Origin of the sequence: Glaciihabitans sp. UYNi722, from assembly GCF_040549465.1 — a bacterium.
Classification (GTDB): Bacteria; Actinomycetota; Actinomycetes; order Actinomycetales; family Microbacteriaceae; genus Lacisediminihabitans.
Genome location: NZ_JBEPTL010000014.1, coordinates 1 through 57,451, shown reverse-complemented (window position 1 = coordinate 57,451; position 57,451 = coordinate 1). Strand labels below are relative to the sequence as shown.

Annotated in this window: 55 protein-coding genes (1 of these 55 cut by a window edge); 39 read left to right on the top strand and 16 right to left on the bottom strand. The window is 64.1% G+C overall.

Annotation, left to right across the window (positions count from 1 at the left end):
- The 3 genes in view from ABIB56_RS11535 to ABIB56_RS11525 are tightly spaced (at most 56 nt apart) and all read right to left on the bottom strand, a layout consistent with a single transcriptional unit that may run on beyond the window.
- Window positions 1-346 carry the start of an alpha/beta fold hydrolase gene (locus ABIB56_RS11535; RefSeq protein WP_354569358.1) on the bottom strand. The gene continues 614 nt to the left of window position 1, outside the view, so the window shows 346 of its 960 coding nt (coding positions 1-346); the start codon lies at window positions 344-346; the stop codon falls past the left edge of the window.
- Entirely contained in the window at window positions 346-1,398 is a 1,053-nt protein-coding gene (locus tag ABIB56_RS11530) for an FUSC family protein (protein ID WP_354569357.1), read from the bottom strand. The genes ABIB56_RS11535 and ABIB56_RS11530 overlap by 1 nt, the downstream gene beginning before the upstream one ends.
- 56 nt (window positions 1,399-1,454) lie before the next feature.
- Window positions 1,455-1,781 carry a hypothetical protein gene (locus tag ABIB56_RS11525; protein ID WP_354569356.1) on the bottom strand — a complete coding sequence of 109 codons (327 nt, stop codon included), beginning with the start codon at window positions 1,779-1,781 and terminating at the stop codon, window positions 1,455-1,457.
- 284 nt (window positions 1,782-2,065) lie between these two features.
- Between ABIB56_RS11525 and ABIB56_RS11520 the strand changes: the two genes are divergently transcribed.
- Window positions 2,066-2,926, top strand: coding sequence for an aldo/keto reductase (locus tag ABIB56_RS11520; protein ID WP_354569355.1), 861 nt, complete (start codon window positions 2,066-2,068; stop codon window positions 2,924-2,926).
- A 3-nt stretch (window positions 2,927-2,929) separates the two neighbouring features.
- Here the strand turns inward: ABIB56_RS11520 and ABIB56_RS11515 are convergent, their stop codons facing one another.
- Window positions 2,930-4,708 (bottom strand): glycoside hydrolase family 15 protein, encoded by a 1,779-nt coding sequence (locus ABIB56_RS11515; protein WP_354569354.1) that lies wholly within the window; start codon window positions 4,706-4,708, stop codon window positions 2,930-2,932.
- Window positions 4,709-4,739: 31 nt separating this feature from the next.
- Between ABIB56_RS11515 and ABIB56_RS11510 the strand changes: the two genes are divergently transcribed.
- Entirely contained in the window at window positions 4,740-6,107 is a 1,368-nt protein-coding gene (locus ABIB56_RS11510) for a glucose-6-phosphate dehydrogenase (protein WP_354569353.1), read from the top strand.
- Here ABIB56_RS11510 and ABIB56_RS11505 read toward each other — a convergent pair.
- The 4 genes from ABIB56_RS11505 to ABIB56_RS11490 form a co-directional block, all read right to left on the bottom strand.
- Window positions 6,104-6,880, bottom strand: a complete 777-nt coding sequence (locus ABIB56_RS11505; protein WP_354569352.1) for a class I SAM-dependent methyltransferase — start codon at window positions 6,878-6,880, stop codon at window positions 6,104-6,106. The two genes, ABIB56_RS11510 and ABIB56_RS11505, sit on opposite strands and share 4 nt — an antisense overlap.
- 12 nt (window positions 6,881-6,892) lie before the next feature.
- Window positions 6,893-8,194 carry a type II toxin-antitoxin system HipA family toxin gene (locus ABIB56_RS11500; protein ID WP_354569351.1) on the bottom strand — a complete coding sequence of 434 codons (1,302 nt, stop codon included), beginning with the start codon at window positions 8,192-8,194 and terminating at the stop codon, window positions 6,893-6,895.
- Window positions 8,195-8,518, bottom strand: a complete 324-nt coding sequence (locus tag ABIB56_RS11495; protein WP_354569350.1) for a helix-turn-helix domain-containing protein — start codon at window positions 8,516-8,518, stop codon at window positions 8,195-8,197.
- A 64-nt stretch (window positions 8,519-8,582) separates the two neighbouring features.
- Entirely contained in the window at window positions 8,583-9,632 is a 1,050-nt protein-coding gene (locus tag ABIB56_RS11490; protein WP_354569349.1) for an App1 family protein phosphatidate phosphatase, read from the bottom strand.
- Window positions 9,633-9,804: 172 nt separating this feature from the next.
- On the opposite strand from ABIB56_RS11490, the gene ABIB56_RS11485 reads away from it, so the two are divergent.
- From ABIB56_RS11485 to ABIB56_RS11445, 9 genes are all read left to right on the top strand, one after another.
- Entirely contained in the window at window positions 9,805-10,461 is a 657-nt protein-coding gene (locus ABIB56_RS11485; RefSeq protein WP_354569348.1) for a TetR/AcrR family transcriptional regulator, read from the top strand.
- A 177-nt stretch (window positions 10,462-10,638) separates the two neighbouring features.
- Complete coding sequence (locus tag ABIB56_RS11480) at window positions 10,639-11,472, top strand: ABC transporter ATP-binding protein (protein ID WP_354569347.1); 834 nt, start codon at window positions 10,639-10,641, stop codon at window positions 11,470-11,472.
- Window positions 11,469-12,155 carry an ABC transporter permease gene (locus ABIB56_RS11475; protein WP_354569346.1) on the top strand — a complete coding sequence of 229 codons (687 nt, stop codon included), beginning with the start codon at window positions 11,469-11,471 and terminating at the stop codon, window positions 12,153-12,155. Before ABIB56_RS11480 ends, ABIB56_RS11475 begins: the two co-directional genes overlap by 4 nt.
- Window positions 12,086-12,868 (top strand): ABC transporter permease, encoded by a 783-nt coding sequence (locus ABIB56_RS11470; protein WP_354569345.1) that lies wholly within the window; start codon window positions 12,086-12,088, stop codon window positions 12,866-12,868. Before ABIB56_RS11475 ends, ABIB56_RS11470 begins: the two co-directional genes overlap by 70 nt.
- A 28-nt stretch (window positions 12,869-12,896) precedes the next feature.
- On the top strand, window positions 12,897-13,838 hold the full coding sequence (locus tag ABIB56_RS11465) for a glycine betaine ABC transporter substrate-binding protein (protein ID WP_354569344.1): 942 nt from the start codon (window positions 12,897-12,899) through the stop codon (window positions 13,836-13,838).
- 171 nt (window positions 13,839-14,009) lie between these two features.
- Entirely contained in the window at window positions 14,010-14,849 is an 840-nt protein-coding gene (locus ABIB56_RS11460) for an ABC transporter ATP-binding protein (RefSeq protein ID WP_354569343.1), read from the top strand.
- Window positions 14,846-15,529, top strand: a complete 684-nt coding sequence (locus tag ABIB56_RS11455) for an ABC transporter permease (protein WP_354569342.1) — start codon at window positions 14,846-14,848, stop codon at window positions 15,527-15,529. Before ABIB56_RS11460 ends, ABIB56_RS11455 begins: the two co-directional genes overlap by 4 nt.
- A gap of 3 nt (window positions 15,530-15,532) precedes the next feature.
- Window positions 15,533-16,321, top strand: a complete 789-nt coding sequence (locus tag ABIB56_RS11450; protein WP_354569341.1) for an ABC transporter permease — start codon at window positions 15,533-15,535, stop codon at window positions 16,319-16,321.
- Window positions 16,321-17,250, top strand: a complete 930-nt coding sequence (locus ABIB56_RS11445; RefSeq protein WP_354569340.1) for an ABC transporter substrate-binding protein — start codon at window positions 16,321-16,323, stop codon at window positions 17,248-17,250. The genes ABIB56_RS11450 and ABIB56_RS11445 overlap by 1 nt, the downstream gene beginning before the upstream one ends.
- A gap of 23 nt (window positions 17,251-17,273) precedes the next feature.
- On the opposite strand, the gene ABIB56_RS11440 is transcribed toward ABIB56_RS11445, so the two are convergent.
- Both ABIB56_RS11440 and ABIB56_RS11435 read right to left on the bottom strand, forming a co-directional pair.
- On the bottom strand, window positions 17,274-17,948 hold the full coding sequence (locus ABIB56_RS11440; RefSeq protein ID WP_354569339.1) for a DedA family protein: 675 nt from the start codon (window positions 17,946-17,948) through the stop codon (window positions 17,274-17,276).
- 23 nt (window positions 17,949-17,971) lie between these two features.
- Window positions 17,972-18,757: an aminotransferase class IV gene (locus ABIB56_RS11435; RefSeq protein ID WP_354569338.1), complete on the bottom strand. Its 786-nt coding sequence runs from the start codon at window positions 18,755-18,757 to the stop codon at window positions 17,972-17,974.
- 11 nt (window positions 18,758-18,768) lie between these two features.
- Between ABIB56_RS11435 and pabB the strand changes: the two genes are divergently transcribed.
- From pabB to holA, 5 genes are all read left to right on the top strand, one after another.
- A complete protein-coding gene (pabB, locus tag ABIB56_RS11430; RefSeq protein ID WP_354569337.1) occupies window positions 18,769-20,133 on the top strand; it encodes an aminodeoxychorismate synthase component I in 1,365 nt (454 codons plus the stop codon).
- A gap of 123 nt (window positions 20,134-20,256) precedes the next feature.
- Entirely contained in the window at window positions 20,257-22,830 is a 2,574-nt protein-coding gene (leuS, locus tag ABIB56_RS11425; protein ID WP_354569336.1) for a leucine--tRNA ligase, read from the top strand.
- A gap of 94 nt (window positions 22,831-22,924) precedes the next feature.
- Window positions 22,925-23,575 (top strand): helix-hairpin-helix domain-containing protein, encoded by a 651-nt coding sequence (locus tag ABIB56_RS11420; RefSeq protein ID WP_354569335.1) that lies wholly within the window; start codon window positions 22,925-22,927, stop codon window positions 23,573-23,575.
- Entirely contained in the window at window positions 23,572-25,899 is a 2,328-nt protein-coding gene (locus ABIB56_RS11415; protein WP_354569334.1) for a ComEC/Rec2 family competence protein, read from the top strand. The genes ABIB56_RS11420 and ABIB56_RS11415 overlap by 4 nt, the downstream gene beginning before the upstream one ends.
- A 38-nt stretch (window positions 25,900-25,937) precedes the next feature.
- A complete protein-coding gene (gene holA / locus ABIB56_RS11410; RefSeq protein ID WP_354569333.1) occupies window positions 25,938-26,963 on the top strand; it encodes a DNA polymerase III subunit delta in 1,026 nt (341 codons plus the stop codon).
- A gap of 61 nt (window positions 26,964-27,024) precedes the next feature.
- Here the strand turns inward: holA and rpsT are convergent, their stop codons facing one another.
- Window positions 27,025-27,285 carry a 30S ribosomal protein S20 gene (gene rpsT / locus ABIB56_RS11405; RefSeq protein WP_354569332.1) on the bottom strand — a complete coding sequence of 87 codons (261 nt, stop codon included), beginning with the start codon at window positions 27,283-27,285 and terminating at the stop codon, window positions 27,025-27,027.
- A 273-nt stretch (window positions 27,286-27,558) separates the two neighbouring features.
- Here rpsT and ABIB56_RS11400 point away from each other — a divergent pair, with 273 nt between their 5' ends.
- From ABIB56_RS11400 to ABIB56_RS11390, 3 genes are all read left to right on the top strand, one after another.
- Entirely contained in the window at window positions 27,559-27,882 is a 324-nt protein-coding gene (locus ABIB56_RS11400; protein ID WP_354569331.1) for a hypothetical protein, read from the top strand.
- A gap of 174 nt (window positions 27,883-28,056) precedes the next feature.
- Window positions 28,057-29,922: a translation elongation factor 4 gene (gene lepA, locus ABIB56_RS11395; RefSeq protein WP_354569330.1), complete on the top strand. Its 1,866-nt coding sequence runs from the start codon at window positions 28,057-28,059 to the stop codon at window positions 29,920-29,922.
- Window positions 29,923-30,251: 329 nt separating this feature from the next.
- On the top strand, window positions 30,252-30,917 hold the full coding sequence (locus ABIB56_RS11390) for a DUF1990 domain-containing protein (protein WP_354569329.1): 666 nt from the start codon (window positions 30,252-30,254) through the stop codon (window positions 30,915-30,917).
- Here the strand turns inward: ABIB56_RS11390 and ABIB56_RS11385 are convergent.
- The gene (locus tag ABIB56_RS11385) at window positions 30,894-31,598 is read right to left on the bottom strand and encodes an HAD family hydrolase (RefSeq protein WP_354569328.1); all 705 of its coding nucleotides are present in this window, start codon (window positions 31,596-31,598) and stop codon (window positions 30,894-30,896) included. The two genes, ABIB56_RS11390 and ABIB56_RS11385, sit on opposite strands and share 24 nt — an antisense overlap.
- A 234-nt stretch (window positions 31,599-31,832) precedes the next feature.
- Between ABIB56_RS11385 and hemW the strand changes: the two genes are divergently transcribed.
- Window positions 31,833-33,059, top strand: coding sequence for a radical SAM family heme chaperone HemW (hemW, locus tag ABIB56_RS11380; RefSeq protein WP_354569327.1), 1,227 nt, complete (start codon window positions 31,833-31,835; stop codon window positions 33,057-33,059).
- Window positions 33,060-33,065: 6 nt separating this feature from the next.
- Here the strand turns inward: hemW and ABIB56_RS11375 are convergent, their stop codons facing one another.
- Complete coding sequence (locus tag ABIB56_RS11375; RefSeq protein ID WP_354569326.1) at window positions 33,066-33,443, bottom strand: DUF4870 domain-containing protein; 378 nt, start codon at window positions 33,441-33,443, stop codon at window positions 33,066-33,068.
- A 63-nt stretch (window positions 33,444-33,506) separates the two neighbouring features.
- Window positions 33,507-33,887: a DUF4870 domain-containing protein gene (locus ABIB56_RS11370; protein ID WP_354569325.1), complete on the bottom strand. Its 381-nt coding sequence runs from the start codon at window positions 33,885-33,887 to the stop codon at window positions 33,507-33,509.
- A gap of 201 nt (window positions 33,888-34,088) precedes the next feature.
- On the opposite strand from ABIB56_RS11370, the gene hrcA reads away from it, so the two are divergent.
- From hrcA to leuA, 15 genes are all read left to right on the top strand, one after another.
- Window positions 34,089-35,111: a heat-inducible transcriptional repressor HrcA gene (hrcA, locus tag ABIB56_RS11365; protein WP_354569324.1), complete on the top strand. Its 1,023-nt coding sequence runs from the start codon at window positions 34,089-34,091 to the stop codon at window positions 35,109-35,111.
- Between the two features lie 62 nt (window positions 35,112-35,173).
- Window positions 35,174-36,280, top strand: a complete 1,107-nt coding sequence (gene dnaJ, locus ABIB56_RS11360; RefSeq protein WP_354569323.1) for a molecular chaperone DnaJ — start codon at window positions 35,174-35,176, stop codon at window positions 36,278-36,280.
- A gap of 160 nt (window positions 36,281-36,440) precedes the next feature.
- Window positions 36,441-37,169 carry a 16S rRNA (uracil(1498)-N(3))-methyltransferase gene (locus tag ABIB56_RS11355; protein WP_354569322.1) on the top strand — a complete coding sequence of 243 codons (729 nt, stop codon included), beginning with the start codon at window positions 36,441-36,443 and terminating at the stop codon, window positions 37,167-37,169.
- A gap of 44 nt (window positions 37,170-37,213) precedes the next feature.
- On the top strand, window positions 37,214-37,570 hold the full coding sequence (locus ABIB56_RS11350; protein WP_354569321.1) for a histidine triad nucleotide-binding protein: 357 nt from the start codon (window positions 37,214-37,216) through the stop codon (window positions 37,568-37,570).
- 97 nt (window positions 37,571-37,667) lie between these two features.
- A complete protein-coding gene (locus ABIB56_RS11345; RefSeq protein WP_354569382.1) occupies window positions 37,668-38,693 on the top strand; it encodes a PhoH family protein in 1,026 nt (341 codons plus the stop codon).
- A gap of 2 nt (window positions 38,694-38,695) precedes the next feature.
- Window positions 38,696-39,157 carry an rRNA maturation RNase YbeY gene (ybeY, locus tag ABIB56_RS11340; RefSeq protein ID WP_354569320.1) on the top strand — a complete coding sequence of 154 codons (462 nt, stop codon included), beginning with the start codon at window positions 38,696-38,698 and terminating at the stop codon, window positions 39,155-39,157.
- Between the two features lie 21 nt (window positions 39,158-39,178).
- Complete coding sequence (locus ABIB56_RS11335) at window positions 39,179-40,492, top strand: hemolysin family protein (RefSeq protein WP_354569319.1); 1,314 nt, start codon at window positions 39,179-39,181, stop codon at window positions 40,490-40,492.
- 2 nt (window positions 40,493-40,494) lie between these two features.
- A complete protein-coding gene (era, locus tag ABIB56_RS11330; RefSeq protein WP_354569318.1) occupies window positions 40,495-41,397 on the top strand; it encodes a GTPase Era in 903 nt (300 codons plus the stop codon).
- A 262-nt stretch (window positions 41,398-41,659) separates the two neighbouring features.
- Window positions 41,660-42,844: a sensor histidine kinase gene (locus tag ABIB56_RS11325; RefSeq protein ID WP_354569317.1), complete on the top strand. Its 1,185-nt coding sequence runs from the start codon at window positions 41,660-41,662 to the stop codon at window positions 42,842-42,844.
- The gene (locus ABIB56_RS11320; protein WP_354569316.1) at window positions 42,841-43,500 is read left to right on the top strand and encodes a response regulator; all 660 of its coding nucleotides are present in this window, start codon (window positions 42,841-42,843) and stop codon (window positions 43,498-43,500) included. The genes ABIB56_RS11325 and ABIB56_RS11320 overlap by 4 nt, the downstream gene beginning before the upstream one ends.
- Before the next feature lie 196 nt (window positions 43,501-43,696).
- Entirely contained in the window at window positions 43,697-44,458 is a 762-nt protein-coding gene (locus ABIB56_RS11315; protein WP_354569315.1) for an ABC transporter ATP-binding protein, read from the top strand.
- Window positions 44,455-45,852: an ABC transporter permease gene (locus ABIB56_RS11310; RefSeq protein WP_354569314.1), complete on the top strand. Its 1,398-nt coding sequence runs from the start codon at window positions 44,455-44,457 to the stop codon at window positions 45,850-45,852. Before ABIB56_RS11315 ends, ABIB56_RS11310 begins: the two co-directional genes overlap by 4 nt.
- Window positions 45,853-46,036: 184 nt before the next feature.
- Window positions 46,037-47,329, top strand: coding sequence for an alpha/beta hydrolase (locus ABIB56_RS11305; RefSeq protein WP_354569313.1), 1,293 nt, complete (start codon window positions 46,037-46,039; stop codon window positions 47,327-47,329).
- Window positions 47,326-49,797, top strand: a complete 2,472-nt coding sequence (locus tag ABIB56_RS11300; protein ID WP_354569312.1) for a phosphatidylglycerol lysyltransferase domain-containing protein — start codon at window positions 47,326-47,328, stop codon at window positions 49,795-49,797. Before ABIB56_RS11305 ends, ABIB56_RS11300 begins: the two co-directional genes overlap by 4 nt.
- Window positions 49,798-50,075: 278 nt before the next feature.
- On the top strand, window positions 50,076-51,836 hold the full coding sequence (gene leuA / locus ABIB56_RS11295; protein WP_354569311.1) for a 2-isopropylmalate synthase: 1,761 nt from the start codon (window positions 50,076-50,078) through the stop codon (window positions 51,834-51,836).
- Window positions 51,837-51,859: 23 nt separating this feature from the next.
- On the opposite strand, the gene ABIB56_RS11290 is transcribed toward leuA, so the two are convergent.
- On the bottom strand, window positions 51,860-52,609 hold the full coding sequence (locus ABIB56_RS11290) for an SDR family oxidoreductase (RefSeq protein WP_354569310.1): 750 nt from the start codon (window positions 52,607-52,609) through the stop codon (window positions 51,860-51,862).
- A gap of 314 nt (window positions 52,610-52,923) precedes the next feature.
- On the opposite strand from ABIB56_RS11290, the gene alr reads away from it, so the two are divergent.
- Window positions 52,924-54,099, top strand: a complete 1,176-nt coding sequence (gene alr, locus ABIB56_RS11285; RefSeq protein WP_354569309.1) for an alanine racemase — start codon at window positions 52,924-52,926, stop codon at window positions 54,097-54,099.
- Window positions 54,096-55,085: a D-alanine--D-alanine ligase family protein gene (locus ABIB56_RS11280; protein ID WP_354569308.1), complete on the top strand. Its 990-nt coding sequence runs from the start codon at window positions 54,096-54,098 to the stop codon at window positions 55,083-55,085. Before alr ends, ABIB56_RS11280 begins: the two co-directional genes overlap by 4 nt.
- On the opposite strand, the gene ABIB56_RS11275 is transcribed toward ABIB56_RS11280, so the two are convergent.
- Window positions 55,051-55,752: a trimeric intracellular cation channel family protein gene (locus tag ABIB56_RS11275; RefSeq protein ID WP_354569307.1), complete on the bottom strand. Its 702-nt coding sequence runs from the start codon at window positions 55,750-55,752 to the stop codon at window positions 55,051-55,053. The genes ABIB56_RS11280 and ABIB56_RS11275 overlap by 35 nt on opposite strands.
- A gap of 76 nt (window positions 55,753-55,828) precedes the next feature.
- Between ABIB56_RS11275 and recO the strand changes: the two genes are divergently transcribed.
- Window positions 55,829-56,563, top strand: a complete 735-nt coding sequence (gene recO, locus ABIB56_RS11270; protein WP_354569306.1) for a DNA repair protein RecO — start codon at window positions 55,829-55,831, stop codon at window positions 56,561-56,563.
- Complete coding sequence (locus ABIB56_RS11265; protein ID WP_354569305.1) at window positions 56,560-57,360, top strand: isoprenyl transferase; 801 nt, start codon at window positions 56,560-56,562, stop codon at window positions 57,358-57,360. Before recO ends, ABIB56_RS11265 begins: the two co-directional genes overlap by 4 nt.
- Window positions 57,361-57,451: the final 91 nt, after the last annotated feature.

The window sequence follows — 57,451 nt, the reverse complement described above, 5'->3', positions numbered from 1 at the left end:
CGAGCTGCTCGGCCACCTCCTTGACCAGGGTGCAGATGGCCAGCACCGTGTGGTCGCTCCGGTCGTCGGAGAGCACGGCATCGCCCCAGCCAGGCAGATCAAGCACTACGGCGTCACCGAGTTCGATGCCGAGTGCGGTCGCGGTCTGGAGCAGGGGAGTCCAGGTGGTCCACGATCCGGCGGCCCCGTGCAGAAAGATGGTGGCGCGCACCGAACTTCGCTGCGGGGTGTGGCGGGCGACGCAGGTGCCAAGAGAACTGGACACGGTGGTGATGGCGAGGCCGAGAGTCGCGGCATCCGTGACGAGTTCGAGCGGTCCGTAGCCGTCGGGCACAGCGCGCGCCATCAGTCGGTGCCGCCGATGATCTCCTCGCGCACCCGCCGCAGGTCTTCCATCAACGAGCCGACTAGGATCCAGTGTTCTGCGTCGGGTTTCGTGATGACCAGCGGCGCGGTGAGGGCCGGCAACTCGGCGGTGACGGGGTCGGGATCTTCGCGCTGGGCGGCTGCGGGGCGCGGGTCACGAGCCAGCAACATCAGGTCGTGGGCGGCACGATCCAGTTCGAGAGCGATGGATGCCACGACCGGATCCTCGTGCAGGTCGGGGTCATAGCGATCGCGAAGTGCCCTCGCCATACCGAGCACCCTCGTCACGAGGATGGACAGCGAGGCCAGCAACTCCCGGTCGCGCTCAAGGATGGTGCGATGCCTTCCGCCGCGCGGATTGAGCGTGAGACTCTCTTCGGCGAGGGTCAGAGCCTCGGCGGCCGCGTCGCGCTGCGGTCTCAATGCCCGCGCGTCGACGAGCATGCTGTCGAGTTGCACCGAGGTGCGTGGACTTCTCAGCGATTTGGCAAGCGCCCGAAGTGTGGATGCCACCCCTGATGCGAGTTTCGCGACTGCAGAGTGCGCGGGTGTGAGCAGCACCGGCGGCACGATCGCGAGGTTCACCAGCAGCCCGACGACAGCACCGATCACGGTCTCGATAATGCGATTGACCGCATAGCCGGGTGTTTGTACCCCGATAGCCAGCACGAGCATGGCACTGATCGGGATCTGGTTTGCGGAACCCGGCGACAGACGAAGCGCCCAGGCGAGGAGGAGTGAGACGACGATGATGCTGAGCACGATCCAGCTGGAGTGGCCGAACAGCAGGCTGGCTGCATAGGCGAGCATGACGCCGAAGATCACGCCGACGCTGCGCTCGACACCCTTGGCAAGTGACTGGTTGACGCTCGGCTGCACGACGAGGAGTGCCGCGATCGCGGCGAAGATCGGCAGCGGCTGGTTCAGGGTGATGACGCAGATCAACCACGCGAGGATGGCTGCGACGGAGGTCTTGAGAACCTGGAGTAGTGAGCTACGAGACGATGCTCGCAGGGAAGCGATCAGTCGCATCCACCCAGAGTAACGCCCGCTAGTACTGAGGCACGGAGACTGATGCAGGGAGCGCTTTATTCGGTGGTGAGCTGGTACCCGCTCAGGTCATCGGAGACAGGAGCCTGCACGGATGGTGTATCGCTGTGCTGTGTGGGAGTACTCGCCGAAGCGGCGCCCGCGCTGCCGAGAGCGACGCTGACAAGAAGCGCGCTCGCTAGGATTCCGGCAGCGGAGACGCCGCTTGCGGTGGCGGTGACGCCAGTGAGTCTGCCGTTGCGGCGTGCACGCCGAACGTAGACGGCGACACCCACCAAGGCGACGGTCGCGAGCGCGACCGTCAGCACCAGGGGAAGGGTTATCGCAGTGTGTGCCGCGGGTACGGCGTTGAGCACAGCAAGCATGCTGGCTGTTCCTCTCGGGTAAGGAACGGTTCATGTCGGGTACATGAACAGCATGTCGTCCTGTCCGTCATTAGGGGGACAAGCAGGTCGACAGAGATGAATCTAACAGGCCCCCGTTGGTGGGGCAAGCACTGTGGCACCCCAGTTTGGGGGCGCGCCGGAAGATGTTGTCTGTCCTGCGCCGAATGCGTAGCCAATTCAGTCACTACAGCAGCAAAATGCACTCAGAACGTGGTCGTGGCAATGAATTTCGATGTCCAACAGCGAGGCGTAGCGTTGGCGCTATGACGACTACTAGGACATCAGCATCCGGAACCTTCTCAATCGGCGGCGACCTCACGGTCAACCGCCTCGGATACGGGGTCATGCAACTCCCCGGTGCCGGCGTCTGGGGGCCGTCGCGTGATCCGGAGAATGCGGTCGCGGTGCTCCGAAAAGCCGTCGAGCTCGGCGTCACCCTCATCGATACTGCGGATGCCTACGGACCGAACGTCGCGGACCTCCTGGTCAAGGAGGCACTGCATCCCTATGCCGACGACCTAGTGATCGCCACGAAGGTCGGATTCACCCGTCAGGGTCCCAACCTCTGGACCCCCGTCGGTCGGCCGGAATACCTTCGCCAGCAGGTTGAACTCAGCCTCCGCCATCTTGGCCTCGAGCGGATCGACCTCCTTCAGCTGCACCGCATCGACCCGAAGGTGACTCTCGAAGATCAGCTCGGCGAACTGGTGGCCATGCAGGGGGCGGGCAAGATCCGTCACATCGGACTTTCCGAGGTCTCGGTCGACGATCTGAAGGCTGCCCAGAAGATTGCCACGATCGTCTCGGTTCAGAACCTGTTCAACGTCGCGCGACGGGACGCCGAGCCGCTGCTCGACTTCGCCGAGGCGAACGATATCGCCTTCATCCCCTGGTTCCCGCTCGCCACGGGAAAGCTCGCAAAGGCCGGCGGACCCCTCGACGCGCTCGCGAGGAAGCACGATGCCACGCCATCCCAGCTGGCGATCGCCTGGCTGCTCAAGCGTTCGCCTGTACTGCTCCCCATCCCGGGAACATCAAGCCTCGACCATCTGGCCGACAACATCGCTGCCGCTGGCGTGACACTCAGCGACGATGAATTCGCCGAACTGAGCGCTGCGGTCTGAGACCTAGGGCGTACCCGCTCCCGCGATCGCGTCGGCCGCCCGCACGAGCGCGAGATGGCTGAGCGCCTGCGGAGTGTTTCCGGCCTGGCGCCCGGCGTCGACGTCGTACTCCTCGCTGAGGAGTCCGACGTCGTTGGCAAAACCGACGAGGCGATCCATCAGCGTCGTGGCATCCGCAGTGCGGCCACTGCGCGCATACTGCTCGACGAGCCAGAACGAACAGGCGAGGAACGGATGCTCCCCGGACGGCAGGCCGTCCACGCCTGATTCGGTCTGGTAACGCATGACGAGGCCGTTGCGCAGCAACTCCTCCTCGATCGCGGCGACGGTGCCCAGCATCCGTGGGTCGTCTGCGGGGATGTAGCCCACCTGCGAGAGCTGCAGTAGCGAGGCGTCGACGCCGATGCTCCCGTAGTACTGCGTGTAGGTGTTGCGCACCGTGTCGAAGCCGCGGGACTCGATCTCCTCACGCACTTCGTCGCGGAGTTTCGTCCAGCGCTCGACAGGTCCGTCGAGACCGAACTCGGTGACCGCATTGACCGCACAGTCAAAAGCTGCCCAGATCATCACCCTCGAATGCGTGAAGTGGCGCTGCGGGCCACGGATCTCCCAGATGCCATTGTCGGGGCGTCGCCAGTTCTCCTCGACGAAACTCATCAGCGCGCGCTGCAGTGGCCAGGAGAATTCGCCCTCTTCGACGCCGAGACGCCGTGCGGCTTGCAGGGCAAGCATCACCTCGCCGAAGATGTCGCCCTGGTACTGGCGCCAAGCGTCGTTGCCGACCCGAACCGGCGCGGCTCCGCGGTAACCGGGAAGGCTGTCGACCTCCCACTCGGTGAGTCGGCGTTCACCTGACAGGCCGTACATGATCTGCACGTCCGAGGGGTCTCCGGCGACTGCACGTAACAGCCACCCACGCCAGGTGTTTGCCTCCTCCGCGAACCCATGGTTCAGCAGAACATTGAGCGTGAGCGAGGCATCCCGCAGCCAGACATAGCGGTAGTCCCAGTTGCGGTTGCCGCCGAACTCCTCCGGAAGGCTCGTGGTCGCCGCAGCGACGATACCACCGGTGTCTTCGTGGGTCAGGGCACGCAGCACGAGCATGGAACGATGTACCTCGTCGTGATACACCGGGGACGCAATGCAGGATGCCGCCCAGGTTTTCCACCACTTCTCGGTCGCCGCCACGCGTCGGGAAACGTTTATCGGCTCCGGCGGCTGCCGATGCGCAGGAAACCAGGTGAGGGTCATATCGACGGTCTCACCCTCCTGAACGACGAAATCGGACGTGTGCGAATGGTCGTTCGGCGTGAGCCGCGGACCACGGATGATGACGGCGTCAGGCCCTGCGACAGCGAGCAGCGCTGGTCCGTTCTTCTCGCGGACCTGCCTCACCCAGGGAATCGCGCCGGAGTAGTCGAAGCGGATGCGCACATCCTGCATCATGGGAACGGAACCGCTGATGCCCCTGATGCGCCGAATCACGTCGGCACGTCGATCACCGTGAGGCATCAGGTCGGTGACCTCTACCTCGCCCGTGGCCGTGACCCATCGGGTCACCAGGATGAAGGTGTCTTCCCGGTAGCTGCGGGTGGTTTCGACGACCGAATCTCTCGGAGCCAGGAGCCAGCGGCCGTGATCCTCGGTGCCGAGCAGGGCGCCGAAGGTGGACGCTGAGTCGAACCGGGGGAGACAGAGCCAGTCGATGCTCCCGTCCCTGCCCACCAGCGCGCCGGTATGACAGTCGCCGATCAGGGCATAGTCCTCAATGAGTAGAGCCATTTCCTCAGTCTTGCAGAGGTAACCTGTGGTCATGTCTGACCGCATCGGAACTCTCGTCATACTCGGAGCCGGGGGAGACCTCGCTCAACGACTACTGCTCCCGGGGCTCGGGCAACTCCTCGACAGCTCGCGCGGCTACGAGGTGAACCTGGTCGGTGTGGGGTTCGATCCGATGACTGACACGCAGTGGCACAAGCGTGTGGCGGGGTCCTTCGCGGCCGGTGGCGCGACCGGCGCACTGCCCAAGTCGGTGGCGGCGACCAGCGAGTATCTGCAGGCCGATGTGACGAATCCGGATGATCTTCGGCGCATCCTGGAGTCGGTCCATGGCGTGCCCGCCCTCTACTTCGCGCTGCCGCCGAAGGTCACGATCGCCGCCTGTTCCGCGCTGGAAAAGGTCGAGCTGCCCACCGGGACGGTTCTCGGGCTCGAGAAGCCGTTCGGCACCGACCTGCGCAGTGCGCAAGCGCTCAACCGGCAGTTGATCAAGCTGGTGCCGGAGAAGCATATTCATCGGGTGGACCACTTCCTCGGCAAGTCGACGGTGCTTAATCTCCTCGGCCTGCGCTTTGCCAACCGTATCTTCGAACAGGTGTGGAGTGCGGAGCACATCGCGCGCATCGACGTGACTTTCGACGAGACTCTGGGCTTGGAAGGTCGCGCCGGCTACTACGACAAGGCCGGCGCGCTTGTCGACATGATCCAGAGCCACCTCCTGCTGGTGATGGCGCTCGTGGCCATGGAACCACCCTCGAGCCTCGATGCAGAAGATCTCCGTGGATCGATGGCGCAGGTGCTTCGGGCTACCCATCCGTGGAAGGGCGACGCGGCGACGGCCGGTCGTCGGGCGCGCTACAGTGCCGGCACTATCGAGGGTCGCAAGCTGCCTGCCTATGACAAAGAACCGGGCGTCGATCCTTCCCTCGGTACAGAAACCCTCGCGGAGGTCACCGTCGGCATCGAGAACTGGCGCTGGGCTGGCGTGCCGATCCACCTGCGCTCAGGCAAGGCCCTCGCGACCAGACGCCAGGAGATCATCATCACTCTCAAGGATGTACCGCACCGGCCATACGGATTCACCGGCAGGACGGGCCCTGCGCAGCTGCGTATCGGTTTGAATCCGGACACCATCGAACTCGACCTGAATATCAACGGCGAAGGAGACCCCTTCAGCCTCGATCGTGTGAAACTCGATGTCGACTTCGCGGCAGGGGAACTCGGACCTTACGGCGAGGTACTCCACGGCCTGCTTTCTGACGATGCGACCCTGTCCGTGCGGGCGGATGCCGTCGAGGAATGCTGGCGCATCGTCGGCCCTATTCTCAGCGCGTGGCGCAAGGACGCCACTCCGCTCGACAGCTATCGTGCGGGCTCAGCCGGACCGACGTCCTGGCGCTAGGGACGACCGATCACGAGCCGCAGTCCCGCGTCGAACTCGTCGAGGGTGCGGAATTCGCCGTAGCGCGCCTCCCACTCTCCGGACTCGAGGTCGGAGCGCAATTCCCGCTCGAACCGGGCGATGACACCCTCCGGAACGAAGCTCCAGGCAGACATCGCCCGACGCACAGCGGGTTCGACTAGCCGTTCGGGTCGCGCGAAGAAGGCCTGCCCGAACCCGTCGATGCAATCGTGCGGAACCATAACTCTACGCACCTCCGTGGTGCCACCGAGTGCCGATTGGATCGCCGCGATGGATGGCATCCGGCGGTTCTCGACCTCGATAAGTTCCGGTGCGTAATCCATCAGCCACCAGTGCTCAGGGGGCACCGGATCGAAGGTCAGGATGACCACTGCGCCTCGTGAGACGCGCCGCATCTCGCCGAGCCCGCGCGCGAGGTCAGGCCACTGGTGCACGGTGACGCTCGCCATGCTCGCGTCGAAGCTATCGTCGTCGAATGGCAGGTCGTCGGCTGTCGCATCGATGGCCCGCGACAGGTGCGTCGGACGCTGGGCCCTCATCGAGGCCGAGGGTTCGACAGCGGTGACGTCGCGATCGACGGGTTCGTAAGATCCGGCGCCCGCTCCCACATTCAGCACGGTCTGAGCGTCGCCGAGAGCATCGAGGATCTGCGCAGCTATTCGCGGGTCGGGTTGCCGGATGAGCGCGTAACCCTCACCGATCCTGCTGTAGTCGGCGTCACCGGCCGAGCCGTCGGACATGCGATCGATCATGACTCAGGTCTATCACTCGAGGTCGGGATAGACGGCGCCGATCTCGGTGGCCTGTGCGGGCTCGACACCGGCCTGTTGCGCGAACTCCGTCCACTGCCCGACGGCGGCGACGACCTCTCGGATGACGGCGCGTGCCCGCGGCACCTGGAAGCGATCCGCGACGGCGAGCATGTCATCCCGCGTGATCCCGGCGAACCTGCCGTTGACCGACATCAGGTGCTGGTAGGTCCACTCGCCGTTCGGGTTGTAGGCGAAAGTGATGTCATAGGCGGGGGAGAGCTGCCATTCCGCTCCATCCGATGGATCGAGTACGAAAGAGAAGTTCTTGGTGTGGTCGTCGCAGTTGCGGGCGAGCACATTGAACACCATGCGACGGAAGGCTTCCTCGCGCGCACCTGGCCCCATGCCAAGTTCGTCGATGACCTGGAAGTACTGGCTGTAGTCGTGGGTTCCACGCTGGCGGAAGTCGAGATGGGCGATGCCGCAGAGCGTGAGGGTGTGCACCTTATGGGCGGCGGAGTCCCGGCCGGTGACCCGGTCGAAACGCCTGGTCATGAAGTGGGCCCTGCCGTTCTCCTCGAGCAGCCGACACTCGGTCATGGTGATCCCCGCCGCGCCTGCCATGAGGTAGTAGGCATATTCGATGCGCCCATACAGGCCGCCTGAGCCGAGTTCGGTGTCAGCACCGATGCCGTCCAGTTTGATCAGCCAGTACTCGAAACCGGGATCGGCGGGAAGCTGTCCTGAGCGGATCTCGTTCGTCTCGCGGTTCCAGGCGATGACCGCTTTCGCCCGCGCGCCACCCGCGGAGGTCCCGACCTGGATGAGGCTCTGCAGGGCTGCCTCCGTCTCGCGGTCGCCGGCGAAAGTGCCGCCGAGCACCGATCGCGCTCCCTCGACGAGATCGGCGAGTTCCACGGCGCTCGACCTGCGGTGGCGCGGCCCGCGGCTCGGTCGGAATTCGAGGGCGCCCATGGCCCGGGATGCCATGTAGGCCAAGCGATCGAGGGCCGTGACATCCGCTCGACGGAGGCCCTGCTGCGCGAGGTAGGCGTCGATGAGAGCATTGCCGAAATCGTCGGGCAGCGAGTCTGCGATGAAAGGTGGGAGCCGGTAGTACGTCGACTCGGGGAGCGAAGGGAAGACGAAGCTCGACCCGGAGAGCGGGGCATGAAGCGGCGCCAGTTCGATCTCTTTCCTTTTCCACTCCGGGTAGTACTCGAAAACGTAGTAGCCGAGCGCGGGATCGAGGGCGATGGCTCCCACGCGTTCGCCCCATGCCAGTACTTCGACGGCGTCGACCGGGTAATACATTTAGCTGTTGCCTCCCCGGGGGCGGTAGACCCTGTTGCGCTGGCGCTGTCGACCGGAACGCAGGATCTCGATCGGGCTCACCGTGACGGGTGGAGCGATCTCGAGTAGCCACTCCGAGCGGTCGAGTGAGCGAGCGACCTTCACCAGGGTCTTGAGGGTGGATCCTTTGCCGTGTTCCAGGTTCTTCACCGCTCCCAGGCTGACTCCGGATGCTTCGGCGAGGCCGGCCTGGTCGAATCCGCTCCTCAGGCGGAGAGCGCGAAACTGCTCGCCCACTCGCTGCTCCCAATCATCGCCGGATAGTTGCTCGGATGTAAAAGACATATAAACAACTATACAAGGGATAAATGGCTTGTAAAGCTATTTTTTAGGCTCTCAGGAGAAGCAATCACCGGATATCAGCGTCGCTGAGACGCTCGGCGAGACCAGCGCCGTCCGGGGCATAGACCCAGGGTGCCGACGGTCCGGCGGCGCGTGCCTCCATCTTGCTGCGGCCTCCGGCGAGAACCGCCTCGCTATTGGACAGTTGGCGTATGGCCACCGCTTCGACGCTCTGGGGATGACTCGCGGCGAAATCGCGGTAGATTTCTTCGTCGTGCTGTCCATCGTCGCCAACCAGCAGCCATCGCATGGCGGGAAACTCGCGGGCCAGCCGCTGCAGCGTCTCGACCTTGTGCGCGCGACCGCTGCGGAACCAGCGGTCGTGGGTCGGTCCCCAGTCGGTGAGGAGAAGTGCTCCCTGCGGGTAGAGGTTGCGAGACAGGAAACGACTGAGCGTCGGCGCGACATTCCACGCGCCGGTTGACAGGTAGAACACCGGCATTCCCTGGTGCTCACGTGTCAGTCGCTCGTAGAGGACTGCCATCCCCGGCACCGGTCGCCGGGCGTGCTCGTCGAGCACGAAAGTGTTCCAGGCCGCAAGGAACGGTCGGGGGAGAGCGGTGACCATCACGGTGTCGTCGATGTCGGAGATGAGCCCGATGCGTATGGCCGGATCGATGACGAAGACGGACGCATCCACCGACTCCGAGCCGTCGGTTCGGATCGTGATGTTGTGCCAGCCCGGGGAGAGATCCACCATGATGACGGCATCCACAACTCCGCCGCGGTCAGCCATCACTCGTTCTTCCACATCACCGACGACGATGATCACGGCGACATCGTTCACCGGCACGCTGGTGAAGCTGCGCCATCCCCGAATCTTCTTGTACCGCACGCCGTCATCCGAGGGGGTCGGCTTCGTGAGCAACACCCTGCAGAGCACCCTCACCCACCCGGGGGCGCCATAACCGGTGTAGGGAATCACTGTCGGTGTATGGCCGCGTTTGCGGGCTCGCTTCTCGCGAAACTCGTGGACTGAGTCGTCAACGCGAGCGGCGAAATGAAGGATCGGTTCCGCCCCTGAGGCGCCAGCGGACGTCTCTCGGGTCCTGACCATGTGCCAAGTCTTTCACGTTTGGCATCCAGAGCCTTGCGCTCGCTGTTCTTTCCGGGGTGTACAGACCCGTCATTTCTGACAAATCGCTTTGATAACGATCAGTGACGCAATCTCACGGCGCCCCCGTCTCGGGGGCACGATAGGATTCGATCTGACAAAAAGAGGAGTCGCCGTGGCCGCACAGAACCTGGCAGAGACCGCATTAGACGGTTCTGCTCTATTGAGAAACGAACCGGTGCAGGCACGCAGCACTGCGCGCCTTGCCGGGCTCCTGGATGCCGCAGCGGCGATTATCGACGAGATCGGCTACGAGCGCCTCACGACCGCCATGGTGGCTGAGCGTGCGGGAGCCTCGATCGGAACGGTATACCGCTACTTTCCCGACCGCATCGTGCTGCTGCAGAGCCTGAGCGCTCGCTTCCTCCAGAGATTCATCGAGCACGCGAACACGGCGGTCCGTGATCCGAAGCACGAGAACTGGGGAGAGGCGATCACCGCCGTGATCGATACGATCGTCGATGCCTTCCGCAGCGAGGTCGGATATCGCTCCCTGCGACTCGGTGACGTTCTCGACATCCGTCCAGCGGCATCCGCTCATCCTGGCAGCGCCGTGGTCGCCCAGACGATCGCGGCCGGCCTCGCCGAAAGGTTCGACCTGCCGACGAAAGACCTGGCTTTTCATGTCGAGGTCGGCATCGATGTCGCCGATTCCCTGCTCGCGCGGGCCTTCGCTCACGAACGCAACGGTGACGAGCGGTTTATCGTCGAGGCCCGATCGATCGTGCACAGCTACCTGGTGACCGTCTATGGGGAGTCTGTCAAGGGCTAGGCGCCTGGGTTTCGTGGGCGTATGTTCCACTAGGCAGTCGGTCGTCGCCTAAAAAACGGAGGATGTCAGCGGATCGTAATCTGGGGCACCCTGGAATGACGGACGTGGCAAATAGTGTTGAGTTCAACAGCCCGGCAAGTGTCGATTCGTGGAGTCCACGAGGAATGAGCCGCCCCAATGATCGAATTCCGTAGTGTCACGAAACAGTTTCCCGACGGGACTGTCGCCGTCGATGATTTCAGCCTCGTTCTCCCTTCCCGCAAGACGACGGTTTTCGTCGGGTCGTCAGGGTCGGGAAAGACGACCCTTCTGCGGATGATCAACCGCATGGTAGACCCGACATCCGGTCAGATCGAGATCGACGGGGAAGACACCTCGAAGCTCGAGCCGGTGGCGTTGCGTCGTCGCATCGGTTATGTGATGCAGAACTCCGGACTGCTCCCGCACCTCAAAGTCGTCGACAACGTGGCGACGGTTCCGGTACTCAACGGCGTGGCGAAGAAGCAGGCTCGCGAACAGGCGCTGACACTGCTCGACACCGTCGGTCTCGACCGCGACCTCGCCGAGCGTTATCCGAGCCAGCTCTCCGGCGGCCAGCAGCAGCGGGTCGGTGTGGCCAGGGGGCTTGCGGCCAATCCCAACATCCTGCTCATGGACGAGCCCTTCGGCGCTGTCGATCCGATCGTGCGCGCCGAACTGCAGGTAGAACTCATCCGGTTGCAGCGCGAGCTCGACAAGACAGTGGTGTTCGTGACCCACGACATCGACGAGGCATTCCTGCTCGGTGACCAGGTGGTCATCCTGGAAAAGGGTGGGCGCATCGCCCAGGTGGGTTCGCCCACGGAGATCCTGGCCGATCCGGCGAACGAATTCGTCGCGAGTTTTATCGGTGCCGAACGCGGCAAGCGAGCGCTGAGCATCAAGAAGACCCCGCGGGGTGAGATCCTCGTCGACGGCGAGGGTCGTGCCGCCGGGGTGCTGGTGAGTTCGGTGGACGGCTCGAGCTCGTGACCTGGATTCTCAACAACCTCGACCTGATCGGGCAGTTGATTCTCGCCCACCTCGCGATCGCGCTCCCGCCGATCGTGCTGAGTTTCATCATCTCCGTTCCCATCGGATGGGTGGCGAACCGCTACCGCTGGAGTCGCGGTGTGCTGCTCACCATCGGCGGACTCCTCTACGCCATCCCCTCCCTGCCACTCTTCATCGCGCTGCCGACTTTCATCGGCACTGGGTATCAGGATCCGATCAATGTCGTCATCGGTTTGACGCTCTATGGCATCGCGCTGTTGGTGCGAGTGACGGCCGACGGGCTCGCCTCCGTTGACGCCGACATCCGGCAGTCCGCGTCCGCTGTCGGGTTTTCGAGCGGAGGCAGGTTCTGGCGCGTTGAGCTGCCGTTGTCTGGCCCGGTGCTCGTCGCGGGTCTTCGCGTGGTTGCGGTGAGCACCGTTAGCTTGACGACCGTCGGAGCGGTCCTCGGGATCAAGTGTCTGGGGCTGCTGTTCACCGACGGCATCCAGCGGAATATTCCTGAAGAGATCTGGACGGGGATCGTACTGACCGTCGCCATTGCACTCGTCCTCGACGGGCTCATCGTGCTGATCGGTCGCCTGCTCATGCCGTGGTCGCGAGTCTCGGCGATACCGAGTCGTCGCGCGCAGCGCGCTTCACGCAGGGCGGCGATCGCGTGAACCTGCTCGGCGAAGGATTCGCCTGGATATTAGATCTGGCGCATTACGGCGGACTCAACGGCATCGACGTTCGATTGCTCCAGCATCTCGCGATCAGCGGGCTGGTGCTTCTGATCGCCGCGGTGATCGCAATTCCTGTCGGGTATCTCGTCGGACACACCGGCCGCGGACGTGCCCTGGCTGTGGGTCTCTCCGGCGGGGTTCGCGCCCTGCCAACGCTCGGCCTGATCGCCATCCTCGCTCTCAGCATCGGGATCGGGCTCGAGGCGCCGGTGATCGCCCTGGTGGTGCTTGCGATTCCGTCGATCCTGGCCGGAGCGTATTCAGGTTTCGAAGCGGTGGAACGCGGAACAATCGATGCGGCAAGGGCCGTCGGGATGACCGAATGGCAGATCGTACGGAAGGTCGAGCTGCCGCTCGGCCTCCCTCTGCTTATCGGCGGCCTGCGCTCGGCATCTTTGCAGGTCATCGCCACTGCAACCCTCGCGGACTACATCGGCGGCGGCGGGCTCGGGCATTTCATCTTCCTCGGGCTCAAAACCAACAAGTACGACGAGATGCTCGCTGGCTCCATTCTCGTGGTCGTGCTCGCGCTGGTCTCGGAAGCGGTCTTCAGTATCATCCAACGACTCGTCGTACCGGCCGGGGTCACCGCCGGTCGGCCGAAAGACGTCCGCGTGCGGTCATCCCGATCCCGCGCGGCACTGGGTTAGACAACCCCTTATCAAGAAGGAAGCAACAATGTTCACAGCAGGAAGAGGCCGGCTCGTCGCACTGGGCGCAGTCGTGGTTGGGGCAGCAATAGCCCTTTCAGGGTGTGCTTCGAGTGACCCTCTATCGACAGGGGGATCGACCGCCGGCGCGGGTAAGACTCTCGTCGTCGGGTCGCAGGACTACTACTCCAACGAGATCATCGCCCAGCTCTACACGCAGGCGCTCGAAAATGGCGGTTACAAAGTGCAGCAGAACTTCAGGATCGGGCAGCGCGAGGTCTACCTGCCGCAGCTCGAGGCCGGCAAGATCGACGTCTTCCCGGAGTACATCGGAAGCCTGGACCAGGCAGTTAATAAAGGCCTGGGAAAGACTGCTCCCGGAGGCACAGCCGACGAGGTCTACACCGACCTGACCTCGGTATTACCTGATGGCCTGAAGGTGCTCGACAAGGCGAAAGCGGCCGACCAGAACTCCTGGACAGTCACCAAGGCCTTCGCCAAGAAGTATGACCTCACCGACATAGCGTCGCTCAAGAACGTGACAGAGCCGATCACCGTGGGCGGTAACTCGGAGCTCGAGACGCGCCCCTACGGCCCGACCGCGCTCAAATCCAAGTACGGCATCAACATCGCCGGGTTCAAAGCGGTGGAGGACAGCGGCGGACCATTGACGGTGAAAGCGCTGGTCGACAACCAGATCCAACTCGCCAACATCTACACGGCCGACCCGAACATCAAGTCGAACGGTCTCGTCGCTCTCACGGACCCTGGCAACCTGTTCTTCCCGGACAACGTGGCTCCCGTCGTCTCTAAGAAGGTCGACGCGAAGGCGGCGAAGATCCTGAACGCCGTGAGCGCCAAGCTCAGCACAGCGGATCTGGTCAAGCTGAACGACCAGAGCGTGACGGACAAGAAGTCTGCCGATGCTATTGCGAAGGCGTGGCTCAAGGACAAGGGCCTGGTCAAATAGCTGTCGATCAACCCGCCATCGGGCCCGAAAGCAGCGGCTTTCGGGCCCGATGTCTCTGTGGCTGGAGCAGGAACCAGCTAAACAAAATTGCCTGATACTCCGAATCATGTTCGAGTGAACTGTTCCGCAAGCGTCGAATCGTGTGTCTCGCGAAGATTGAGCCAGTGACCAATGATCGAATTCCGCGGTGTTTCCAAACGTTTTCCTGACGGCACTCTCGCCGTAGACGACTTCTCTTTTGTGCTGCCCTCGAACAAGGCGACGGTCTTCGTCGGTTCCTCAGGGTCGGGTAAGACCACCCTGTTGCGCATGATCAACCGCATGGAGGATCCGACCTCGGGTCAGGTGCTCATCGACGGCCAGGATGTCGGGGGCCTCGATCGCGTGAAGCTGCGCCGCAGCATCGGGTACGTGCTGCAGGCATCCGGACTCCTCCCGCATCGCCAGGTTCTCGATAATGTCACGACGGTGCCGAGGCTCAACGGCGTTCCTCGCAGGAAGGCGCGTGAGGACGCCCTCACGCTGCTGGACACCGTCGGCCTCGGTCGTTCGCTCGCGGACCGCTACCCCGACCAGCTGTCGGGCGGTCAGCAGCAGCGGGTGGGCGTTGCACGCGCGCTCGCCAGCGATCCGAACATCCTGCTCATGGACGAGCCGTTCGGCGCTGTCGACCCGATCGTGCGCGCCGAACTTCAGGTGGAACTCAACAGGCTGCAGCGCGAACTCGGCAAGACGACGGTGTTTGTGACCCACGACATCGACGAGGCCTTCACTATCGCCGACCAGGTGGTGATCTTCCGCGAGGGCGGAATCATCGCCCAGGCCGGCACGCCCGCAGAGATCCTGGCGAATCCGGCGGATGATTTCGTCGCCACCTTCATCGGGGCCGACAAGGGCAAGCGCACCCTCCACCTGCAGCAGCGGGACGGCGACGACGGGGTTGTTCTCGTGGTCGACGGCGACGGCCGGCCGGCCGGCATTCTCTCCGACCAGGACGCGACGGCGCCATGAGCTGGGCGATCGAGAATTTCGGCCTGATCCTCCGTCTCACGCTCAACCACATCGCGCTCAGCGCCCTGCCGATCGTGCTCGGATTCGTGCTTGCCGTTCCACTCGGCTGGCTGGCAAATCGCCGGCGCGCGCTCCGCTCGCTGATCATCACGGTCGGCAGCCTTCTCTACACGATTCCGTCACTGCCGCTGTTCGTGATCCTGCCCTACATTCTCGGCACCCAGATCAAGAACGAGATCAACGTGGTCGTCGCCCTCACCATCTATGCGGTGGCGATGATGGTGCGCTCGGCATCCGACGCCCTGGCAGCCGTGCCCGCGGACACCGTCGAGGCAGCGACAGCGATGGGGTACTCGTCGTGGACGCGTTTCTGGACAGTCGAATTCCCGCTGGCAGGCCCCGTGCTGCTCGCCGGTCTCCGCGTGGTGTCGGTGAGCACCATTGCCCTGGTCTCTGTCGGCGCAATCATCGGATCGGCCAATCTCGGCTACCTGTTCACCAACGGCAAGCAGCGGAGCTTTCTCGAAGAGATAGTCATCGGCATCATCGCCAGCCTGATCATCGCACTCGTCTTCGACCTGATCCTCGTTGCTCTCGGCCGCATCCTCATGCCGTGGACCCGACGTCGCCCCCTCGGCGGACCGAAAGTCCTCGCCAGGGCGAGAGAGCTGGAGGCGTAGGCCATGCAGTTCTTCATTAATGCCCTCGCCTGGCTCTTCGACCCGAAGAACTATGTGGCCGGAGCGCAGAGCCCACTGCCGATCCAGGATCGGATCGGGGAGCACCTCCTCTACACGCTGGTGTCGGTAGCGATCGCCGCGGTCATCGCCCTCCCGCTCGGTTTCTTCATCGGACACACCGGTCGCGGGCGCCAGTTCGTGATTGGGTTCACCGGCGGGATGCGCGCCCTCCCGACGCTCGGACTGCTAATGGCGCTGTTCCTGATCGTCGGGATGACGGTGCCCTTCACGCAGGCGGCCTTCGTGGCCTCGATCATTGCCTTCGTCATCCTCGCGATCCCCTCGATCCTCGCCGGAGCCTACGCGGGGGTGGAATCGGTGAATCAGCAGGTGGTGGATGCGGCACGGGCCAGCGGCATGACGGAGCTGCAGATCCTATTCAGGGTCGAGATTCCGCTCTCGCTGCCGCTGATCATCGGGGGTGTGCGGTCATCCGTGCTGCAGGTGATCGCGACGGCGGTTGTCGCCTCCTACATCTCGCTCGGCGGCATCGGGGCCATCATCTCGAGCGGAATCGGACTGAACGACAACGCCCGCATCCTGGGCGGTGCACTTCTCGTCACTGCCCTCGCTCTCGTGATCGACGGCGTCTTCGCGCTCGCTCAGCGGCTGACCAGGCGTCGCGGGGTGGGCGGGGAGCGCCTCACCCGCGCCCAGAAACGTAGTGCCCGAGACCTGTCAACCGGACGGGTCTCGGTGGCGGCAACCACCGCCGATGAAGGGAATCAGTGATGTTCACAGCACAGAAGAAGGCACGCATCGTCCTCGGGACGATCGCGGTTGGAGCGGTATTCGCTCTCGCAGGGTGTGCGACATCGGATCCAACGGGTTCCGGTGGCTCGTCGGGCAGCAGCGACAAGATCACCGTCGGCTCGTTCAACTATCCGGAGAGCGAGATTCTGGGCAATATCTACACACTCGCTCTCGAGGACGCCGGCTACACGGTCGACAAGCAGTTCAATATCGGTCCGCGTCAGGCGACCATCCCCGCACTCAAGGACGGCTCGATCAACCTGATCCCGGAGTACAACGGCAACCTGCTGTTCTTCTACGACACCAAATCGGCGGCGCGCACCACCGCCGAGGTCGACGCCGCGTTGAAGGATGCCATCCCCAAGGGCTACCGGGTACTCAAGTCCTCGCCCGCAGAGGACAAGGACGCCTATGTGGTTACCCAGGCGGAGGCCGAGAAGTTCGGCCTGAAGACCGTCGGTGATCTCACCAAGATCGAGCCGTTCGCCCTCGGCGCCAACCCGCAGTTCGGTGAACTTGGTTACGGCATCCCCGGGCTGAAGTCGGTCTACGGCATCAAGGACGTTACCTTTACGCCGATCGAGGACTACGGCGGGCCCGATACGGTGAAGGCGCTCACCGACAACGCGGTGCAGGTCGCCGACATCTACACGACGTCGCCCGATCTCGTGGCGAAGAAGCTGCTCGTGCTCGACGACCCGAAGAACCTGATCGCGGCGCAGAACATTGTGCCGTTGCTCAATTCGAAGATCTACAGCGCGAAGATGGCCAAGGTGCTCGACAAGGTCTCGGCGGCGATGTCTACCAAGGACCTGATTGGGCTGCGCGATCAGGTCGAGGGCGCCGACAAGGTGCAGGCGGCCACGGCTGCCAAAGACTGGCTGGTCAAGAAGAAGCTGATCAAGTAGGGACGGTGGGTGAGGCCCGGCGGCTATGGCCGTCGGGGCTCACCCTTCTCCTCGGCATCCGGAGGTTCCATGTGACGTGCCTCGCTGCGTTCGATAAGTTTCTTCACCAGCAACGCCACGATGAGGAAGACCGCGATTATCGCCACGAAGATGTATCCGGCGTAGTGCAGCTGCGACGACAGCTGTCGGTAGGACCCGGCGGCCAGCCAACCCACTGAGACGTAGGATGCAGCCCAGATGACACAGGCCGGCACCGTCCAGGCCAGAAACCTGCGGTAGCGCATCGTGCTCATGCCGACGGTGAGTGGGATGAGCGCGTGGAGTACCGGCAGGAATCGTGAGATGAAGACGGCGATCCCGCCACGACGCTCGAGGTAGCGTTCCGCGCGCATCCAGTTGTGCTCGCCCAGTTTTCGACCGAGCCGACTCGCACGGATTCGCGGGCCGAAGAAACGCCCGAGGGCGAAGCCGAGGCTCTCTCCGATGAGTGCGCCGATGATCACCGCGGCGAGTAGTGCGAGGTACTCCTGAACGCTGGTGATGGCCGTCGACGCCACGATGACGATCGTGTCGCCCGGCACGATGATTCCGACCAGGATGGATGTCTCGAACAGCATGCCGAGGCCGGCCAGGAGCACGCGCAGCCCTGGGTCGACACTGCGAACAGTGTCGAGGATCCAGTTGAGCATGTCGTTCACGCGTCGAGCATACCGAGCGCGCCTTAGGGAAGAGGTTTGCGCAATCGGTCGAGCCTCGTGCGCCAGCTGGCGAGACGACCGGGCTCCTCGGCGGTCGATGGACCGTCGACCCAGGCCGTGACAATACGGATGCCGTGCAGTGCACTGAGCGCCCAGAGCTCCACGCCATCCAACTCGGCGGGAGTCACCGACTCGTAGTAGACCTCGACGCCGAGAGCGGTGGCCAGTGCGATCACAGAACGAGCGGTTACGCTGTCTAGCCGGGCGAGATCGAGGGAGGGGGCGCAGAGAATCGCGCCTCGCCACCAGAGCAGCGAACTGTAGGCTCCCTCGACGACGTAGCCGTCGGGGGACAGGATGACCGCCTCATCCGCGCCGAGCGCCTGCGCCTCGGTTCGCACGCGCAGGAGCGCATCGGTGTCAGGACCTTTGACCAGCGGCGAGGTGCGCGGATCATCACCCCGATGGCTCGCGAGCCGGACGGACCTGCTTCGCCATGGAGCGCTGCGCAGCCGGAACACGAGCAGGGGAGCGCCCTGTCGCAGTTGCAGTTCGACGCGGGGAAACCAGTCTCCGCTGCGGGGGATTGCAGCGATCGCTGCGTTCCAGAATGCTTCGGCATCGAGGTCGTCGAATCGCCGGTCATCGATCGCTCCCCAGAACCGGGAGCGGTGCAGGTCGAGGGCGAGAACTGTTCCGTCGGTCACGAACCAGGAGTCGGCCGCTGCGATGACGACGTCGGACATATCGCAGTACTCCAGCGGGTCGAGCTCGCCGTCATGCCAGCGGCAGATCGTGGTCACACTCATAGAGTTAGGTTATGCGCAGCCGGGTCCTCGAATCGCCGCTCGCGGGCTGGATCGATCCGGCGCGCGTCTTCGGTGGGCTCTACGCATCGCATCCTCATGCCGTGTGGCTGGACTCTGGAATGCATGCTGAAAGCGGCATGAGTTTTCTCGGGCGCGGTTCGCGGCTGGCCACATCGTCCGTTGCCGACCGAACGGTGACCGTCGATGGTCGAACCAGCGACGGCGAGATTCTGCAGTTTCTGAAAGAGGAACTCGAGCCGGCGTCTGCGGAGCCGGGCGAGGGCTTTCGTCTCGGCTGGGTGGGTTGGCTCGGCTACGAGTTGAGGGCGCAGACCATGGATACGTCCCCGCGCATCGGCTCGCGGTATCCGGATGCCGCTTTGCTGTTCGTCGACCGCGGGATCGTGTTCGATCACGCCAACCGTTCGATGCGACTCATTGCCCTCGGCGACTCGTGGAGCGAAGAACTCTCCGGCTGGCGAGATTCCACGATATCGGCGCTGTCCTCGGCTGCGGACCACGATCCGGTTGGCGAGACCCCGACCGTGATCCCGAACGTCTCCTGGGCCTATGGCGACGACGACTATCTCGCGATGATCCGCGAATGCCAGGAAGCGATCGTCGACGGCGACGCCTACCAGATCTGTCTCACAACTGAGGTGCGGGTGGATGTCCGTCCCGATCCCTTCGCCGCCTACCTCAGGCTGCGCGCCGCGAGCCCGACCCATCACGGTTCGCTGTTCGTTGTCGACGGACTCGCCATGCTGAGTTCGTCGCCCGAGTTGTTCCTCGCGGTGTCACCCGACCGTGTGGTGGAGTCCCGACCGATCAAGGGAACCCGCCGACGGGGGAGTGATCCTGACGAAGACGCAGCGCTCGCCCGCGAGCTCGAGTCGAGCGACAAGGAGCGCGCCGAGAACCTGATGATCGTGGACCTCATGCGCAACGACATCGGTCGGGTCAGCGAGGTGGGGTCGGTCAGTGTTACCCGCCTTCTGGCTGTGGAGAGCTATGCACAGGTGCACCAACTGGTCAGCACGGTGCGTGGCATCCTGGCACCCGGCCTGACCGGCATCGACGCGGTCGCCGCCTGCTTTCCCGCCGGATCGATGACCGGTGCGCCGAAGTACGGCGCGGTTGCGATCCTCGACAGGCTGGAGCATCGCGCTCGTGGCGTCTACGCGGGAGCGTTCGGGTATTTCGGGCTGGACGGGCGTATCGACCTCGCCATGGTCATCCGCAGCATCGTGCTCGACGGCGAGGGTGCGACGATCGGCACCGGGGGAGGCATCACCGCGCTCTCGGTACCGGAGGAGGAACTCGATGAGGTGCATCTCAAGGTGGCGGCGCTGCTTGCCGTTCTCGGTGCATCCTGAAGATTGAGCAGTCAGCGGGACTAACTGCGGACGGAGCGCGTTAAGACCGGTGCCGGGTTCGGTAACCTTGGTAGTCGGCCGTGTGTTCATCCGGTCCACACCCGCTTATGAATTGAGATCTTCGTGGAACACGACCACCGCAGCGAGGCCGAGGACGGCCCACAGTACGACGTCGCGAAGTTGCAGGAGAAGTGGCTCGCCCGCTGGGACGAGTTGCGTCCGTTCCGCACCAACATCCCGGACGACAAGCGACCGCGCAAGTACATCCTCGACATGTTCTCCTACCCTTCCGGTGACCTGCACATGGGCCACGCAGAGGCCTTTGCCCTCGGCGACGTGGTCGCGCGCTATTGGCGCCAGCAGGGTTTCAACGTGCTCCACCCGATCGGCTGGGACTCCTTCGGGCTTCCTGCCGAGAACGCCGCCATCAAACGCGGGATCGACCCTCGCGAGTGGACCTATGCCAATATCGAGCAGCAGAAGGTGTCGATGCGGCGTTACGCCACGTCCGTCGACTGGGAGCGCGAACTGCACACCAGCGACCCCGAGTACTACAAGTGGAACCAGTGGCTGTTCCTGAAGCTGTATCAGAAGGGTCTCGCCTACCGCAAGGACAGCTGGGTCAACTGGGACCCGGTAGACCAGACGGTGCTGGCCAACGAACAGGTGCTGGCCGACGGTACATCCGATCGTTCAGGCGCCGTGGTCGTCAAGAAGAAGCTGACGCAGTGGTATTTCAGGATCACCGATTACGCGGACCGGCTGCTCGACGACCTCAACCAGCTCGAGGGTTCGTGGCCGCCCAAGGTACTCGCGATGCAGCGCAACTGGATCGGTCGCTCCATCGGAGCGGATGTCGACTTCGAGATCGAGGGAAGGGCAGAGAAGGTCACTGTCTTCACCACGCGCCCTGACACGCTCTATGGTGTGACCTTCATGGTGGTCGCACCCGATTCCGACCTGGCCGCCGAGTTGGTCGCGGACTCCACCGACGACGTCAAGGCTGCTTTCGGCGGCTATCTCACCCAGGTGCAGAAGACCTCGGAGATCGAACGACAGGATGCCGGTCGCGAGAAGACCGGCGTGTTCCTCGGCCGCTACGCGGTAAACCCGGTCAACGGGGAGCGCCTCCCCATCTGGGCCGCCGACTATGTGCTCGCCGACTATGGCCACGGGGCCGTCATGTCGGTACCCGCTCACGACCAGCGCGACCTCGACTTCGCCCGCAAGTTCGACCTGCCGGTGCGGGTCGTCGTGGACACCAATGCGCCCGTTACCGGCGCGATCCCTGTGCTGCCGATCAATCCGGAGACCGGCGAGGCCGAGCTTCCTGACGACCTGCCGCCGCTGGATCCGGCCCACACCGGCGTCCCGCTCACCGGCGAGGGACGACTGATCAACTCCGGCTCGCTCAACGGTTTGAGCAAGTCCAACGCCATCAAGCGCATCATCGAGCAACTGAATGCCGCGGGCAACGGTCGCTCGGCACGCAACTACCGCCTGCGCGACTGGCTGATCTCCCGCCAGCGCTACTGGGGCACGCCGATCCCGATCCTGCATGGTGAGAACGGCGAGCTCATTCCGGTGCCGGAGGACCAGCTGCCGGTGCTGCTGCCGCCCACCGACGGCCTCGACCTGCAGCCTCGCGGGCAGTCACCGCTCGGTGCCGCCGAGGACTGGGTGAATGTGACCCTTCCCGATGGCAGTAGGGCGCGTCGTGACCCGGACACCATGGACACCTTCGTAGATAGTTCATGGTACTTCCTGCGTTTCATGGATCCGAAGGACGAGAGTCGAGCCTTCGATCCGAAGGAAGCGGACAAGTGGGCGCCGGTCGACCAGTACGTTGGGGGCGTCGAGCACGCCATCCTGCACCTGCTCTACGCGCGCTTCATCACCAAAGTGCTCTTCGACCTCGGCTATGTGAGTTTCACCGAACCGTTCAGCGCGCTGCTCAACCAGGGCATGGTGCTCTCCGGCGGATCGAAGATGTCGAAGAGCAAGGGTGGTGTCGACCTCGGTGAGGAGCTCAATGCCCACGGCGTCGACGCGATCCGCCTGACCATGGCTTTCGCTGGGCCACCAGAAGACGACATCAACTGGGAGGATGTCTCGGCCGCCGGTTCGGCGAAGTTCCTCGCGCGGGCCTGGAGGCTCGCTCAGGATGTCACGAGTGCCCCCGAGATCGAGTGGAAGACCGGCGACAACAACCTGCGCCGGGTCACCCACCGCTTTCTCGCCGAGGCGCCGGGACTCATCGAAGCCTTCAAATTCAACGTCGTCGTGGCGCGCCTGATGGAGCTGGTGAATGTCACGCGCAAGGTCATCGATTCCGGAGCAGGCGGCGGAGATGCTGCCGTTCGCGAAGCGACCGAGACGGTGGCACTCGGACTGTCGCTATTTGCTCCGTACACGGCCGAAGAGATGTGGGAGATCTTGGGCTACCCCGCCACGATCGCACAGTACGGATGGCGTAAGGCCGACCCGACACTGCTGGTCGAGAGCGCTGTAACGGCCGTGATCCAGGTGGATGGCAAGGTGCGTGACCGCATCGAGGTCAACCCCAAGATCGAGCCGGCCGAGCTCGAGAAGCTGGCCATGGCATCCGCGGCGGTCACGAAGGCCGTGGGCGGTCGCACGATCGTCAACGTGATCGTTCGGGCGCCACGCATCGTCAACATCGCCACCAGGCCATAACCTCCTCTCCTCGGCGGGGACGGTCGATCGGCGGCTGTCCCCATCCCGACGGTTTTCGCGCCGCGCGAGTTGCGCGGCTGCCTAGTCTTCCGGCATGGATGCGCCCGACCAGATCGTTGCGCCTCACCGAACGAAGCTGAGGGTCGGCCTCGGCGCCGCCGTCGTACTCGTGCTTGTCGGGCTGGGGGTCGCCGTGCTGGTCAGCGCGCTCGGCTCGCACGGTTCGAGTGAGACGGTGACGTCGCCGACGCCCAGCGTCGCTCCCTCCGGTTCCTCCGCTCCCTCCGGTTCCTCCGGAGGCGCCGTCTTTGTGCATATTCTCGGCGCGGTGGAGCGCCCTGGGCTGTATGTGCTGAGCGACGGCGACCGTGCCGTCGACGCGATCGCCGCGGCCGGGGGGTTCAGCGCAACCGCTGACCAGGCACAGCTCAACCTGGCACGAGTGGTCGTGGACGGGGAACAGATCTATGTTCCGAATGTCGGTGAGGCACCCGCTCCAGGCGCTGGCGCTCCGGGTACCGGAGCCGCAGGTTCGGCCGCGGGAAGCGTCGGGGACAAAGTCAACATTAATACGGCAGATGAAGCGACCCTTGAGACTCTTCCGCGCGTGGGTCCGGCGATGGCCAAACGCATCATCGACTGGCGCACGAGCAACGGCAGGTTCACCGCGGTGGAAGACCTGATGAGTGTGAGCGGCGTCGGCGACAAGACTTTCGAACAGCTGAAAGATCTCGTCACAATATGAACGTCGATCTGCGCCTCGCGCTGCCTGTCGGTGTCGCCTGGGCTACGGTTGCCGTCGTCCTCGGTTTTCCGCAGGCGCAGTTCGGTGTCGCGATCGCGGCGTGGGCCCTGGCGATCGCGGCGAGCTGCGCTGCCTTCCTGACCGTGCTTGGGCGTCGGCGCGGCATCATCCTCGGCCTCGCTCTGTGCCTCGCCGCCTCAGCGCTGTTGGTGACTGTCGCGGCCGTGCGCGCCCCGCAGCGACAGCCGGAACTGCTGGTGGAAGCGGCATCCGCCGGCCGTCACGCGACAGTCTCCGCGATGACGACCGAGACCGTGCATCCGAACGGACGACAGTTCGCCGTGCGCCTCGGCACCGTATCGATTGGCGACCGCACGATGTCGACAGACATCCCCGTCACAGTCTTCGGAGCATCGACCGAGAGGGAGATCGGTATTGGAACCACGATGCGTCTCGGCGGCACCCTCGCTGTCACCGATCCCGACGACGACGTCGGTTTCCTCTTCTTTAGCTCCGGCGCGATGACGCGGACGGCCGATCCACCCTGGTACCTAAACTGGGCGAACAGTTTGCGCGCGGGTTTCAGGGATGCTGCATCCGCGCTGCCGGGGGACGGCGGGCGTCTGCTTCCCGGCCTCGCAATCGGCGATACCAGCGCTGTCGACGCCCAGTTGGACGCAGCGATGAAGGCGACGTCGCTCAGCCACTTAACAGCGGTCTCCGGAGCCAACTGCGCCGTGGTGATCGCGCTGATCATGGTGGCCGGTGGGGCACTCGGACTGCCGCGCGGGTTGCGGATCGGTGCATCCGTCACCGTTCTGCTCGGCTTCGTCGTTCTGGTCACGCCGGAGCCGAGCGTGCTGCGGGCCGCTGTGATGGCGACGCTGGTGCTGGCCGCGACGGCGAGCGGTAGACCGGTGAGGGGAGTGCCAATCCTCGCGCTGGCGGTGATCGTCCTGCTCACGATCGACCCATGGCTCGCCCGCAGCTACGGTTTCGTGCTGTCAGTGCTCGCCACGGCCGGGCTTCTGGTGCTCGCCGGTCCGCTGGCCACCGTGCTCAGCCGCTGGCTGCCACCGGCCCTGTCGGCGCTTCTCGCGATCCCGATCGCAGCGCAGATCGCCTGCCAGCCAGTGCTCATCCTGCTCAATCCGACCATCCCGACCTACGGTGTCTTCGCGAATGTGCTCGCTGAACCAGCCGCCCCGGTCGCGACGGTTCTCGGCCTGGTGGCGTGCATCCTGGTTCCCGTCGCGCCTCCGGTTGGCCAGTTGATCGCGCAGGTCGCCTGGCTGCCATCGTCATGGATTGCCGCCGTCGCCGGCTTCTTCGCTGGACTGCAGGGAAGCAATATTCCCTGGCCAGGAGGTCTGCTCGGCATGCTGCTGGTGGTTGCGGTCAGCGCTCTCGCACTTGTGGTGGCCTTCCGACGAAACAGGTCGCGGATGATCGCCACGGCTCTGCTCGCGGTGATGGTCGTCGGCTATCTCGGGATCGCCGGCGGGGAGAAACTCCGCGGCCAGCTGTCCAGGCCCGCGAACTGGCAGATTGCCGCCTGCGACATCGGCCAGGGCGACGCTGTACTGGTGAAGAGTCTCGGCAAGGTCGCGCTGGTCGACACCGGTCCCGACCCCGCGTTGCTCACCGAATGCCTCGACACTCTCGGTATCGATCGCATCGACCTGCTCATTCTGAGCCACTACGACCTGGACCATGTGGGTGGAACCGCTGCGGTGTTCGGCCGCGTGGACCATGCCATGATCGGGCCGCCGTCGGACACCGGCGACGAGAGGCTGTCGAAGCGTCTCACTGACTCCGGAGCCACAGTCGAGCAGGTGAGCAAGGGTCTGACCGGTCAACTGGGGGAGTTGCGCTGGGAGGTGCTCTGGCCGCGCGCGAAGCTCGGGTCGGTCGAGCCGGGAAATGACGCGAGCGTGACGGTGCGTTTCTCAGGTATCGGAGCCTGTGCTTCCGGATGCCTGAGCGCGATCTTCCTCGGCGACCTCGGCGACCAGCCGCAGGCGCTCATGATGGCCGCCAACCGCATCGGTCATGTCGATGTGGTGAAGGTGGCGCACCACGGGTCAGCGGACCAGAACGATCGGCTGTACGCGAAGCTGACGGGATCCGTCGGTCTGATCAGCGTCGGAATCGACAACACCTACGGGCATCCCACCGACAAGCTGCTGGGCATCCTGGCCGGAGTCGGCACGAGAACGGCGCGCACCGACCTGCAGGGGTTGCTCCTGGTTTCGCCCCGGCCGGATGGTCAGATCGGCCTCTGGAGCGAACGCGCGGTCTCGCCGGACGGTGGTAGCGAATAAACTGGGCGAGATCCCGACCGAGCGACCGAAGGAGCCCCGTGGCAGGCAAGCCTGCGTCGAAAGCCGCACCGGCGATCCCGCAGCTCGGCTGGTCGAAGGTGCGTCCCGCCCGTGTAGTACTGGTGTCGGGCACGGAAGACTTTCTGGCCGAGCGTGCCATCCGGATGCTGCGCGACATCCTGAAGACCGAAGATCCGAGCATCGAGATCAGCGACCTCGAGGCTGACGGCTACGGGCCAGGCGAGCTCATCACCCTGGCGAGTCCTTCCCTGTTCGGTGAGCCGCGGATGATCCGCGTCACCGGTGTCGAGAAGTGCACGGACGCCTTCATCATCGAGACCCTCGCCTACCTCCAGGCGCCGGCCGACGACACCTACCTGGTGCTGAGGCACGCCGGGGGAGTCCGCGGTAAGAAGCTGCTCGATGCCATCCGCAGTGGTCTCGGCGGTGGCATCGAGATCGTCTGCGCGGAACTGAAGAAAGAGGCGGAGAAACTCGACTTCGCGGCTGCGGAGTTCTCGCTGGCCGGTCGCAGGATTACCAGCGGCGCCCTACGCGCCCTCGCCTCTGCCTTCTCCGACGACCTCGCAGAACTGGCTGCGGCCTGTCAGCAGCTGCTCGCCGACGCCAGCGAAGAGATTACCGAGGCGACCGTCGAGAAGTACTACTCCGGCCGCGTCGAGACGAATGCGTTCCGTGTCGCTGATATCGCGATCGCCGGTAGGCACGGTGAGTCGCTCATCCTGTTGAGGCACGCCATCATGTCCGGCGCCGATCCGGTTCCGATCGTGGCGGCCTTCGCAAGCAAGCTGCGCACCATGGCCAAGATCTCCGGAGCGCACGGCGGATCCGGCCAACTCGCTCAGCAGTTCGGCCTCGCGCCATGGCAGGTCGACCGTGCGCGGCGCGACCTCCAGGGCTGGAACGATGCGGGTCTCGGTCGCTGTATCGAACTCCTTGCCGAGACCGATGCCGCGATCAAGGGCGCAGGGCGTGATCCCGTCTTCGCACTCGAGCGCATGATCGGCGTGATCAGCGTGATCAGCGCCCGAGGCGAGGCCTGAGACACGCGTTAACACAAAGAACCCCGCCTCCAGGGAGACGGGGTTCTTCGAAAAATTCTGCTTAGAGAGCAGCAACCTGCTTGGCGATGGCCGACTTCTTGTTGGCTGCCTGGTTCTTGTGGATGACGCCCTTGCTGGCTGCCTTGTCGAGCTTCTTCGCCGCGAATTTGAGGGCGACGGTAGCCTTGGCGGCATCGCCGGTGGCGATTGCGGCGCGGGTTGCGCGCACGGCAGTCTTGACCTCGCTTTTGACCGCCTTATTGCGCTCCAGCGACTTCTTGTTGGTACCGATGCGCTTGATCTGCGACTTAATGTTTGCCACGTTGTTACTTTCTTGTTAGTTACGAATATCCCTGGGCAGCCGAGGAAGAGAATCTTCTACATCCGACTCACGGCCGCGAATCGTGCCAGGCCCCGATGGGGCGGCACGCAAGCCAACAGGCAACATTACCAGCTACCGAGCGGATCGGGCAATCGGCGGCGTCATCCGTTGTCGTGGGTGTATCTCCGGTGGATTCGGGGGTTACCCCCATGGTGACCCGCACCATGGATTTCTAACCTTGGAGTACCAATCCAATTCCAAGGAGAGAAAAAAATGTCTACCGCACAGCCCGTTATCGAGCAGCCCCCGGTCACCACCGAGCAGCCTGTGGCCGGTGCAGTCGAAACCAGGATCCTGGGCATCCTGAGCCTGGTGTTCGGCGCCGCCTCAATCGTGGCCGGGTCCACCTTCATCGTTCCGATCGCGGCCATCGTGCTCGGCATCCTCGGTCTGAAGCGCGAGCCGGCCAGTCGCACGTTCAGCATCTGGGGAATCGTGCTCGGCGGCGTGATGCTCGTACTGCCGCTGCTCGCTGTGGCCCTCGGCCTTGCGTTCCTGATTCCCGTCGGCCTGTTCGCAGGTTTCGGAGGCTTCTAAACCGAAAAGAGAGGCTTCTAAACCGAAAAGAATGGGGCGCGGCGATAGCCGCGCCCCATTCTTTCCTTAACCATTAGATTGCCCGGCGATGGTATTCCCCACGCGGAGAGTCGCGGCTCCAGGGCATGGGAGAATTGTCCGATCCCCGTTTTATATGAACTGTCAGAGGAACGCGTGAGCCCCCAAGCACTGAAGGCCCTCGAGCCGGCATCGACCGACCCCGCCTTCATCCGCAACTTCTGCATCATCGCCCACATCGACCATGGCAAATCGACCCTCGCCGATCGCATGCTCGGTATCACCGGGGTCGTCAGCGATCGCAACATGCGCGCCCAGTACCTCGACCGTATGGATATCGAACGCGAGCGTGGCATCACCATCAAGAGCCAGGCCGTGCGGATGCCGTGGGCGGTCTCGACAGGCTCGACCACTGGCACCTACGCCCTCAACATGATTGACACACCCGGTCACGTCGACTTCACCTACGAGGTCTCGCGCAGTCTCGCGGCCTGCGAGGGCGCCATCCTGCTGGTGGATGCCGCCCAGGGTATCGAAGCCCAGACGCTCGCGAACCTGTATCTTGCCCTCGACAATGACCTCACCGTCATCCCGGTGCTGAACAAGATCGACCTGCCGGCCGCGGACCCCGACAAGTACGCCAAGGAACTCGCCGACCTCATCGGCGGAAAGCCGGAGGATGTGCTGCGGGTCTCCGGTAAGACCGGGATGGGCGTCGAAGACCTGCTCGACCAGGTGGTCAAACTCATTCCCGCGCCGACCGGTGATGCTTCAGCACCTGCGCGCGCCATGATCTTCGACTCGGTCTACGACGCCTACCGCGGTGTCATCACCTACGTACGCATGATCGACGGTTCTATGGGCCCGCGCGAAAAAGTCATGATGATGAGCACCAGGAGCACTCACGAGCTTCTGGAAATCGGCGTGAGTGCTCCCGAACCCACCCCGACGAAGGGTCTCGGTGTCGGCGAGGTGGGCTATCTCATCACTGGTGTGAAAGATGTTCGGCTCAGCAAAGTGGGCGACACCGTCACGAACCATGCGAAACCCGCGACGGTGCCGCTTAAGGGGTATTCGGAGCCGAAGCCCATGGTGTTCTCCGGACTTTATCCGCTCGACGGTTCCGACTACCCGGCTCTGCGTGAAGCCCTCGACAAACTCAAGCTCAGCGACGCCGCCCTGGTTTACGAACCGGAGACTTCCGTCGCCCTCGGTTTCGGTTTCCGCTGCGGGTTCCTTGGCCTCCTGCACCTCGAGATCGTCACCGAGCGCCTCGAGCGCGAGTTCGGGCTCGACCTGATCGCCACCGCGCCATCCGTGATCTATGAGGTGACCACGGATGACAAGAAGCGCACGACGGTGACCAACCCAAGCGAGTTCCCCGGTGGCAAGATCGCCTCGGTGAGCGAGCCCATCGTCAAGGCGTCGATCCTGACGCCGAAGGACTACGTGGGCACGGTGATGGAACTGTGCCAGGGCCGCCGCGGCACCATGAACGGCATGGAGTACATCGGAACCGACCGCGTGGAGCTTCACTACACGATGCCGCTCGGCGAGATCGTCTTCGACTTCTTCGACCAGTTGAAAAGCCTCACCAAGGGTTACGCCTCTCTCGACTACGAGCCGACGGGGGAGCAGGATGCCGACCTGGTCAAGGTCGACATCCTCCTGCAGGGCGAAGCTGTCGACGCATTCAGCGCGATCGTGCATAAGGACAAGGCCTACGCCTACGGCGTGCTGATGACCGAGCGTCTCAAGAAACTCATCCCTCGCCAGCAGTTCGAGGTGCCGATCCAGGCCGCCATCGGCGCACGCATCATCGCCCGCGAATCGATCAGTGCGATGCGCAAAGACGTTCTGGCCAAGTGCTACGGCGGTGACATCACCCGTAAGCGCAAGCTCCTCGAGAAGCAGAAAGAGGGAAAGAAGCGCATGAAGATGGTGGGCAGGGTCGAGGTCCCGCAGGAGGCGTTCATCGCTGCGCTGTCGGGCGACACCGAGGCCAAAAAAGACAAGAAGTAGGGCGCCTACTCACCGTTCGCATGCGTTGCTCGATCGGCTCCGGTTCCTGCCTAGCCCGCTTGCGCTGTCCTTTCGGCGTTTCGCTGTTGTTTTTTGCGCAGCAGTTAGCCGAAAGGACAGCGCACACCTGTTCCGCCGCAGACATAGGTCCGCCCGTTGCTTGCGACTCCGGAGTTGCCATACCGGTATGCCTCCCTGCCCGAACTGGGGTGTCGTCATCCTCCTCGCCAAGCGTCGCCCTGCATGACCTTTATGCTGACTTCATGCGTTTTTCCCCGCCCATCGACGAGCGTAGGCGGAAGGACGCAACGATGAGCAGGGGCGAGTAGATGTCGAAACGGCTTCCGCTCTGGCAGCGCCCGGTGAGCTACGCCGCGATCGGCGCTACCCAGGCGTCGGATCTGGCGATCCATCCACCTCCCGGATACCGTCCTTTCGAGCGGCGTACGCGCATCGGCCACGGTGACGCGCGCTGGGACTATGCATGGACAGAGGTGCTCACCTGGGGCATCCAGCGCAACAGCGGATTCCGCATCGATGTCGCTGAAGCGCCGGCGGCGGTCACCGACCAGACCTATGTTCCGGTCGCCTTCGACGAAGGGGGCGACCCGGTCGCGGGAGCCATTGCCGTCAGCAACGATGAGACAGTATTCGGCCCGGATGGTGCGGCCTTCGTCGTGCCGGGCGACACCGCGAAACTGAAAATACCGTTCGGACCGTTCCGTGTCGTCGCGCCGGCGCGAGTTGTCTACGTGGTCGACGAACTGCGACGCAAAGGGTTCGCCTACGGCACGCTGGCCGGGCATCCGGAGAGCGGGGAGGAGGCCTTCATCGTCGAACAAACGGATGACGGCTCAGTCTGGCTCGAAATCCGCGCCTTCTCGCGCCCAGCCAATGCATTCTGGTGGTTGGTGTATCCGGTGCTCAGGCTGTCGCAGGCCTTCTACAACAGGCGCTACTTCCGCTCACTGTCAGGCCCGATCGAGACTGCCTAGCCCGACCAGGGCGTCGAGCACTTGAGGGAGGCCGCTGGCCAGGTCGTCGACCACCAGTAGCGCGTTCGTTTCACGAAGCTCGTCAGCGGAGAAGTGCCCGGTCGCCACGGCGAAGAACGGGATTCCCGCGGAGTCGGCACCGATACCGTCGCCCGGGGTGTCGCCGATGATCACCAGGCGGTGACCGGCGAGTTCCGCCGCGGCGCGCACGGTGATCTCTGCCCGCAGTGGTGCGACGTCACCGAAATACGAGTTCTTCCAGTCGAAGGCCTCGGTGTCGAGCCCTGCGCCCTCCATCTTGTAGCGCGTGCGATTGGCCGAATTGCCGGTGAGTAGTGCGTTGACGAAGCCCCGTTCGCCAAACCGCCTGACCGCTTCCACTACGCCGGGAGCGATCTCACGTCGACTGCCGCCAAGATGCCGGTCGAGGGAGAGCTGGTCGAGGTGGCCTGACACGACAGGGTGCAGTTGGGGGGAGAGGCCGTTGGCGGCGAGGGCCTCCCAGATGATCTGGCCATCGGTCTTGCCGTGGACGCGGGGTACCGGGTGTGCAAGCGTCCGCCCGATGGCGAGCTCGATCGCCTCCTGGTAGAGGCCGCCGGCGTTGATCCCGTTGCGCAGGAGAGTGCCGTCGACATCCCAGAGCACGTACAGGCGTGGGTCGGGTTCGGTGTCATTCACCGTTCCATGCTGGCACAGGCAGGGTGCGGCATCCGACGATTCCGCTACCCTTCGGAAACTCAGGACAATGGTCACGACCTTGGGGGCAGATCCCCGCAGACGCGGTGCTGCTGCGTCGTTGCCGTGACCGTTGTCCTGAATTTCCGTGGGGAGCAAGTATTTCCACATGGCCAGTTCTTCCGTTGACGGCCGGTGGCACTAGGGCATGAGGGAGTCGGCGAGAATGGAGGGGTCATGCCCAGCGCCCTTCCCCTCGCCGATCCGGCCCCACTCGACGGCTTGCTCCCCGCGTCCGTCGCTGACGGGGCCGACCTGCGCAACTTCGGCGTGTACGTGCACGTGCCGTTTTGTCGGGTTCGATGCGGCTACTGCGACTTCAACACCTACACCGCCGACGAACTGCGTGGCGCGAAGCGCACCGACTACGCGGGCCAGGCCGTCGCCGAGATCGGGATGGCGCAGAAAGTGCTTGCAGAGGCAGGCCTGCCCGCACGGAAGGTCGAGACCGTATTCTTCGGCGGGGGAACCCCGACCATGTTGCCGGTGAACGATCTCGCTGCCATGCTCTCGGCCGTCATCGGTACCTGGGGGCTCGCCGATGGCGCGGAGGTGACCACAGAGGCGAATCCGGACTCGGTGGATGCCGCGTACCTCCTGTCCCTCGCCGATGCGGGTTTCACGCGCGTCTCGTTCGGCATGCAGTCCGCGGTGCCACACGTGCTCGCTACACTCGAACGCACCCACGATCCCGACCGAATTCCGCTCGTCGTGCAGTGGGCGCGGGACGCCGGCCTGCAGGTGAGCCTTGACCTCATCTACGGCACCCCTGGTGAGTCTCTCGACGACTGGCACGCATCCCTCGACCAGGCGCTGGCCCAGCAGCCCGATCATCTCTCGGCGTACTCGCTCATTGTCGAAGACGGGACGAAGCTGGCACGCCAGATCAGGCGTGGCGAGGTGGCCGAACCGGATGAGGACCTCCAGGCGGACATGTACGAGTTGGCGGATGAACTGCTGGGGGCCGCGGGATACAGCTGGTATGAGGTGAGCAACTGGTCGAAGTCGCCGGAGCACGAGTCGCGTCACAACCTCGCCTATTGGCAGGGGCACGACTGGTGGGGTGTCGGGCCTGGGGCGCACAGTCACGTCGGTGGTGTCCGCTGGTGGAACGTCAAGCACCCCGCGGCCTACGCGGACAGGATCCTGGCGGGCCAGTCCCCGGCGGCAGGACGTGAGACGCTCGATGATGAGACGCGACGCGTGGAGCGCGTGCTGTTGCGCACGCGAATCCGTGAGGGGCTCGATGTGGCCGAGTTGACGGCATCCGGTCGCACCGCCGTTGCCGGGCTCATCGCTGACGGTCTGGTCGACGGAGCCGCTGCGCTCCGCGGAAGAATCGAACTTACTCTGCGAGGCCGACTGCTCGCCGACGCTGTCGTACGTCGACTGCTCGACGAATAGTGGCGCTCAGGCGCTGACGAACCGGATGGCGATCGGGCAAACGTATTCTTCGCCACGGTTGGCTGCGATGGCGGCCATCAGGCTGAAGATGATGTTGAGAACGGCGACGACGAGCACGATCAGGAAGCCGACGAACAACCAGCTGGTGAAGATTCCGACGAGGTAGCCGATGAGTACCGTCAGCTGAAAGTTGAGGGCGGTCCGAGTGTGATCCCTTACCAGCGGGCCGCGGTCCTTGAGGAGCACGTAGCCGATCAGCGCCGGGAGGAAGTAGAGGAAGATGCCGCCGATGTGGATGAGCGTGGCCCACAGCTTTTCGTCGCTCGGGCTGAGCGGCTGCACAGTCTGGTACGGATTTGCGGGCGGCGGCGTGGTTTCGGACATGAACCCATTAAAGCAAGAAGCCCGGGAACCATGTTCCCGGGCTTCGTTCGTTGGCGCCTGAAGCTACTTGATCCAGCGGATGTTGACCGGGTAGCGGTAGCTGCCCCCCGCGTTGACCTTCACGCCGCCGAGGATGGCGAAGATGATGTTTACGACGATCAGGGCAAAGTACAGCAGAGAGAACAGGATGCCGAGGAAGGGGATCAGGGTCAGGATGCCGAGGATGATCGCGGCGCCGGTGACGTTGATCGTCCAGTTCAAAGCCTCTTTGCTTTCGACTCTGGTGCGCGCCCCGCGCGGACCGAAAACCAAGTAGATGATGAGGGCGGGTATCAGCAGGATGATATTGAGGAAGTGCGACAGCTGGGCCCAGAGCTTGTCGTCGGTTTCGCTAAGGGGTGCAGCGGGCTGCGGAGCCGCGGCCTGCGGTGTTGGGTCAGTCATGTGCGTTGCCTTTCAGATGGGCGATTCGGTCCTGCCGAGGTTTGGGAGCTTTGGCAGTCATGCTGCCCCCGTTACGGGCGGTCGACAAGCTCATGGATACGGTACTGCCCTATTCCCTTCGCATGCAATGCCTTCGTCCCCGCGTGTCACGGTACAATTGGCAGTCGGAAGTGCCGAGTGCCAAGACCGGAGGTGATGGCAATGGTCTCTGAACGTGGGCTCGATGTGCTCCGCGTCATCGTGCAGGATTACGTCGCCTCTCGCGAACCCGTCGGCTCGAAGTCGATAGTGGACCGTCACTCCTTTGGTGTGTCCGCAGCCACTATTCGCAACGACATGGCTCTTCTGGAAGAAGAAGAGCTGATCGCGGCGCCGCACACGTCATCCGGACGCATCCCCACCGACAAGGGCTACCGCGTCTTCGTCAACCAGCTCGCCGATCTCCGCCCGCTGACCTCCGCGCAGCGCACAGCCATCGAGACGTTCCTCGGTCAGTCCGCCGACCTCGACGAGGTCCTCGGACGCACGGTTCGTCTCCTTTCGCAGCTCACGCACCAGGTGGCGCTCGTGCAGTATCCGTCGCTGACGCGCTCGCGCATCCGGCACGTCGAACTCGTGCGACTCACGGAGATTCGGATGATGACGGTACTGATCACCGATACCGGCCGGATCGAGCAACGACTCATCGATGTCGCTCCCGGGCTGGACGAAGGGTTCCTCGACCAGCTCAGATCGAGACTGAACGTTTCGATCGGTGGTCTCGCCCTCGCCGAGGCGGCCGAACGACTCGCCTCCTTCGCCGACCAGTTCACGGCGCAGCACGAGTCGGCGGTGAAGCAGATCGCGACCTCCCTCATCGACCAGGTTCTGGCGAATCGGCAGGACAAGCTCGTGATGGCGGGCGCGGCCAACCTGGTGCGCACCGAGGAAGACTTCACCGGCAGCATCTACCCGGTGCTCGAAGCGATCGAGGAGCAGGTCACCCTGCTGAGGCTCTTTGGTGAAATGGAACCAGACCAGAACGGCTTCTCGGTGAGCATCGGCAGCGAGAATGCCACCTTCGGACTCGGGGAGACCTCCGTACTCACCACCGGCTACACAGCGTCTGGCAGCGAGGTCTCCCGTTTGGGCGTCATCGGCCCGACCCGCATGGACTATTCGAACAACATCGCCGCGGTTCGCGCCGTCGCACGATACCTGTCGCGCCTGCTCGGCGAAGACTGATCTCGCCACTGTCTACGGCCTGTGGCCGACAGTGAGCGCTGTTAAAATGTAAAGGAATTGGATTGGCTGACCATTACGAAGTACTCGGTGTCGACCGTAGCGCGACGACCGATGAGATCAAGAAGGCGTACCGGCGTCTTGCTCGGGAGCTGCATCCCGATGTGAACCCCGGGGCCGAGGCATCCGAGCAGTTCAAGCTTGTGACACACGCCTACGACGTGCTCTCCGATCCGCAGCAGCGCCAGCAGTACGACCTCGGGCCCCAGGCCGGATTCGGCGGCGGCGGAGGCGGCAACTTCGGTGGATTCGGTGACATCTTCGAGACCTTCTTCGGCGGCGGCCAGAGCCGCGGACCACGCTCGCGCCGCGAACGAGGTCAGGATGCCCTGGTGCGCGTCGAGGTCGACCTCGACGAGATCATCTTCGGCACCAAGCGCGAAGTCGAGGTCGATACCGCCATCCTCTGCGAGACCTGCAACGGGTCGTGCTGTGCGCCGGGAACCCAGCCGGTCACCTGCGACATCTGCCACGGCAGCGGCCAGATCCAGCGTGCCGTGCGCAGCCTGCTCGGTAACGTGATGACCTCTAGCCCTTGCGGCACCTGCCGCGGTTACGGCACCGTCATCCCCAACCCGTGCCCGACCTGCCAGGGCCAGGGACGCGTGCGCGCCCGCCGCAGCATCCCGGTCGACATCCCGGCCGGTGTGGACACCGGCCTCCGCTTGCAGCTCCCCAACCAGGGCGAGGTCGGCCCAGCCGGTGGAACCTCCGGCGACCTCTACCTTGAGATCAAAGTGCGTCATCATGACGTGTTCAGCCGCAACGGCGATGACCTGTTGGCGACCCTCGAAGTGCAGATGACAGATGCCATCCTCGGAACGAGAACGACGTTGAAGACCCTGGATGGCGAGGTCGCGGTCGAGATCCGGCCCGGCATGCAGAGCGCAGAGGTCATCACCATCAAGGACCGTGGCATTACCCGCCTGCGTGGCAATGGCCGTGGCGACCTCAAGATCGGAGTGCAGGTGACGACACCGACCAAGCTGAGCCATAAGGAGCAGGAGCTGATCAAACAGTTCGCCGGCTCCCACAAGGCCGCGACCCCGTTGCTCACGCACTTCCAGCAGGGCCTCTTCCAAAAACTGCGCGACCGCTTCCTCAACATCTGACACCCGCCCGTACTACCGATCGCCGATCACCCTTCGGAAACTCAGGACTTCGGTACAGGGCGCTGCGCAACGCTCCAGTAGTTACGGGGCAGCGCGAGCGACGTCGATACCAAAGTCCTGAATTTCCGAAGGTGTGGCGTCGATCTGAGAGAGTGGGGCCATGGCGCACTTCTACCTGAACGAGGAACTCCTCTCGGCCGAGGTCGGGATGAGGGTCTCCGTGACCGGCGAGGAGGCGCGCCACGCGGTCACCGTCAGTCGTATCGCGGTCGGCGAGGCTATCGCGGTCGGCAACGGAGCGGGACTTGTCATCACCGGCGCCGTTGTCTCGGCGGAGCCGACCGAATTCGTCGTCGAGGTCGAAACCGTCGCAGAGACACCACCCGCTGCCCCCGCGATCTGGCTGGTGCAGGCACTGGCCAAAGGTGACCGGGACGAGAGTGCCGTCCAGCAGGCCGCGGAACTGGGCGTCGACGGCGTCATCCCGTGGGCGGCGCAGCGATCCATCGTCAAGTGGGAGGGCGCGAAGGTGCGCAAGGGCCACGATCGCTGGGCAGCGATCGTGCGGGAGGCGAGCAAGCAGTCGATCCGGCCCTGGATCCCGGAGGTCGGCGATCTCGCCTCGACGACCGTGCTGGCCGCCCTGGCCACGGAGACGCGGATGCTCGTACTCGAGCCCGCCGCATCCGTCGCCCTGTCGTCGCTGCACCCTGACGAACGCGACGTTGTCCTGGTGGTCGGCCCGGAGGGCGGTATCGCCCCCGCAGAACTCAGCCGTCTCGAGGCGGCGGGTGCGACGCTCGTGAAACTCGGCGACACCATTCTGCGTACCTCGAGTGCCGGCCCGGCTGCGATCGCCGTGCTCAACGTACAACTCGGCCGCTGGTAGCGAACCGCCTGCCGTCACGGGCGGCCGTCACTTAAGCTAGAACCATGTCAGCCAACGACGAGCCATCGATCTTCACGCGGATTGTCGCGCGCGAGGTTCCGGCGGATGTGGTCTTCGAGAATGACCGCATCATCGCCTTTCGGGACATCGCTCCGAAGGCGCCCCTGCACCTGCTTGTGGTGCCGAAGACGGAGGCCTATCGCAACGTGACCGAACTCGCCGCGGGCGATCCGGCACTTCTCGCAGAGCTGGTTGCGACCGCGCAGCAGCTCGCCGACGAGCATTCGGACGGCGAATTCCGCCTCGTTTTCAACACCGGCCCCTCGGCGGGCCAGACCGTGTTCCATGTTCATGCCCACCTGCTCGGTGGGCAGCTTTCGGAAGGCACCCTTGGCCACTAGCAGTCAGCACAGCAGCGACGGTCAGCACCGCGGCGACAGGCACGGGTCGGATGGCGGCGCCACCGACCACATCGAGTTCCGGGTCGACGGGGTGGCCATGGTCCGTCTTCTCGGACCGCAGGACCGCCTGCTCATGACCATCGAAAAGGAATACCCGCGCGTGGAGGTTCTCGTGCGCGGCAACGAGATCACCCTGGACGGCGACGCCGACCAGGTGAATGCGGCAGCGAGGCTGGTAGAGGAATTGGTGACGATGGTTCGCTCCGACCAGGAACTCGGCCAGAGAGATGTGACCGAGTCCGCGAAGATCCTGCACGACGACCCGCGGGTGAGTCCCGCCGAGCTGTTGAGTCAGGCGATCCTCACCAGCCGCGGCAAAAGCATCCGTCCGAAGACCCTCGGGCAGAAGAGCTATGTCGACGCGATCGATGAGAACACCATCGTGTTCGGCATCGGCCCCGCAGGTACCGGTAAGACCTACCTGGCAATGGCGAAGGCGGTGCAGGCCTTGCAGCGCAAAGAGGTCAATCGCATCGTCCTGACCCGCCCGGCGGTGGAGGCCGGCGAGCGGCTCGGCTATCTGCCCGGTACGCTCACCGACAAGATCGACCCCTACCTTCGCCCGCTGTACGACGCGCTCAACGAGATGATGGATCCCGAGATCGTACCCAAGCTGCTCGCGGCCGGCACGATCGAGGTGGCGCCGCTCGCATACATGCGTGGTCGTACGCTCAATGACTCCTTCATCGTGCTCGACGAGGCGCAGAATACGACTCCTGAGCAAATGAAGATGTTCCTCACCCGGCTTGGTTTCGGCTCGAAGATGGTCGTCACCGGCGACATCACCCAGGTCGACCTGCCGGCCGGATCGAGTGGACTGCAGTTGGTCATCCGCGTATTGAACGAACTCGACGAGATCCACTTCGCCCGCCTCACCAGCGAGGACGTTGTGCGTCACAACCTCGTCGGCCGGATCGTCGACGCCTACACGAAGTACGACGCTGAGCGCCAGGCCGAGCGCTTCGATCGGCTCAGCGATCGCGAAGTCCCGGACGGCGCGAATCGCGCCGATCGTCGCGGCAGGCAGCCTCAGGACAGACAGACGAAAAGTTGGGGTCGCTAGACGTGTCGATCGAGATCAACAACGAGTCGGTCATCCCTGTCGACGAGGTGGCCCTGCAGCGACTCGCCACCTATGCGCTCGACTTTCTCCACGTGCATCCGGATGCCGAGCTCGCGATCTTGCTGGTCGATGAGGGCGCGATGGAGCAGCTTCACCTGCAGTGGATGGACGAGCCAGGCCCGACCGACGTGCTCAGCTTCCCGATGGATGAGCTTCGCCCAGGCGCGGAAGATGCGCTGACCCCCGCCGGCCTGCTCGGAGACATCGTGCTCTGCCCACAGGTGGCGGTGTCGCAGGCGGAGACTGCGGGGCACAGCCCACTCGAGGAGATGCTGCTGCTCACCGCCCACGGGATCCTGCACCTGCTCGGTTTCGACCACGCGGAGCCGGAAGAGGAGAAGGAGATGTTCGGCGTCCAGCGCGACATCCTCGTCGGTTTCGCCCTCTCCGAGCGAACGAAATAGCTCGAGAACGCAGCCCCGACCATGATTCCGATCTTCGTCACCGTCGCCGCGCTGCTGGTGGTCTTCGGCGGCCTGCTGGCCGCAGCCGATGCCGCGCTCAGCGTTCTCTCTCGCGCCGACCTTCTCGAGATTGCCGTTCGTTCGCGCGCCCGACGATCACTCAATGCCATCGCCGCGGATGTCGGAGCTCACGTCAACGCTGTCAACTTCATGCGCGTCGTGGCCGAGACCACCGCCGCGGTGCTCGTCACACTCGCCTTCGCCTCAGTCTTCACAGGGTGGTGGTGGGCGCTGCTCTGCTCGGCGTTCATCATGACGCTCGCCTCCTTCGTGCTCGTTGGATCGAGTCCGCGCAGCGTCGGGCGCGTGCACGCCCGCGGGGTGGTGCGCTGGACAGCCTGGACCGTGCACGCCATCCGGGTATTCCTCGGACCGATCGCCGCCGCACTGGTCGCCATCGGCAACCGGGTTACACCGGGCAGGACGGCGACTTTTTCATCAGAGGAGCAGCTGCTGAGCATGGTCGATGAGGCTACAGAACTCGAGGTGCTCGAGGAGGAAGACCGAGAGCTCATCCATTCGATTTTTGAGTTCAGCGACACCGTGGTTCGCGAGGTGATGATCCCGCGCACAGACATGGTGACCATCGACGGAGACGAGACGGTGGGCGCGGCGATGGGCCTGTTCCTCAGCACGGGCGTATCGCGCATGCCGGTGATCGGCACCGATGTCGACCAGGTGCTTGGCATTCTCTATCTTCGGGATGTCGCGCGCCTCACTTACGAGCGACCGAAGGGCATCGACGGTACTACTGTCGATTCCCTCGCACGGTCGGCGATCTTCGTGCCGGAGTCGAAGAAAGCGGACGACACACTCCGCCAGATGCAACTCGAGTCCAACCATCTGGCCATGGTGGTGGACGAGTACGGCGGAATTGCCGGGCTGGTGACTCTCGAAGACCTGATCGAGGAACTTGTGGGCGATATCTCCGACGAATACGACCACGAAGTTGTCGAGATCGAAGATCTCACCGACGGCAAATACCGGGTGAGCGCACGGCTGCCCGTCGACGAACTCGGCGAACTGTTCGACATCGAACTCGAGGATGACGACGTTGATTCTGTGGGTGGCCTGCTCACCAAAGCGCTCGGCCGACTGCCGCTGCCGGGCTCAGTGGCCACGTACTCTGGTCTGATACTCACCGCGGAGCGCACCGAAGGCCGCCGAAAGCGGTTGAGCACTGTACTCGTCGAGCGCGACCAGGCGCTCATCAACGCACAGGCGGCGTTCCGCAGGACAACGACAACGAACAACAACAATGAGAGCGGTGATTGAGCTTGTCGAAATCCGAGCCTGAATTCCGGGCGGGGTTCGTTTCTTTCGTCGGGCGCCCCAACGTCGGCAAATCTACGCTGACAAATGCACTGGTAGGCGAGAAGGTCGCGATCACCTCATCCAAGCCGCAGACGACCAGGCGTGCCATCCGCGGTATCGCCCACCGGCAGGACGGGCAGCTGATCCTGGTAGACACTCCCGGCATGCACCGGCCGCGCACGCTTCTGGGCGAGCGTCTCAACAGCATCGTTAGCGACACCCTCGCAGACGTCGACGTCGTCGGATTCTGCATGCCGGCCGACGAGAAGATCGGTCCGGGCGACCGCTATATCAATGAGCGGCTCGACTCCTTCCCACGGGCGAAGAAGGTAGCGATCGTGACGAAGATCGATGCTGCATCACGCCCGGTCGTCGCTGCGCAGCTGCTGGCGGTTTCGGAGTTGCGCGAGTGGGAGACCATCATCCCGGTCTCGGCGGCGAGTCACATCCAACTGGACACGCTGGCGACCGAACTCATCCGCCTGCTACCGGTTTCCGAAGCCCTGTACCCGGCTGACACCGTGACCGAGGAGGGCCTCGAGTCGAGGATCAGCGAGCTCATCCGGGAGGCGGTGCTCGAAGGCGTCGAAGACGAGCTTCCCCATTCGATCGCCGTTACCATCGACGACATCATCGAGCGGGACGACAAAGACCTCGTCGAGATCTACGCCAACCTCTTCGTCGAACGCGACAGCCAGAAGGGCATCATCATCGGTCATCAGGGTTCGAGACTTACGGATGTCGGCGCTCGCGCTCGCGCCCAGATCGAGCCGCTCGTCGGCAAGCAGGTCTACCTCTCGATCCGCGTCAAGGTCGCGAAGGACTGGCAACGCGACCCCAAACAGCTTGGTCGCCTCGGCTTCTAGCCGGGAAGCGGTTTGCGCCCAACCCGTTTGTCGGTGACCCCCAATCGTCGAGACCTCCGCTGACCTTCGGAAATTCAGGACAATGGGCAGACTGCTGCCGTGAGCAGCTGCCACAGCCTCCCATCCGTCCCTGTTGTCCTGAATTTCCGACATGGGTGATGGGTGGGCGGCCAATACATCGCAGGGATGATTCCTCCCGCCAGACGGCCGAGATCCTGCCTGATCCGGCCTGAGCGACCCCGACTGCCCCTACGGTGGAAGGATGTTCCGCACACTCCAGCCGTACCAGCTGGTCGTCGATATCGTGTTCGCGGCACTGTTCTTCCTGATCGGTCTCGCGAGTTCGGCCTCCAGCGCTCACTGGGTCGATCTCGCTGTGTGCACGATAATGTCGGCCGCATTGGCGTTTCGTCGGCTCAGCCCCGGGCTGTCGCTGATCATCGCCTGGGTAGCGGCGATCATCCAGATGGTCTCGGCCGGCACGGTGCCTGCCTTCGCCGACTTCGCGGTCTTCGGCATCCTGTTTTGCACAGGTTCGTACGGCGGGAGGGTCGTCCGTTGGCTCGGGCTGGCTTCTGCGGGGCTCGGCGCTGTCATCGCGACCTTCTATATCGTCGCGCTGCCGGTGATCGCGCAGTACGGACCGTGGGCTACCTCGACCGACAGCAGCTTCGTGCTCGCGGGTGGCGACCTCCTGCGTTCACTGGTACTCACCCTGTTCGGGTTTCTCGCCGTCTTCGGCCTGTCCTGGACCCTCGGCCTCCTGGCACGTACGCTGCGGCGGGCTCGTGAGAGCAGGCGGGCGCAGGCGCTGGCCGAGCGGGACGTCGCGATCGAGCAGGAGCGCAACCGCATCGCGCGCGACATGCACGACGTGGTCGCGCACTCGCTCGCCGTCGTCATCGCGCAGGCCGACGGGGCCCGCTACGCGCAGGCTTCCAGTCCTGGTTCCGCCGATGCGGCTCTCACCACGATCTCTGCGACGGCACGGGAGGCTCTCGGTGACGTGCGTATTCTGCTGTCCCAGTTGCGGCACAGCCAGGGCGAGAGCCCCCAACCTGTTCTCGAAGACATCGACAAGCTCGTCGACCAGATGCGGGCGGCCGGACTCACCATCATCCGCACCGAGCGGGGCACGCCCGTGATTTTGCCGACCGGACAGCAACTCGCGATCTACCGGATTGTGCAGGAGGCCCTCACCAACGCTCTCCGGCACGGCGATACAGCGCAGGAAGTGCGTCTGGCTTTCGATTGGCAGCCCTCAGCCTCCGTGGTCACGATCACGAGTGCCCGCCGTGAAGACGCCGTCGATAATCCGGGTGGCCATGGCCTCGCCGGAATGCGGGAGCGTGCCGTACTCGCCGGCGGCACCTTCACTGCCGAGGCGTCCGACAGCAGTTTCGCGGTCTCGGGCAGCTTTCCGAACACGGCAAGGGGAACCGCATGATCCGCGTCGGACTCGTCGATGACCAGTCGTTGTTCCGCATGGGAATTCGGATGCTGGTGGACTCCCAACCCGACCTCGAGGTCGCCGGGGAGGCGGGCAACGGGGTGGAAGCCATCGCGATGGCCGCCGAAGCTCGCCCCGACGTGATTCTCATGGACATCCGGATGCCGGTGATGGACGGTATCGCGGCCACCACCGCGATTCTTGCGGCGACGCGGGCGAGCGGTGCCACGCCGCCGCGCATCGTGGTGCTCACGACCTTCGACCTCGACGAGGCGGCCACCAGAGCCATCCGCGGGGGAGCGAGTGGTTTCGTGCTCAAGGACGCGGATCCCGAGTTCCTGTTGGCGGCGATCCGTACGGTGCACGCGGGCAACGCTGTGATCGCGGCATCGGCCACTCGCGAACTCTTCGAGCATTTCAGCCCGAAAGTCACCCAACCGACTGAGCCTGAGGCCTTCGCGCAGCTCACAGCGCGCGAAAGGGACATCTTCCAACTCGCCGCGCGCGGTCTCAGCAATGCCGAGATCGCCTCGGGCGAGTTTCTGAGTGAGGCGACGGTGAAGACCCACATCAGCCGGATCCTGTCGAAACTTGGGTTGCGCGACAGGGTGCAGCTCGTCGTCTTCGCCTTCGAGCACGGGCTCAACGTCTAGCCTGCGCTCGTCGATCTTTCGGAAATTCAGGACTTCGGTCATGGCGCGTAGCGAATTCCTGGTTGACGTGTGCGATCGTGCGCCAAAGTCCTGAATTTCCGAAGGCAGCGAGACAGAGCGCGGATCATCCGCTCGATGTACGGGCTCGCGACTCGCGTCGGATGTAGCTCAGCCTAGGAATTCCTAGCGTTGAAGCATGTCATTCAACCATTCAGAGGCGGGCCTGGTTGCCCGCGTATCGCAGCTTACGAAATCCTACGGATCGGCCAGCAATGTGGTCACCGCACTCGACGATGTTTCCATCGGCATTCGCCAGGGCGAGTTCACCGCCATCATGGGTCCGAGTGGTTCGGGCAAGTCGACCCTGATGCACATCATGGCAGGACTGGACACAGCCACGAGCGGCCGCGCCTGGCTCGGTGACACTGAGATCACCGACCTGCGCGACGCAGAACTCACAGTGCTCCGCCGACGTCGCGTCGGATTCGTCTTCCAGTCTTTCAACCTCGTGCCGACGCTCGACGTGAAGGGCAACATCCTCCTACCGTTCGAAATCGACGGACGCCGTCCGCTCCCGGATGAGACAGCCTGGATAGAGAGTTTGATCGACTCGCTTGGCCTCCGCGACCGCCTCGGCCACCGGCCGCACGAACTCTCCGGCGGACAGCAGCAGCGCGTGGCGATCGCCCGTGCCCTCGCCACTCGGCCCGACCTGATCTTCGCCGACGAGCCAACGGGCAACCTCGACTCCCGCACCAGCCGCGAGGTGTTGTCGCTGCTTGCGGCGTCAAGCACCGATTACGGCCAGAGCATCGCCATGGTCACCCACGACCCCATCGCCGCAAGCTATGCCGGACGCATCCTGTTTCTGGCCGACGGTCGCGTGGTCGAAGAACGTGGACGCTCCTCGGCCGAGGAGATCAGCAGCTTCATGCTGAGCATGGAGAAGGCAGCATGAAACGGAGTCTCTCTGACCACGTTCCCAGCGTTCTCGTCGCGACCCTCAGCGCCGCCTTCGGCGTCAGCCTGCTCGAGATCACCAGCGTTCTCGCTACCGTGATCTCGGCCGATAACGTCACCGGCAGCAGCACCACCGTCGGGCTGTTGCTCTCCATCGTCGCGATCGTGTTCATCGTCATCGCCGTCTACGTCGGCGCGATCGTGACGTCCAATACCTTCTCGACCATCATCGCCGGCCGCACGAGAACGATCGCGCTCATGCGGCTCATCGGATCGAGTGCCGCCGACCAGCGTCGTTCTGTCGCCCGCGAAGGTTTCATGGTCGGTGTGGTCGGCGCGATACTGGGCGCGATCGTCGGAACGCTGGTGACCATGGCCCTCGTCGTCATTAGCGTGTCCAGCGGCTTCATCCCGATGCTCGGCTACAGCTATCTGCAGCCGGTGCTGTTCCTTCCGATCATCACCGTGGTTCTCACCACCTGGCTCGCCTCATGGATCGGCTCGCGTCGCGTCCTACAGGTGTCGCCGATGCAGGCCACCGGCGTCGCGATCGAGATGAGCCGTGAAGAATCCGGCGGTCGTCGTGGACGCAACGCTGTCGCGATCGCCCTTTTCGCGGTCGGCATCGGATTCCTCGTACTCGGCATGCTCGTCGGCCTGGTTAGCCCGCTCGGTGTACTCGTCGGCGTCGTGGGCGGACTGCTGTCGTTCACCGGCCTGGTACTCGGTGCCCACCTCGTGATGCCTGTCGCGCTGCGACTGACCGGACGGATGTTCGGCTCCAGCGCGACTGCGCGCCTGGCCGCGGAGAATGCCGTACGGTATCCGGAGCGCAGCTCGCGCACCACCATCGGACTCGTGATCGGAGTCACGCTCGTCACTATGTTTGCGGTCGCCGTGGAGAGCTACCAGCAGATGATCCGAGTCGCCCAGGAATCGCAGCCCGAGGTCTACCAGGGCGTCGACCAGACACTCTCCGTCACCGTGATCGTGTTCTCGGTGCTCATGGGATTCAGCGCGCTGATCGCCGCCGTGGGCATGGTCAACAACCTGTCGATGAGCATTCTGCAGCGCACCCGTGAACTGGGGCTCCTCCGCGCCCTGGGGTTCACGGCGCGGCAGGTGCGTTCGATGATCCTGGCCGAGAGCGCCCAGCTCACTGTCGCCGCGGTGCTCGTCGGTCTGGTGTTGGGGATCTTCTACGGCTGGGCTGGTGCCCAGTCGCTGCTCGGGTCGATCCAGGGGAGTCCGGGATTCGTGCTTCCGGTGGTGCCGCTGGCTCTGTTGGGGATCCTCGTCGTCGCCGCCGCGGTGCTCACACTCGTGGCATCCGTCGCTCCGTCACGACGCGCGACACGGGTCGCTCCGGTGGCCGCCCTCGCCGTGGAATAGTCCTCGGCAAGGCGCCCGATCGTTGCCCCCGCGGGCTACCGGGCATCGTGAGCGGTTTCGGCGCGATTCCGAGAGTTGCGTGGGATCTTGCCTGAGGGCTCTCACAGAATCCCGATTTCGCAGTTCCTCGGTTGTTCCCTCCCTGCATACTTGATCGTCGGCAGCAAGATGAGGAGGAACGCGGATGCTGGATGCACTGCTCTCGTTCAGCCTCACCCATGGCCCCATTCTTTTCGGCATCGAGGCGCTGGGCGTTCTCGCCCTCCTCGCGCTACTGATCAGTCGGCGTTCGAGACGCTGGCTTCCCATAGCCGCTGCTGTCGCCGTCGGTGGAGCGGTTGTCGGGTACTCGCTCTGCTGGCTGCTGAGCGACGTGATCAATGTCTTTGGAGTCTCGTTGTCGCTGGGCAGCCGGGCCTGGTTCAGCGCGGCTGTCGCGGCCATCGCCGTGGCCATCGCCCGGCTGGTCTGGTCGCGTGGTCGCAAACTGGCGGCTATCCTGGCCGCCATCCTGCTGTTCGCGTTGGTCGGGGGGGTCGGCATCAACGTCGACCTGGGGCAGTTCCCGAATCTCAGGACCGCACTCGGCATCGGGAGCTACGGTGACATCCAGCTTCCGGCCGTGGATTCCTCGCCGGCTACCACCACCCTGCTGGCGGGGTGGGCGCCGCCCGCGAATCTTCCGACGGCCGGACGCATCGGGCTGGTCACCATTCCCGCGACGACATCCGGCTTCCATCCCCGTTCCGCACTGGTCTACCTGCCGCCAGCTGCGTTGGTGCGGCATCCTCCTCGACTGCCGATGCTCGAGATGATGTCCGGCCAACCAGGCGGGCCGGAGCAGGCGTTCACTTCGGGAAGCTTCGGCGCCAGCCTCAACGCTTATGCCAAGGCCCATCATGGGCTTGCCCCTATCGTGGTGGTTCCCGACCAACTCGGCGCACCCAATCGCAATCCGATGTGCGTCGACTCCGACCTTGGAAACTCGGCGACTTATATGACGGTCGATGTTCCCACCTGGATACGCAGCCACCTCAACGTGCTTGCCGGTCGCACCGATTGGGCGGTCGGCGGATTTTCCCAGGGGGGAACCTGCGCAATCCAATTCGGTGCAGGCCTCCCGGATATCTATGGAGGGATACTCGATATCGCGGGTGAGATCGCACCGGCCAATGGAGACCGGCAGCATACGATCGATGCCGGCTTCGGCGGCTCGAAATCCCGGTATCTGGCCGCGACTCCCAGGGAAGTGCTCCGCGCCAACTCGCCCTATGACGACACGCTGGCTATCTTCGCCGTCGGCCAGCTCGATGTCCGTTTCGGCGCGGAGGTGAAGGCGGTCGCGGACTTCGCGGGTGCAGCCGGGATGAAGGTTGACCTGCTCACCTCTCCCGGGACCGCTCACGACTGGCACACGGTTCATTTCGCCTTCGACCGGGCGCTCCTGATACTTGGTGCGCACTGGGGTCTTTCGTGATCAGGCGCCTACTCCGCGGGCACCCATTCACCATCGTGGTGCTCGCTATCACCGTGGCGATTGCGGTGATCGGGCGCGGTCTGCGAGGCCCCTCGCTCGATTTCCGCCTTGCCATGGGAACCGGTGACCAGCAGCTCGTCGAAGGGCATCAGTGGTGGACGCCGATCACTTCGATGTTCCTGACGGACGGCGGTCTCGAACTCATTTTCGTAATTGCGGCCATCATCCTGGTCATCGGAGTAGCGGAGCGGCTAATGGGCACAGCCCGCGCCGCCGCCGCTTTCGTGGTCACCTCCGTGCTGGGCGTCATAGTCGGCGTCGTGATTCAGGAAATCGGTGCACTGGTCGGAGAGCTCTGGGCGCGGCGGGTCAGCGAGCTCGTCACCCTCGACCCTATGACGGCCATCGCGGGCACCATCATGACAGCGAGCGCCTTCGCAGGAACGGTGTGGCGCCGCCGTATCCGGGTCGTGACTATTTCAGTCGCGCTGGTATTCCTGCTCTACTCAGGCCAGCCATCCGATCTCTACCGCTTCCTTGCGGTGTTCGCCGGATTCGGGCTCGGCGTGGTGTTGCGTCCGAGCGAGAGCAATCTCTGGTGGCAGCGCAGTTCGCACCACGAGACGAGGGTGCTGCTCTCAGCGATCGTGGTGATCACCGCTATCGGTCCAGCCATCACCATTTTCAGCCGCTTGCGTCTCGGCGCACTCTCGCCACTGGGACTGTTGCTGTCTGACGCCCATCCGAACGGTCCTGGAGCCCTCGACCAGTGCCAGGCGATGCGCATCACCAGGGCGTGTCTGCACGACATCACCCTCGAGCGGATCAGCGGCGTCGGGCCGGTACTGCTGACGGTCCTGCCACTGCTCACACTGCTGGTGGCCGCCTTCGCGCTCGTGCGTGGACGCCGGTTCGGTGTCTGGCTCGCGATGGTCATCAACCTGGCCCTTGCCGCGCTAGCCGCCTACTTCTATGGCTTCCTGCCTCTCTCCGGAGAATCTTTCGTCGTAAGGTTCCGTACGCCCCACTACTGGGAGGTCAGCCTTGCATTGGCAGCCTCCGTGCTGGTACCGATCGCCATTGCCACGCTCGTGTTCGTCAATCGCAGCCACTTCAGCGTCAGGGCGTCGGCTCGTTCCACACGTCTCTACATCGGTGCGATCATCGTCGTATTAGTTGGTTTGTCGACGCTCTATCTCACATTGGGAATGCTGCTCAGCACTGGCTTTCATCCCCGCGTCGGCATCGTCGACCTGCTCGCCGACCTACCGGAGCGTTTCGTGCCGATCGGATTCCTGCGGATCGAACGACTGTCTTTCCTTCCCACGGACCCGGTGACGCGGGCACTCTACTACTGGATAGGTCCGTGCTTCTGGCTGGTCGTGGTCGTGGGTGCACTCCTGGTGGCGTCGGCCGCGGAGTCCCGCAGCTATTCCCTCGAGCTTCCGAGCATCCGTGCGCTGCTCAGGGCCGGTGGCGGAGGATCGATGGGGCAGCTCGCCACCTGGCCGGGCAACTCCTACTGGTTCGCGCCGGACGGTCGCGCCGCCGTCGCCTACCGAGTCGTCAACTCTGTGGCGATCACCACCTCGGAGCCGATCGGGAGCTCGGATGCCGCGCGCCTGGCGATCCCGCAGTTCGCCAGATTTTGCGACGACAACGGCTGGACTCCGGTGTTCTACAGCATCCACGAGTCGTTTCTGCGCGAGTGCGAGCGGATGGGGTGGTCCTCGATGAGCGTGGGGGAGGAAACCGTCGTGCGCCCTGGCAACTGGCAAACCACTGGCAAACACTGGCAGGATGTGCGCACCTCGATCAACCGGGCGGAGCGTGCCGGTGTGCGGGCGGAGTGGACGAGCTTCGAGCGACTCTCAGCATCGCATGCCGCCCAGATCGTCGAGATCTCCGAGCAGTGGGTGGCCGAAAAAGATCTGCCCGAGATGGGTTTCACCCTCGGTGGTCTCGACGAACTGAGGGATCCCGCTGTCGGGCTGATGATTGCCTGCGATGAGAACGACCGCGTCATCGGTGTCACCAGCTGGCTCCCGTCCTATCGCGATGGCGTCGTCATCGGCTGGACCCTCGACTTCATGCGGCGAACGCCCGATGGGATGAACGGCATCATGGAGTTCCTCATCGCCCGTTCAGCTGAGCGTTTTCGCGATGAGGGGATCGAGTCCATGAGCCTGTCCGCCGCTCCACTGGCACGCAGTACGACAGATGCGGAGTCGGTGCAATCGAGCGCCACCGTCCGCATCCTCGGCTATATCGCGTCACGCCTCGAGCCGGTGTACGGATTCCAGTCGCTGTTCCAGTTCAAGCGCAAGTTCAAGCCGGAGTTCCACAATCTGGCGATGGCCTACCCCGATGCGCTCGCGTTGCCGGCGATCGGGTTGGCGCTCGCTCGGGCCTACGTGCCCTCACTATCGCTTCGGCAGAGCATCCGTTTCGTCCGCAGCCTCGGTTGATCGCCTTCGCCTTTGCCTTTGCCTTCGGAAATTCAGGACTTTGGTTCGCTCAGGTGTCGAATTGCTGATCTCCGAGCCTCGGCCGCGTTCACAGTCCTGAATTTCCGAAGGGGACTGTGCCGCGCTCACGACGGTGCTAACCTGAAAGAGTGTTCGGTCTGCTTCTCCTTAGCTGCCGCGACGAGTCCTAACCCCAGGCCTCACTCGTCGCGGCCTGTGCTGATTAAACGCAGCGTCGTTGGTCTGAATCCTCAACCCAAGACGAAAGCACTAGGACGATGAAGAACACACAAACGGCTTCTGCAATGCCAATTCACAAGTACCGCCCTTACCACGAAACGTTGACGGTCGACCTGCCCGACCGCACCTGGCCGGCCAAGCGCATCACCCAGGCGCCGCGCTGGTGCGCCGTCGACCTCCGTGATGGCAACCAGGCCCTCATCGATCCGATGAGCCCTGAACGCAAGCGCATCATGTTCGACCTGCTCGTACGCATGGGCTACAAAGAGATCGAGGTCGGCTTCCCGAGCGCAAGCCAGACGGATTTCGACTTCGTACGCAGCCTGATCGAAGAGAACCTGATTCCGGATGACGTCACCATCCAGGTACTCACTCAGGCCCGCGAGGCGCTGATCAACCGTACGTACGAATCGATCAGGGGCGCGAAGCAGGCGATCGTGCACCTCTACAATTCCACCAGTGTGCTGCAGCGTGACGTGGTTTTCCGCACCAACAAGCAGGGCATCATCGATCTCGCGCTCGAGGGCGCGCGTCTCTGCCGCGCCGCCGAGAAGACGATCCCCGAGACCGAGGTCTACTACGAATACTCGCCGGAGAGCTACACCGGCACCGAGCTGGAGTTCGCGCTCGACATCTGCAACCAGGTGATCGAGATCTTCGAGCCGACGGCCGAGCGCAAGGTCATCATCAACCTGCCGGCCACTGTCGAGTCCGCGACCCCCAATGTCTACGCCGACTCGATCGAGTGGATGTCGCGGCGCCTCGCCCATCGCGAGAACATCATCCTGTCGCTGCATCCACACAACGACCGCGGTACCGCGATTGCCGCGGCCGAGCTTGGTTACCTGGCGGGAGCCGACCGCATCGAAGGCTGCCTGTTCGGCAACGGCGAGCGTACGGGCAACGTCGACATCGTGGCGCTGGGCATCAACCTGTTCACCCAGGGCATCGACCCGCAGATCGATTTCAGCGACCTTGACGAGGTCAAGCGCACCGCGGAATATTGCAACCAGCTACCGGTGCCTGAGCGCAGTCCATGGGCCGGTGACCTCGTCTACACGGCGTTCAGTGGGTCCCACCAGGACGCGATCAAGAAAGGCTTCGAGGCGATGGCCCACGATGCCGAAGCGAAGGGCGTCGGGGTCGACGATCTCGTCTGGGCCGTGCCGTACCTGCCTGTCGACCCGAAGGACCTCGGCCGCAGTTACGAGGCCGTTATCAGGGTCAATTCGCAGTCTGGCAAGGGTGGCGTCGCCTACCTGCTGAAGAACGATCACTCGCTCGACCTGCCGCGCAAACTGCAGATCGACTTCTCCGGTGTCGTGCAGGCTAGGACGGATGCCGAGGGCGGCGAGGTCACCAGCGACCAGATCTGGGCGATCTTCCAGGACGAGTACCTTCCCGCTGCCGAGGCTGATGCCAAGTGGGGTCGCTTCGAACTGGCGAGCACTCGTACCTCCAGTGACATGTCGGGCAGTATCGCGCTGCACACAGAACTGCGGATCGGCGAGAGACAGGTGATCGCGGAGGCGACCGGCAACGGTCCCATCGCGGCCTTCCTCAATGTGCTGGCCGAGCAGGGTGTCGAGGTCAAGCTCTACGACTACGTCGAGCACGCTCTCAGCGGTGGTGGCGATGCTGTGGCCGCGGCCTATGTGGAGCTCGATGTGAACGGCAAGCGACTGTGGGGCGTCGGTATCGATGCGGACATCTCCACGGCATCCCTGAAGGCTGTCGTCTCCGCGGTGAACAGGGCGGTACGCGAGGAATCGGGCAACCGCGAGCTCGCCGCTGTCTAGTGCCATGACAGGGCTCGTGACGGCTATTCCGTATCCCCCTGCGTCGAGGCAAGGTAGTGGGCGAAGGTGCCGTGTCCGTAGGGAACGCCCGGCACGAGATTGTGGCCGGCCGCGAAGCCTGCGAAAGTGCGGCCGGGCAGCCGCAGCGGGATCAGGGCGCGGCGAGAGGCCGTGGCATCCTTCCACTGCTCGCCGAGTCGGCGTGCCGTGAGCTGTTCCGGGCCGCCGATGTCGCCCGCCCGCTCGGCAGGACCTCCGGTGACCAACTCGACCAACCGGCTCGCCACCTCGTCGACAGCGATCGGCTGGAAGGAGAAAGCGGGCGTGAACAGCACGGGAAGATAGCGCTGCAGTCGAAAGACCATCTCAACGAAGGAATGGAACTGTGTCGCGCGCAGGATGCTGTGCGGAACGCCGGATGCCACAACGATTCGCTCGCTCTCCGCCTTGACCTTGTAGTAGGCGAGCGGGATGTCGTCGATGCCGACGATCGACATGAAGACGAAATGCTCGACCCCGGCCAGCGACGATGCCTCGGTGAGATCCCTAGTGACGTCGATGTCTTTCGCCGAGTTGGTGCTGGCCAGGTGAACAACCGTTTGCACACCTTCGAGTGCATGATTGACACCCGCGCCGGTGACGAGGTCACCGGTTGCGATGCCTTCGCCTCGCTCCCTGCTGAGGACCCGCACGTCATGTCCCGTGCTCCTGAGTCTGCCGACCGTCGGGACGCCGAGCTGCCCGGTTCCGCCGGTGACGAGCACTACTGTCATGTCCTGATTCCTTTCGTTCTACAAGCCCGACCGGGTAGGGCGTCCATTCGTGACAGTTGTGTTCTCGCGAAGGCCAATTTGTGCGGGTTGAGGGTCAAACGGAGACCGGTGATGCTCACGCCATCGGTCTCGATGAACCAGAGGGTGAACTGTTTCTTCGGCGTCGACAGCCGATCCGAGCATCCGATAGGCGATGCCGAATAGCCGCTGTCGCTGGGCCTGGAACTCCTCGATACCGCTGTCTGCCACTTGACCATTGTGCACCGCGGCGCGGCCCGGTGATGGCACAGTCCTCGGTCGGTATTCTGGGGATCATGACACCGGCAGAGAGGTTCGTGCCTGCCGCGACGACTCCCATTACCGCCGAACTGGCGACCAGGATCGTCGATCTCGCGGCGATAGCCCGAAACATCCATCGGATCAGGGACCACACCCGCACCGCGATGATGGCAGTGGTGAAAGCCGACGCGTTCGGGCACGGCTGGCTCGAAGTCGCGCACACCGCTCTCGACGCCGGTGCGGAGTGGCTCGGCGTGGCGACCGTGGACGAGGCGCTGGCACTCCGCCGAGCCGGCATCACGGCGCCCGTACTCTGCTGGCTCGCCGATCCCTGGACGAATCTCACGGATGCCGTGAACCTGCAGGTCACCATCTCCTGCGCCAATCGTGAAACCCTCGACGCTGTCGCTGCCGTCGCGCGAATGACCGGTGTGGTCGCCCAGGTGCACCTCGAACTCGACACCGGAATGTCTCGCGGTGGCGCACCTTCGAATCAGTGGCACGATTTATGCGCTGCCGCCGCCGCTTTCGAGGAGGCCCGTGAATTGGTGGTGACGGGCGTCTGGTCCCACCTCGCCCTTGCGGTCGACCCCGACCCGTCATCGACCGCCGACCAGAAACGTGCCTTCGACGAGGGCGTCGCAGTCGCACGTGCGACCGGTCTCTCGCCGGCGATCCTTCACCTTGCGAACTCTGCTGGCGCCCTCGACCATCCCGACACCTGGTACGACCTGGTGCGCTGCGGAGCGAGCCTGTACGGTATCGAGACGGTCATCGGTCGCAGTCACGGTCTCGAGTCCGCGATGCGGGTGGTCTCCCGTGTCGTACAGGTTCGACGGGTTCCGGCGGCCACAGGGGTCAGCTACAGCCACGCGTACGTCGCGGAACAGGAGACCACCCTGGTGCTGGTCCCGGTCGGCTATGGCGACGGGATACCCCGCGGGCTGTCGCGCGGCGGAGAGGTCGTGATCGGGGGGATGCGGCATCCGGTGGTCGGGGCGATCTCGATGGACCAGCTCATCGTCGACGTCGGCGACTATCCGGTGGCGCTCGGCGACGAAGTCGTTCTGCTCGGCTCGCCAGAGTTGGGCGAGCCCGACGCACAGGAATGGGCAGACGTCACCGGTACGATCTCTCACGAGATACTGACCGGACTCGGCGGCCGAATGGCCAGGCGTCACCTCACCACGGATACGAAAGCGGCATCGTGAAGAAAATCGGAATCATCTTCGGCGGCGCGAACAGCGAACACGAGGTGTCGTGTAACTCGGCCCGCAGCGTCGCCTCGAATCTCGACCCCGCTCAGTACGAGGCCATGCTTCTCGGCATCGATCGCGGTGGCCGGTGGCACAGGGTCGAATCGGTGGATGCCCTGGCCGATGCCACAGATGGCACCCGATTCCCCGATCTCGACGACATCGATGTGGTCTTCCCGGTGCTGCACGGCCGCTTCGGCGAGGACGGAACAGTCCAGGGGTTACTCGAACTCGCCGGCGTGCCCTATGTGGGCTGCGGGGTGTTGGCCAGCGCGCTGGCCATGGACAAACTGCTCGCCCAGCGTGTGCTCGAGGCGAGCGGCATTCCGACGATCCCCACCCATGGCGTCACGGCCGACACTGTGCGCGAGGCCGCCGAGTTCGCGGCATCCGTCGGATTCCCGCTCTTCGTCAAGCCTAATCGTGCAGGATCCAGCGTCGGTGTGAGCCGAGTCTCATCAGAGGACGAGTTGACAACCGCGCTAGAACTCGCTCTCAGCCATGACACCATCGCGCTGATGCAGCGGGCTGTCGAGGGAGACGAGGTCGACCTCGGAGTGCTGCAGCAGCCGGACGGCGAGCTCATCGTCGGAGCGCCACTTCGTGTGTTGACCGCCGACAGCACCGTGTTCTTCGACTACACGGCGAAATATACGGCTGGCGGCGCGGAACTCGAGGTTCCGGCCCAAATCCCTGTCGACGTCGCCGCGCAGCTGGTGGAGCTTGCGAAACTGGCCTTCATGATTCTCGGGTGCGAGGGGCTCGCCCGCGTCGACTTCTTCGTCGGCGCCGACGGAGCGATCACTCTCAACGAGGTCAACACGCTTCCCGGGCTCACCGCGTTCAGCCAGTATCCGCGGATGTGGGCCGCCGTCGGCGTGACCTACCCTGAGCTGCTGGGCCGGCTCATCGACCGGGCGGCCGTAGCTTTCGCAGCCTAGGGATCCTGGGCATCCACCCTATTTTGGGCAGCTGATCGAGCCTTCTCTGTTCCGGCAGGCTCCAGTTGAAGAGCACCGCGAGCACGCGAACTCCGAAAGTGACGGCGACGCAGATCGCGGCTGCGATGAAGACCGGAACGCCGAGAGCCAGCAGCCCGACGAGGCTCGTTGAGCCGACGAGGGCGGCCACTGCATAGAGCGACCCGACGTGCATGAGGGCGATCGGCAGGTTCAACAGCATGTCGCGCAGGATCGATCCGCCCACTGCAGCAATGGAACCGACGAAGATCGCCGGAATCTCCGGGAGCCCGAGCGAAATGGCCTTCGTGGTGCCGATCGCGCAGTAGATACCGATGGTGAGCGCATCCAGCACGGTGATCACCCTGCCGAGCCGCGAGAAGATGCGCTCGAGCAGCATGCCGAGCAGTGCGGCTCCGGTCGCCACGAGCAAATACCAGTTCTGTTGCAGTGCAACAGGCACCTGGTTGAGCAGCAGGTCGCGGATGAGACCGCCGCCGAATCCCGCCGCGATCCCGATGATCGCCACCCCGAGCAGGTCCAGCCGTCGGTCGCGGAACTGGGCCGCGAACATCGCACCCTGCAGGCCGCCGATGCCGATGGCGAGCAGGTCCGCCCAGAGAGGGATGATGAACTGGCTGGCACTCACAGTCAATCAGTACCACGGGTGCGCGCTGCGGTGTGCCGAGCATCCGCTTCCCAGCGCCGGCGACGATAATCGATGAGTGCCCCTTTACCGTGATGAAGCCGTCGTGCTGCGCACCCACAAGCTGGGTGAAGCGGACCGGATCGTCACGATGCTCACTCGCCAGCACGGCAAGATCCGCGCCGTCGCCAAGGGCGTTCGTCGCACCGCCTCCAAGTTCGGGGCGCGGCTCGAACCCTTCATGGTGGCGGATGTGCAGCTCTACGAGGGCCGCAGTCTCGACATCGTCACCCAGGCCGAGTCCGTCGGCTCCTACGGTGCGGAGATCACCGCGGACTACGGCAGCTACACCGCCGCCAGCGCCATGGTCGAGACCGCAGACAAACTCACCGAGAGTGAGCCGAGCTTGCAGCAGTACCTGCTGCTCGTCGGGGCGCTTCGATCCCTCGCGAAGAAGGAACACGGTTCGAGCCTCACCCTGGACTCCTACCTGCTCCGAGCCTTGTCTATCGCCGGATGGTCTCCGAGTTTCGACGACTGTGCTGTGACGGGAGCGCCAGGCCCGCATTCTGCCTTCGTCGTGCAGCTCGGTGGCGTGGTCGCGGACGAGGTCGCTCCGCCCGGCGCGCCACGGCTCGATCCGCAGACCCTGCTGCTGCTCTCGTCCCTGCTCACCGGCGACTGGGCGACGGCGGATGCCGCGGACGACCGCACGCGATCGCAGGCGAGCGGCGTGGTCGCCGCCTACACCCAGTTCCATCTCGAGCGTGGCCTGCGTTCCCTCGAACACGTGGACCGGAGGACGACAGCGTGAGTGTGCAGAAGACCCATAAGGACGCCGTTGACTTTCGGCCGATCGACTGGACAGGCATCTACCCACCGGAACTGCCGAAGAATGCTGTTCCCGAGCACGTCGCACTGGTCATGGACGGCAACGGCCGCTGGGCCAACGGCAAAGGGCTCACGCGGATCGAAGGCCACAAGGCCGGCGAGCCTTCGCTGCTCGACGTAGTGGCCGGCGCCATCCAGATCGGGGTTAAGCATCTGAGCGTCTACGCATTCTCCACCGAGAACTGGCGCCGATCACCCGACGAGGTGCGCTTCCTCATGGGATTCAACCGCGACGTGCTGCACCGCCGACGTGACCAGTTGAACGACTGGGGTGTGCGCATCCGCTGGGCTGGTCGTCGGCCGCGGCTGTGGCGCTCCGTCGTCGAGGAACTGCAGTTCGCCGAGCGTCTTACCGCGCACAACTCCGTGCTCACCCTCACCATGTGCGTGAACTACGGCGGTCGCACCGAGATCCAGGATGCCGTGCGCAGCATCGCGGAGGAGGTGGCAGCTGGCAGGCTGAAGCCCTCGGGCATCACCGAGAAGACCCTGCAAAAGCACCTCTACGTACCCGATCTGCCCGATGTGGATCTGTTTGTGCGCAGTTCAGGCGAGCAACGCTTGAGCAACTTCATGCTCTGGCAGAGCGCCTACGCGGAGATGGTATTCCTCGACACGCTCTGGCCGGATTTTACCCGCGAACAGCTCTGGCAGGCAGTCGTGCTCTACGCGCAGCGGACTCGACGATTCGGCGGAGCGGTCGACGCCCCGACGGCCTAGATGAGTGAGTCCTAATGGTCGTAGGCGATGAGAGATCGTTTGTGGTGGGCTCCGATGAGCCAGTTGTGCCAGATTCCGGCGGCGAGAGCAA

Coding starts and splice junctions, on each gene's coding strand:
- ABIB56_RS11320 (WP_354569316.1), top strand. CDS start 42,841: ATGATCCGCGTCGGACTCGTCGATGACCAGTCGTTGTTCCGCATGGGA.
- ABIB56_RS11520 (WP_354569355.1), top strand. CDS start 2,066: ATGACGACTACTAGGACATCAGCATCCGGAACCTTCTCAATCGGCGGC.
- ABIB56_RS11525 (WP_354569356.1), bottom strand. CDS start 1,781: ATGCTTGCTGTGCTCAACGCCGTACCCGCGGCACACACTGCGATAACC.
- ABIB56_RS11355 (WP_354569322.1), top strand. CDS start 36,441: ATGGCGCACTTCTACCTGAACGAGGAACTCCTCTCGGCCGAGGTCGGG.
- ABIB56_RS11465 (WP_354569344.1), top strand. CDS start 12,897: ATGTTCACAGCAGGAAGAGGCCGGCTCGTCGCACTGGGCGCAGTCGTG.
- ABIB56_RS11370 (WP_354569325.1), bottom strand. CDS start 33,887: ATGACTGACCCAACACCGCAGGCCGCGGCTCCGCAGCCCGCTGCACCC.
- ABIB56_RS11325 (WP_354569317.1), top strand. CDS start 41,660: ATGTTCCGCACACTCCAGCCGTACCAGCTGGTCGTCGATATCGTGTTC.
- ABIB56_RS11310 (WP_354569314.1), top strand. CDS start 44,455: ATGAAACGGAGTCTCTCTGACCACGTTCCCAGCGTTCTCGTCGCGACC.
- ABIB56_RS11500 (WP_354569351.1), bottom strand. CDS start 8,194: ATGTATTACCCGGTCGACGCCGTCGAAGTACTGGCATGGGGCGAACGC.
- ABIB56_RS11445 (WP_354569340.1), top strand. CDS start 16,321: ATGTTCACAGCACAGAAGAAGGCACGCATCGTCCTCGGGACGATCGCG.
- ABIB56_RS11315 (WP_354569315.1), top strand. CDS start 43,697: ATGTCATTCAACCATTCAGAGGCGGGCCTGGTTGCCCGCGTATCGCAG.
- ABIB56_RS11455 (WP_354569342.1), top strand. CDS start 14,846: ATGAGCTGGGCGATCGAGAATTTCGGCCTGATCCTCCGTCTCACGCTC.
- ABIB56_RS11305 (WP_354569313.1), top strand. CDS start 46,037: ATGCTGGATGCACTGCTCTCGTTCAGCCTCACCCATGGCCCCATTCTT.
- ABIB56_RS11390 (WP_354569329.1), top strand. CDS start 30,252: ATGTCGAAACGGCTTCCGCTCTGGCAGCGCCCGGTGAGCTACGCCGCG.
- ABIB56_RS11400 (WP_354569331.1), top strand. CDS start 27,559: ATGTCTACCGCACAGCCCGTTATCGAGCAGCCCCCGGTCACCACCGAG.
- ABIB56_RS11495 (WP_354569350.1), bottom strand. CDS start 8,518: ATGTCTTTTACATCCGAGCAACTATCCGGCGATGATTGGGAGCAGCGA.
- pabB (WP_354569337.1), top strand. CDS start 18,769: ATGCGCAGCCGGGTCCTCGAATCGCCGCTCGCGGGCTGGATCGATCCG.
- leuA (WP_354569311.1), top strand. CDS start 50,076: ATGAAGAACACACAAACGGCTTCTGCAATGCCAATTCACAAGTACCGC.
- ABIB56_RS11505 (WP_354569352.1), bottom strand. CDS start 6,880: ATGATCGATCGCATGTCCGACGGCTCGGCCGGTGACGCCGACTACAGC.
- hemW (WP_354569327.1), top strand. CDS start 31,833: ATGCCCAGCGCCCTTCCCCTCGCCGATCCGGCCCCACTCGACGGCTTG.
- ABIB56_RS11490 (WP_354569349.1), bottom strand. CDS start 9,632: ATGGTCAGGACCCGAGAGACGTCCGCTGGCGCCTCAGGGGCGGAACCG.
- ABIB56_RS11510 (WP_354569353.1), top strand. CDS start 4,740: ATGTCTGACCGCATCGGAACTCTCGTCATACTCGGAGCCGGGGGAGAC.
- ABIB56_RS11450 (WP_354569341.1), top strand. CDS start 15,533: ATGCAGTTCTTCATTAATGCCCTCGCCTGGCTCTTCGACCCGAAGAAC.
- ABIB56_RS11350 (WP_354569321.1), top strand. CDS start 37,214: ATGTCAGCCAACGACGAGCCATCGATCTTCACGCGGATTGTCGCGCGC.
- ABIB56_RS11290 (WP_354569310.1), bottom strand. CDS start 52,609: ATGACAGTAGTGCTCGTCACCGGCGGAACCGGGCAGCTCGGCGTCCCG.
- ABIB56_RS11415 (WP_354569334.1), top strand. CDS start 23,572: ATGAACGTCGATCTGCGCCTCGCGCTGCCTGTCGGTGTCGCCTGGGCT.
- ABIB56_RS11460 (WP_354569343.1), top strand. CDS start 14,010: ATGATCGAATTCCGCGGTGTTTCCAAACGTTTTCCTGACGGCACTCTC.
- ABIB56_RS11345 (WP_354569382.1), top strand. CDS start 37,668: ATGGTCCGTCTTCTCGGACCGCAGGACCGCCTGCTCATGACCATCGAA.
- ABIB56_RS11375 (WP_354569326.1), bottom strand. CDS start 33,443: ATGTCCGAAACCACGCCGCCGCCCGCAAATCCGTACCAGACTGTGCAG.
- ABIB56_RS11420 (WP_354569335.1), top strand. CDS start 22,925: ATGGATGCGCCCGACCAGATCGTTGCGCCTCACCGAACGAAGCTGAGG.
- ABIB56_RS11435 (WP_354569338.1), bottom strand. CDS start 18,757: ATGAGTGTGACCACGATCTGCCGCTGGCATGACGGCGAGCTCGACCCG.
- alr (WP_354569309.1), top strand. CDS start 52,924: ATGACACCGGCAGAGAGGTTCGTGCCTGCCGCGACGACTCCCATTACC.
- ABIB56_RS11480 (WP_354569347.1), top strand. CDS start 10,639: ATGATCGAATTCCGTAGTGTCACGAAACAGTTTCCCGACGGGACTGTC.
- ABIB56_RS11515 (WP_354569354.1), bottom strand. CDS start 4,708: ATGGCTCTACTCATTGAGGACTATGCCCTGATCGGCGACTGTCATACC.
- hrcA (WP_354569324.1), top strand. CDS start 34,089: ATGGTCTCTGAACGTGGGCTCGATGTGCTCCGCGTCATCGTGCAGGAT.
- ABIB56_RS11335 (WP_354569319.1), top strand. CDS start 39,179: ATGATTCCGATCTTCGTCACCGTCGCCGCGCTGCTGGTGGTCTTCGGC.
- ABIB56_RS11530 (WP_354569357.1), bottom strand. CDS start 1,398: ATGCGACTGATCGCTTCCCTGCGAGCATCGTCTCGTAGCTCACTACTC.